46 protein-coding genes and 2 pseudogenes are annotated in these 46,541 nt (G+C 71.1%); 21 read left to right on the top strand and 27 right to left on the bottom strand.

Features of this window, described 5'->3' with window-relative positions; all coding sequences use genetic code 11:
- The first annotated feature begins 188 nt into the window (after positions 1–188).
- Entirely contained in the window at positions 189–1,292 is a 1,104-nt protein-coding gene (locus Mco01_RS35605) for a DNA glycosylase AlkZ-like family protein (protein WP_204061211.1), read from the top strand.
- A 123-nt stretch (positions 1,293–1,415) separates the two neighbouring features.
- On the opposite strand, the gene Mco01_RS35600 is transcribed toward Mco01_RS35605, so the two are convergent.
- From Mco01_RS35600 to pstS, 5 genes are read right to left on the bottom strand one after another with little or no spacing between them, the layout of a single operon-like run.
- Positions 1,416–2,120 carry a response regulator transcription factor gene (locus tag Mco01_RS35600; RefSeq protein ID WP_239104164.1) on the bottom strand — a complete coding sequence of 235 codons (705 nt, stop codon included), beginning with the start codon at positions 2,118–2,120 and terminating at the stop codon, positions 1,416–1,418.
- 21 nt (positions 2,121–2,141) lie between these two features.
- Positions 2,142–2,918: a phosphate ABC transporter ATP-binding protein PstB gene (pstB, locus tag Mco01_RS35595; protein WP_036331110.1), complete on the bottom strand. Its 777-nt coding sequence runs from the start codon at positions 2,916–2,918 to the stop codon at positions 2,142–2,144.
- A gap of 3 nt (positions 2,919–2,921) precedes the next feature.
- On the bottom strand, positions 2,922–3,809 hold the full coding sequence (gene pstA, locus Mco01_RS35590) for a phosphate ABC transporter permease PstA (protein ID WP_204061210.1): 888 nt from the start codon (positions 3,807–3,809) through the stop codon (positions 2,922–2,924).
- Positions 3,806–4,786, bottom strand: coding sequence for a phosphate ABC transporter permease subunit PstC (gene pstC, locus Mco01_RS35585; protein ID WP_204061209.1), 981 nt, complete (start codon positions 4,784–4,786; stop codon positions 3,806–3,808). Before pstC ends, pstA begins: the two co-directional genes overlap by 4 nt.
- Positions 4,787–4,791: 5 nt before the next feature.
- Entirely contained in the window at positions 4,792–5,901 is a 1,110-nt protein-coding gene (pstS, locus tag Mco01_RS35580; RefSeq protein WP_204061208.1) for a phosphate ABC transporter substrate-binding protein PstS, read from the bottom strand.
- A 164-nt stretch (positions 5,902–6,065) separates the two neighbouring features.
- Between pstS and Mco01_RS35575 the strand changes: the two genes are divergently transcribed.
- Together Mco01_RS35575 and Mco01_RS35570 are read left to right on the top strand one after the other, a co-directional pair.
- The gene (locus tag Mco01_RS35575) at positions 6,066–6,524 is read left to right on the top strand and encodes a low molecular weight protein-tyrosine-phosphatase (RefSeq protein ID WP_239104163.1); all 459 of its coding nucleotides are present in this window, start codon (positions 6,066–6,068) and stop codon (positions 6,522–6,524) included.
- Positions 6,511–7,305, top strand: coding sequence for a fructosamine kinase family protein (locus Mco01_RS35570; RefSeq protein ID WP_204061207.1), 795 nt, complete (start codon positions 6,511–6,513; stop codon positions 7,303–7,305). Before Mco01_RS35575 ends, Mco01_RS35570 begins: the two co-directional genes overlap by 14 nt.
- A 7-nt stretch (positions 7,306–7,312) precedes the next feature.
- Here Mco01_RS35570 and hisN read toward each other — a convergent pair whose 3' ends face one another.
- On the bottom strand, positions 7,313–8,095 hold the full coding sequence (gene hisN / locus Mco01_RS35565) for a histidinol-phosphatase (protein WP_372445021.1): 783 nt from the start codon (positions 8,093–8,095) through the stop codon (positions 7,313–7,315).
- A gap of 83 nt (positions 8,096–8,178) precedes the next feature.
- On the opposite strand from hisN, the gene Mco01_RS35560 reads away from it, so the two are divergent.
- Positions 8,179–8,616 (top strand): DUF4442 domain-containing protein, encoded by a 438-nt coding sequence (locus Mco01_RS35560; protein WP_204061205.1) that lies wholly within the window; start codon positions 8,179–8,181, stop codon positions 8,614–8,616.
- A gap of 6 nt (positions 8,617–8,622) precedes the next feature.
- On the opposite strand, the gene rsgA is transcribed toward Mco01_RS35560, so the two are convergent.
- Positions 8,623–9,663, bottom strand: coding sequence for a ribosome small subunit-dependent GTPase A (gene rsgA, locus Mco01_RS35555; protein ID WP_204061217.1), 1,041 nt, complete (start codon positions 9,661–9,663; stop codon positions 8,623–8,625).
- An 82-nt stretch (positions 9,664–9,745) separates the two neighbouring features.
- Positions 9,746–11,086: a 3-phosphoshikimate 1-carboxyvinyltransferase gene (gene aroA, locus Mco01_RS35550; RefSeq protein ID WP_204061204.1), complete on the bottom strand. Its 1,341-nt coding sequence runs from the start codon at positions 11,084–11,086 to the stop codon at positions 9,746–9,748.
- Between the two features lie 87 nt (positions 11,087–11,173).
- Here aroA and Mco01_RS35545 point away from each other — a divergent pair, with 87 nt between their 5' ends.
- Together Mco01_RS35545 and Mco01_RS35540 are read left to right on the top strand one after the other, a co-directional pair.
- On the top strand, positions 11,174–11,926 hold the full coding sequence (locus tag Mco01_RS35545) for an SOS response-associated peptidase (RefSeq protein ID WP_204061203.1): 753 nt from the start codon (positions 11,174–11,176) through the stop codon (positions 11,924–11,926).
- Between the two features lie 135 nt (positions 11,927–12,061).
- Positions 12,062–12,394, top strand: a complete 333-nt coding sequence (locus Mco01_RS35540) for a TraR/DksA family transcriptional regulator (RefSeq protein ID WP_204061202.1) — start codon at positions 12,062–12,064, stop codon at positions 12,392–12,394.
- Between the two features lie 28 nt (positions 12,395–12,422).
- Here the strand turns inward: Mco01_RS35540 and Mco01_RS35535 are convergent, their stop codons facing one another.
- Positions 12,423–13,163: a class I SAM-dependent methyltransferase gene (locus Mco01_RS35535; RefSeq protein WP_204061201.1), complete on the bottom strand. Its 741-nt coding sequence runs from the start codon at positions 13,161–13,163 to the stop codon at positions 12,423–12,425.
- A gap of 249 nt (positions 13,164–13,412) precedes the next feature.
- Between Mco01_RS35535 and Mco01_RS35530 the strand changes: the two genes are divergently transcribed.
- The 7 genes from Mco01_RS35530 to Mco01_RS39480 all read left to right on the top strand — a co-directional run bounded on the left by Mco01_RS35530 (position 13,413) and on the right by Mco01_RS39480 (position 20,010).
- Entirely contained in the window at positions 13,413–14,054 is a 642-nt protein-coding gene (locus Mco01_RS35530) for a sigma-70 family RNA polymerase sigma factor (protein WP_084370151.1), read from the top strand.
- The gene (gene rsrA, locus Mco01_RS35525; RefSeq protein WP_204061200.1) at positions 14,051–14,317 is read left to right on the top strand and encodes a mycothiol system anti-sigma-R factor; all 267 of its coding nucleotides are present in this window, start codon (positions 14,051–14,053) and stop codon (positions 14,315–14,317) included. The genes Mco01_RS35530 and rsrA overlap by 4 nt, the downstream gene beginning before the upstream one ends.
- A 45-nt stretch (positions 14,318–14,362) precedes the next feature.
- The gene (locus Mco01_RS35520; RefSeq protein WP_204061199.1) at positions 14,363–15,277 is read left to right on the top strand and encodes an NAD-dependent epimerase/dehydratase family protein; all 915 of its coding nucleotides are present in this window, start codon (positions 14,363–14,365) and stop codon (positions 15,275–15,277) included.
- Positions 15,278–15,597: 320 nt separating this feature from the next.
- A complete protein-coding gene (locus Mco01_RS35515; RefSeq protein ID WP_204061198.1) occupies positions 15,598–16,953 on the top strand; it encodes an HD-GYP domain-containing protein in 1,356 nt (451 codons plus the stop codon).
- A gap of 77 nt (positions 16,954–17,030) precedes the next feature.
- A complete protein-coding gene (locus Mco01_RS35510) occupies positions 17,031–18,245 on the top strand; it encodes an HD-GYP domain-containing protein (RefSeq protein ID WP_204061216.1) in 1,215 nt (404 codons plus the stop codon).
- A 178-nt stretch (positions 18,246–18,423) separates the two neighbouring features.
- On the top strand, positions 18,424–19,761 hold the full coding sequence (locus Mco01_RS35505) for an acetyl-CoA carboxylase biotin carboxylase subunit (protein ID WP_239104162.1): 1,338 nt from the start codon (positions 18,424–18,426) through the stop codon (positions 19,759–19,761).
- Between the two features lie 36 nt (positions 19,762–19,797).
- Complete coding sequence (locus tag Mco01_RS39480) at positions 19,798–20,010, top strand: biotin/lipoyl-binding carrier protein (protein ID WP_036331136.1); 213 nt, start codon at positions 19,798–19,800, stop codon at positions 20,008–20,010.
- Positions 20,011–20,135: 125 nt separating this feature from the next.
- On the opposite strand, the gene Mco01_RS35500 is transcribed toward Mco01_RS39480, so the two are convergent.
- Complete coding sequence (locus Mco01_RS35500; protein WP_239104161.1) at positions 20,136–20,513, bottom strand: thioesterase family protein; 378 nt, start codon at positions 20,511–20,513, stop codon at positions 20,136–20,138.
- Positions 20,514–20,681: 168 nt separating this feature from the next.
- Here Mco01_RS35500 and bsaP point away from each other — a divergent pair.
- The 3 genes and pseudogenes from bsaP to Mco01_RS35495 all read left to right on the top strand — a co-directional run.
- Positions 20,682–20,789: pseudogene (gene bsaP, locus Mco01_RS40550) on the top strand (biotin synthase auxiliary protein BsaP); the annotation flags it as partial.
- Between the two features lie 18 nt (positions 20,790–20,807).
- Positions 20,808–20,864, top strand: coding sequence for a hypothetical protein (locus tag Mco01_RS40545; RefSeq protein WP_504739638.1), 57 nt, complete (start codon positions 20,808–20,810; stop codon positions 20,862–20,864).
- Between the two features lie 149 nt (positions 20,865–21,013).
- Entirely contained in the window at positions 21,014–22,696 is a 1,683-nt protein-coding gene (locus tag Mco01_RS35495; RefSeq protein ID WP_204061197.1) for a serine/threonine-protein kinase, read from the top strand.
- A gap of 31 nt (positions 22,697–22,727) precedes the next feature.
- Here Mco01_RS35495 and Mco01_RS35490 read toward each other — a convergent pair whose 3' ends face one another.
- The 5 genes from Mco01_RS35490 to Mco01_RS35470 form a co-directional block, all read right to left on the bottom strand.
- On the bottom strand, positions 22,728–24,377 hold the full coding sequence (locus Mco01_RS35490; RefSeq protein ID WP_204061196.1) for an acetolactate synthase: 1,650 nt from the start codon (positions 24,375–24,377) through the stop codon (positions 22,728–22,730).
- A 275-nt stretch (positions 24,378–24,652) separates the two neighbouring features.
- On the bottom strand, positions 24,653–25,651 hold the full coding sequence (gene bioB / locus Mco01_RS35485) for a biotin synthase BioB (RefSeq protein WP_036331140.1): 999 nt from the start codon (positions 25,649–25,651) through the stop codon (positions 24,653–24,655).
- 39 nt (positions 25,652–25,690) lie between these two features.
- Positions 25,691–26,413: a dethiobiotin synthase gene (gene bioD / locus Mco01_RS35480; RefSeq protein ID WP_204061195.1), complete on the bottom strand. Its 723-nt coding sequence runs from the start codon at positions 26,411–26,413 to the stop codon at positions 25,691–25,693.
- 117 nt (positions 26,414–26,530) lie between these two features.
- Entirely contained in the window at positions 26,531–27,259 is a 729-nt protein-coding gene (locus Mco01_RS35475; RefSeq protein ID WP_204061194.1) for a GntR family transcriptional regulator, read from the bottom strand.
- A complete protein-coding gene (locus Mco01_RS35470) occupies positions 27,256–28,407 on the bottom strand; it encodes an 8-amino-7-oxononanoate synthase (RefSeq protein ID WP_239104160.1) in 1,152 nt (383 codons plus the stop codon). Before Mco01_RS35470 ends, Mco01_RS35475 begins: the two co-directional genes overlap by 4 nt.
- A gap of 68 nt (positions 28,408–28,475) precedes the next feature.
- On the opposite strand from Mco01_RS35470, the gene Mco01_RS35465 reads away from it, so the two are divergent.
- On the top strand, positions 28,476–29,939 hold the full coding sequence (locus Mco01_RS35465; RefSeq protein ID WP_204061192.1) for a sensor histidine kinase: 1,464 nt from the start codon (positions 28,476–28,478) through the stop codon (positions 29,937–29,939).
- 74 nt (positions 29,940–30,013) lie between these two features.
- Here Mco01_RS35465 and Mco01_RS35460 read toward each other — a convergent pair whose 3' ends face one another.
- Both Mco01_RS35460 and Mco01_RS35455 read right to left on the bottom strand, forming a co-directional pair.
- Complete coding sequence (locus Mco01_RS35460; RefSeq protein WP_036331145.1) at positions 30,014–30,268, bottom strand: WhiB family transcriptional regulator; 255 nt, start codon at positions 30,266–30,268, stop codon at positions 30,014–30,016.
- 284 nt (positions 30,269–30,552) lie between these two features.
- A complete protein-coding gene (locus Mco01_RS35455; protein WP_204061191.1) occupies positions 30,553–31,545 on the bottom strand; it encodes a diacylglycerol/lipid kinase family protein in 993 nt (330 codons plus the stop codon).
- An 87-nt stretch (positions 31,546–31,632) separates the two neighbouring features.
- On the opposite strand from Mco01_RS35455, the gene Mco01_RS35450 reads away from it, so the two are divergent.
- Complete coding sequence (locus tag Mco01_RS35450; RefSeq protein ID WP_239104159.1) at positions 31,633–32,049, top strand: hypothetical protein; 417 nt, start codon at positions 31,633–31,635, stop codon at positions 32,047–32,049.
- A gap of 36 nt (positions 32,050–32,085) precedes the next feature.
- On the opposite strand, the gene Mco01_RS35445 is transcribed toward Mco01_RS35450, so the two are convergent.
- The 3 genes from Mco01_RS35445 to sodN form a co-directional block, all read right to left on the bottom strand.
- On the bottom strand, positions 32,086–32,865 hold the full coding sequence (locus Mco01_RS35445; RefSeq protein WP_204061213.1) for an RNA polymerase sigma factor SigF: 780 nt from the start codon (positions 32,863–32,865) through the stop codon (positions 32,086–32,088).
- Positions 32,866–32,882: 17 nt separating this feature from the next.
- Complete coding sequence (locus Mco01_RS35440; RefSeq protein WP_036331147.1) at positions 32,883–33,308, bottom strand: ATP-binding protein; 426 nt, start codon at positions 33,306–33,308, stop codon at positions 32,883–32,885.
- 251 nt (positions 33,309–33,559) lie between these two features.
- A complete protein-coding gene (gene sodN / locus Mco01_RS35435; RefSeq protein ID WP_036331148.1) occupies positions 33,560–33,961 on the bottom strand; it encodes a superoxide dismutase, Ni in 402 nt (133 codons plus the stop codon).
- Here sodN and Mco01_RS35430 point away from each other — a divergent pair.
- A complete protein-coding gene (locus Mco01_RS35430; RefSeq protein ID WP_275410670.1) occupies positions 33,952–34,356 on the top strand; it encodes a S24 family peptidase in 405 nt (134 codons plus the stop codon). The two genes, sodN and Mco01_RS35430, sit on opposite strands and share 10 nt — an antisense overlap.
- A 61-nt stretch (positions 34,357–34,417) precedes the next feature.
- Here Mco01_RS35430 and Mco01_RS35425 read toward each other — a convergent pair whose 3' ends face one another.
- On the bottom strand, positions 34,418–34,954 hold the full coding sequence (locus Mco01_RS35425; RefSeq protein WP_239104158.1) for a CGNR zinc finger domain-containing protein: 537 nt from the start codon (positions 34,952–34,954) through the stop codon (positions 34,418–34,420).
- A 293-nt stretch (positions 34,955–35,247) separates the two neighbouring features.
- Here Mco01_RS35425 and Mco01_RS35420 point away from each other — a divergent pair, with 293 nt between their 5' ends.
- Together Mco01_RS35420 and Mco01_RS35415 are read left to right on the top strand one after the other, a co-directional pair.
- Complete coding sequence (locus Mco01_RS35420) at positions 35,248–36,411, top strand: NAD(P)-dependent malic enzyme (RefSeq protein WP_239104157.1); 1,164 nt, start codon at positions 35,248–35,250, stop codon at positions 36,409–36,411.
- A 185-nt stretch (positions 36,412–36,596) separates the two neighbouring features.
- Positions 36,597–37,973, top strand: a complete 1,377-nt coding sequence (locus Mco01_RS35415) for an NsdA family TPR-like regulatory protein (protein ID WP_204061188.1) — start codon at positions 36,597–36,599, stop codon at positions 37,971–37,973.
- A gap of 124 nt (positions 37,974–38,097) precedes the next feature.
- Here the strand turns inward: Mco01_RS35415 and Mco01_RS35410 are convergent, their stop codons facing one another.
- The 6 genes and pseudogenes from Mco01_RS35410 to Mco01_RS35385 form a co-directional block, all read right to left on the bottom strand.
- Positions 38,098–39,204: a trypsin-like serine peptidase gene (locus tag Mco01_RS35410; RefSeq protein WP_204061187.1), complete on the bottom strand. Its 1,107-nt coding sequence runs from the start codon at positions 39,202–39,204 to the stop codon at positions 38,098–38,100.
- A 266-nt stretch (positions 39,205–39,470) separates the two neighbouring features.
- A complete protein-coding gene (locus tag Mco01_RS35405; RefSeq protein ID WP_204061186.1) occupies positions 39,471–40,574 on the bottom strand; it encodes a trypsin-like serine peptidase in 1,104 nt (367 codons plus the stop codon).
- 191 nt (positions 40,575–40,765) lie between these two features.
- Entirely contained in the window at positions 40,766–41,944 is a 1,179-nt protein-coding gene (locus Mco01_RS35400) for a trypsin-like serine peptidase (protein WP_204061185.1), read from the bottom strand.
- A 511-nt stretch (positions 41,945–42,455) separates the two neighbouring features.
- Positions 42,456–43,649, bottom strand: a complete 1,194-nt coding sequence (locus Mco01_RS35395; RefSeq protein WP_204061184.1) for a trypsin-like serine peptidase — start codon at positions 43,647–43,649, stop codon at positions 42,456–42,458.
- A gap of 518 nt (positions 43,650–44,167) precedes the next feature.
- Entirely contained in the window at positions 44,168–45,352 is a 1,185-nt protein-coding gene (locus Mco01_RS35390) for a trypsin-like serine peptidase (RefSeq protein WP_204061183.1), read from the bottom strand.
- 932 nt (positions 45,353–46,284) lie between these two features.
- Positions 46,285–46,541: pseudogene (locus Mco01_RS35385) on the bottom strand (trypsin-like serine peptidase); the annotation flags it as partial.

The following is a 46,541-nucleotide window of genomic DNA, read 5'->3' as shown; positions in this document are numbered from 1 at the left end:
CGAACACCGCGCCGCCACCGGCGCAACGAACACCCGCTCGCACAACGAACACCGCACCGCCACCGGCACAACGAACACGCGTCCGTACACCCGCCAGACCTGGCCGCGGACGCGACACGGCACGACGCGGCTCAACATACGACCGGGCACCGTTTTCGAACGGATGAGCGGTCGCCTACCCTCGGGGGGTGACCGTCCATGAGCTATCCCGTACCGAGGCGCGCCGGATCGCTGTGCGCGCGCAGTTGCTCGACAGCTCGCGACCGGCGGCGCTGCTCGACGTGGTGCGTCATCTGACACTGTTGCAGCTCGACCCGACCGCGGCCGTCGCGCCGAATGTGGATCTGGTGGCGTGGAGCCGGCTCGGATCCTCGTACAGGCCGGCGGATCTGACGACGGCGCTGGAGAAGCGGGAGCTGATCGAGTTCAAAGCGCTGATCCGGCCCGCGGAGGATATGGCGCTGTACCGCGGCCAGATGGCCGAGTGGCCGGGGGCCGGCACCCTGACCGGGTGGCAGGAACATCGACGGGACTGGGTGCGCGCCAACGAGGCGTGCCGCCTGGACATTCTCGAACGGCTCGGGGCGTCAGGGCCGTTGCCGTCGCGGGAGCTGCCGGATACCTGTGCGGTGCCGTGGACGTCGACTGGGTGGACGAACGACCGCAATGTGACGCAGTTGCTGGAGTTCATGGCGCTGCGGGGTGAGGTCGCCATCGCCGGCCGCAGTGGCCGTGAGCGGTTGTGGGACCTGGCGGAGCGGGTCTATCCCGACGACCCGGTGGTCCCGGTCGGCGAGGCGCTGCGCATCCGGAACGAGCGAAGGCTCCGCTCGCTGGGCATCGCCCGCGCCCGGACGCAGGAGCTGCCTGTCGAGCCTGCGGACGTGGGCGATGCCGGGGAGCCGGCGGTCGTCGAGGGAGTCAAGGGCACGTGGCGCGTCGATCCGTCACAGCTGGGCCTGCCGTTCGAGGGCCGGGCGGCGTTGCTGTCGCCGTTCGACCGGCTGGTCCATGACCGCAGGCGCGCGGTCGAGCTCTTCGAGTTCGACTACCAGCTGGAGATGTACAAGCCCGCGGCGAAGCGCCGGTGGGGGTACTTCGCGCTGCCGATCCTGTACGGCGACCGGCTGGTGGGGAAGCTCGACGCGAGGGCGGACCGTAAGGCTGGGGTGCTGCGGGTCGAGGAGATTCACGAGGATGTGCCCTTCACCGCGGTGATGACGGAGGAGATCGGCCGCGAGATCGACGACCTCGCCTGGTGGCTCGGCCTGGAGGTCCTCCGGACCCGCTGACGCTCCTCCTGACGCCGCCGACCGTGGACACCCGCCGACCGTGGACACCCGCCGGCCGAACGCGCCCGCTGACTGTGGACGCCCGCCCCGTCCGGCCGAATCAGCGATCCCCGGTCCCGGTGGTCAGCCGGAGATGAGGCGGTACCCGACCCCGCGAACCGTCTGGATCACCGTGTCGTCGAGGTCGCCGAGCCTGGCCCGCAGCCGCTTCACGTGGACCGCGATGGTGTTCGTCGACATGCCGTCGCTCGAGTGCCACACGTTCCGCATGATCTGCTCGCGCGTGACGGTCCTGTCCGCGTTGCGCATCAGGTAGTGCAGCAGCTCGAACTCGCGCAGCGGCAGGTGGACGACGCGCCCGCCGACCTTCACCTGGTACGCCGTGACGTCGAGCTCGACGTCGCCGATGGTCAGCACGGTGCGGTTCGCGTCCTGCCGGCGGAAGGCGGCCTGGACCAGGGGCAGCAGCTCCGGCACCCGGTACGGCCGGGCGACGCAGGCGGTCGCCCCCGCCTCCAGGGCCTGCAGGGCCTGCTCGGCATCACTCCCGAAATCAATGCCGAGCAGCACCGGCACGGTTCGTGCGAGCCGTACGGCGCGGACGAAGTCGACGGGGCCGACGATCGGCAGGGACGCGCTGATCAGCACGGCGTCGGGCCGGAGCGCTCCGGCCTGGAGCAGCGCCTGGGCGCCGTCCGGGACGCCGGTCACGTCGACCCCTTCGGCCTGCAGAGCGGCCGAGAGTTGCCGTACGAGACCGGCGTCCGGATCGGCCACCAGGAGCATGGGCGCCGACCGAGTGTCCCCCTCCACTGCGGGTGCCGTCACCCGTGTCCTCCAATGCGCGTGTCAGCCGAAGCGCCCTGTGATGTAGTCCTCGGTCGCCTTCTCGGCAGGATTGGTGAAGATCTTCGAGGTCTCGTCCATCTCGACGAGCTTGCCGGGCTGACCCTGGGCCGCCAGGTTGAAGAACGCGGTCTTGTCGCTGACCCGGGCGGCCTGCTGCATGTTGTGAGTCACGATGACGATCGTGTACTCCTGCTTCAGCTTGGAGATCAGGTCCTCGATCGCCAGCGTGGAGATGGGGTCGAGCGCCGAGCAGGGCTCGTCCATCAGCAGGACCTGCGGCTGTACGGCGATGGCCCGCGCGATGCACAGGCGCTGCTGCTGACCACCGGAGAGGCCGGCGCCGGGCTTGCCGAGCCGGTCCTTGACCTCGTTCCAGAGGTTGGCGCCCTTGAGCGAGTCCTCGACGACGCCCTCCAGCTCCGACCGGCTGAAGCGGCCGTTGAGCCGGAGCCCGGCCGCCACGTTGTCGAAGATCGACATCGTGGGGAACGGGTTGGGCCGCTGGAACACCATGCCGATGGTCCGGCGGACCGACACGGGGTCGACGTCCTGGCCGTAGAGGTCCTGGTCCTCGAGCCGTACCTTGCCCTCGACGCGGGCGCCGGGGATGACCTCGTGCATGCGGTTGAGCGTGCGCAGGAACGTGGACTTGCCGCAGCCGGAGGGCCCGATGAACGCGGTGACCGAGCGAGGCTCGATCGTCATCGAGATGCCCTCGATGGCCTTGTGCGAGCCGTAGTAGGCGTCGAGCTCGGAGACCTCGATCTGCTTGGCCATTGTCTAGGACCCCCTCTTGGCGGGCGAACGCCACCACGCGATGAGGCGCGCCACCAGGTTGAGCAGCATGACGATCAGGATCAGCGTGAGGGCGCCGGTCCAGGCGCGGTCGATGGCGGTGTTCGTCGGGCGCTGCGCCTGATCGAAGACGTACAGAGGCAGACCCATCTGCGGCCCGTCGAACGGGTCGGTGTTGATGGAGTCCGTGATGAAGACGGTGAGGAGCAGCGGCGCGGTCTCGCCGGCCACGCGGGCGACGGCGAGCATGACGCCGGTGACGATGCCGGTGAACGCGGTGGGCAGCACGACCTTGACGATGGTGCGCCACTTGGGCACGCCCAGCGCGTACGACGCCTCGCGCAGCTCGTGCGGGACGAGGCGCAGCATCTCCTCCGCGGACCGGACGACCACCGGCATCATCAGGATCGACAGCGCCAGCGCACCGGCGAAGCCGGAGTACGTCATGCCGAGGATGAGGATCCAGAACGCCAGGATGAACAGGCCGGAAACGACGGAGGGGACGCCGGTCATGACGTCCACGAAGAAGCTGATGATCCGCGACAGGCGGCCGCCGTTGCCGTACTCGACGAGGTAGACGGCGGTGAGCAGGCCGATCGGCACGGCGATGAGCGAGGCGAGCAGCACCTGCTCCAGGGTGCCGACGATGGCGTGGTAGGCGCCGCCGCCGGGGTCCGTCGCCCCGATGTTCCGCATCGAGTGGGTGAGGAACGTCAGGTCGAACCGCTTGAGACCGTTGCCGACGACGAGCCACAGCACGGACAGCAGCGGGATGACGGCCAGGGCGAACGACAGGTAGACGAGCACCTGGACGAATCTGTCCTTGGCTCGCCTGGCGGCGGAGATGGAGTGGATTCCGGTCTGTACGGTCACGCGGCGGCCCTCGCGTACTCCTTGCGGCGGGCGATGACGAAGCGGGCGCCCATGTTCACCAGCAGGGTGATGAGGAACAGGACGAGACCCGAGGCGATCAGCGCGCCGGTGCCGATGGGGGTCGCCTCGCCGAAGCCGTTGGCGATGTTGGCCGCGATGCTGTTGCCGTTCGGGCTGAGGATGCGCAGGGTGATGTTGAACGTCGCCGGGAAGATGAGGGCGACCGCGATGGTCTCGCCCATCGCGCGGCCGAGGCCCAGCATCGCGGCGCTGATGACGCCGGGCCGGCCGAACGGCAGCACCGACATCCGGATCATCTCCCAGCGGGTCGCGCCGAGCGCCAGCGCGGCCTCCTCCTGCATCTTGGGGGCCTGCAGGAAGACCTCACGGGAGATCGCGGCGATGATCGGGAGGATCATGATCGCGAGTACGAGCGACGCGGTGAGCATGTTCCTGCCCACCACCTGGTCGCCGCCGAACAGCGGGATCCAGCCGAAGTACTCGTTCAGGAACGACGAGGGCCCCAGCATGAACGGCACCAGGAACGTGACGCCCCACAGGCCGTACACCACGCTGGGGACGGCGGCGAGCAGGTCGACCACGTAACCCAGGACCGAGGCGAGCCGGCGGGGCGCGTAGTGGGAGATGAACAGCGCGACGCCCACGGCCACGGGGGTGGCGATGACGAGCGCGAGGAGCGAGCTCACCACCGTTCCGAACGCGAGGGCCCCGATGCCGAACACCGGCTTCGCGGAGTTCGGCTGCCAGGTCAGCTCGGTCAGGAAGTGGGAGGTGTTCGCCTGGAGGGCGGGGACGGCCCTGACGACCAGGAAGACCCCGATCGCGGCCATCAGCGCCAGCAGGAAGACGCCGGCCGCGATCGAGACGAAGCGGAAGGGCGCGTCACCGCGGCTGCGCCGGAAGGCGGACCGGCGCACGGCCGGTCCGCTCTTCCTGCTGTGGAGTGATGTCGCCATCTGGATTAGGAGATGGCCTCGACGGCGGTGCGGACCTTGGTGAGGAGGCTGGCCGGCAGCGGGGCGTAGCCGAGGGTGGTCAGCGCCTGCTGGCCCTCGTCGCTGGCGGTGTAGGTCAGGAACGACTTCACCAGCTTCGAGTCGTCGGCCGACAGGCCCTTCTCACAGGTGATCTCGTAGGTCACCAGGACGATCGGGTAGGCGCCCGCGGCCTGGGTGGCGTAGTCGATCTTCAGCTTGAGGTCGTTGCCGGTGCCGACGACCTGGGCGGCCTCGACGGTCTTGGCGGCGCTGTCCGGGGTGAGCTCGACGAACTCGCCGGAGCCGTTGGCGACCTTGGCCTTCTGGAGCTGCGAGTTCTCGGCGAAGGACAGCTCGACGTAGCTGACCGCGCCCTCGGTGCTCTTGATCGCCGAGGCGATGCCGTCGGAGCCCTTGGCGCCCTGGCCCTGGGCCTCGGCCGGCCACGCCTTGGCCGGCTCGTACGGCCACTCGGCGGTCGCCTTGAGGAAGTTGGTGAAGTTGGCGCTGGTGCCCGACTCGTCCGAGCGGTGGAACGCCTGGATCGCGGTCGAGGGCAGCTTGGCGTTGGGGTTGTCCGCCTTGATGGCCGGGTCGTCCCACTTGGTGATCTTGCTGTTGAAGATGCCGCCGATGGTCTTCGGCGACAGCTGGAGGCCGTCCACGCCCGGCAGGTTGTAGACGACGGCGACGGGCCCGGTGACCATGGGCAGGTCGATCGCCTTGCCGGTCTTGCAGCGGGCGTCGGCCTGGGCGGGCTCGCCCTTGGCGTCGTCGAGGGCGGAGTCGGAGCCGGCGAAGGCCACGGTGCCCTGGATGAAGGACTGGACGCCGGCGCCGGAGCCGCTCGGCTGGTAGTTGACGCTGACGCCGGGGTTCTGCGACTGGAAGTTCTTCTTCCACTCCGCGATGGCGTTCGCCTGGGCCGACGAACCGGCGGCGTTGATGGTGCCCTTCAGGCCGCTGTCGTCTCCCTGGGCGGCGGCGGTCGAGGTGCTGTTCCCCGGGTCGTTGTTGTTGTCGGTCCCGCATGCGGCGAGCGACAGCACGCCGGCGATGGCGGCAACGGCGGCGAGCCGGCCTGCATACTTCACGGTTGTTCCTCCCCTATGTCACTTCAACAGCAGGGACAGTAAGGAGCAAAGGTGACCTCAAACCCTGGTAAAGGTGAACGAGTGGTGAACGGCCACGGTCACTCTCGTTGGGGCGTGAGACAGATAACGGCCAGGTCACGACGCTTATGGGGGAGGATTGGTTCATGAAGCGCGTATGTCTGGTCTGCATGGGGAACATCTGCCGGTCACCGATGGCCGAGATCGTTCTGCGCCGTACGCTGGCCGATCGCGGCCTTGACGTCGAGGTCGACAGCGCGGGCACCGGCGGGTGGCACGCGGGGGAGCCGATGGACGAGCGGGCGCTGGCGACGCTGACCGAGCACGGCTACGACGGCTCGGCTCACCGGGCGCGGCGGTTCGAGCCGGAGTGGTTCGCCGAGCGCGACCTGATCCTCGTGATGGACCGGGAGAACCTGCGCGCCGTCCGCCGCATCGCGCCCCCCGACGCGGACGTGCGGCTGTTCCGGTCCTTCGACCCGGCCGCGCCGGAGGGCGCCGAGGTCCCCGACCCCTACTACGGTGGGCGGCAGGGCTTCCTCGACGTTCTCCGCATGGTGGAGGCCGCCGCGGAGGGATTGGCGAAACACCTTGAGGATCACTAGGGACCTCGGCCGCAGCCACGCCTGGAGCCTGCACGAGGCCGTGCTCGACGACGGCCGCAGAGTGTTCGTGAAGCAGGGCGCCGACTTCGCGGCGGAGGCGGCCGGGCTGCGCTGGCTCGCCGAGCCCGGGGCCGTCGCCGTCCCGGAGGTCGTCGAGGCGGACGGCGACCGGCTGGTGCTGGAGTGGATCGACCCGGGGAGCGCCGCCGCGGACGCCGCCGAGCGGTTCGGGCGCGAGCTGGCCGCCCTGCACGCCGCCGGGGCGAAGGAGTTCGGGGCGCCGTGGCCGGGGACGATCGCCGAGCTGCCGATGGACAACGCCCCCGCGCCCGATTGGGCGTCGTTCTACGTCTCCCGCCGGGTGCTGCCGTTCGTCCGGCTCGCCCGCGACCGCGGCGCGCTGTCGCCCGGCGACGTCGCCCTGGTCGAGGAGGCGTGCGCGTACGCGCCGGAGGTCGCGGGGCCGCCTGAGCCGGCGAGCCGAATCCACGGGGACCTGTGGAGCGGCAACCTGCTGTGGTCGGGCGGCCGCGTGGTGCTGGTCGACCCGGCCGCGCACGGCGGCCACCGGGAGACCGACCTCGCGATGCTCGCGCTGTTCGGCGCGCCGCACCTGAACACGATCCTCGGGGCCTACCGGGAGGCGGCGCCGCTCGCCGACGGCTGGCGCGGGCGGGTCCCGCTGCACCAGCTGCACCCGCTCGCCGTCCACGTCTGCCTGTACGGCGAGGCCTACCGGGGCAGTCTCCTCACCGCGGCCTCCGAGGTCCTCGCGCTCTGAGGGCCGTTCAGGGGCGGGCCAGGTGCTTGAGCACCTCGCCGTGGAGCAGGCCGTTCGTGCAGACGATGCTGCCGCCGTCGAGGGGCGGCGTGCCGTCGAGCGCGGTGCAGGCGCCCCCCGCCTCCTCGACGATGACGGTGAGGGCGGCCATGTCCCAGGGGGACAGCTCGGGCTCGGCGGAGATGTCGACGGCGCCCTCGGCCACCAGAACGTGGGACCAGAAGTCGCCGTAGCCGCGGCTGCGCCAGACCGCCCGGGTGAGGTCGACGAAGCCGTCGAGCCGGTCGCCCTTCTCCCACTCCTCCAGGTCGGAGTACGACAGGGACGCGTCGCCGAGCCGGCCGACGGACGACACCTGGCAGCGGCTGGCCTTGGTCAGGCTGCGGCCGGTCCAGGCGCCGCCCTCCTTCGCGGCCCACCAGCGGCGTCCGAGCGCGGGAGCCGACACGACGCCGACGACCACCTTGCCGCGTTCCATGAGGGCGATCAGCGTCGCCCAGACGGGGACGCCGCGGACGTAGTTCTTGGTGCCGTCGATGGGGTCGACGATCCAGGACCGCATCCCGTACCCGGTCATGCCGTACTCCTCGCCCATGATCGCGTCGCGGGGGCGGGCGCGGCGCAGGGTGCCGCGGATGGCCTCCTCGACGGCCCGGTCGGCGTCGCTCACCGGGGTGAGATCGGGCTTGGTGTCGACCTTCAGGTCCACGGCCTTGAACCGGCGCATCGTGATGTCGTCGGCGGCGTCCGCCATCACGTGAGCGAGCCGCAGATCGTCGCTGTATCCCATCACAGGCCCCAAGGTATCGCGCCGGGCCCCTCCGGCATCAGGCCCGGATCGCCCGCGACCGTACCGATCGGTAACATCCGGGCATGGACATCGGCGCCTTCATGCTCGGCAGCGTGCCCTTCGCGCGGCTGCTCGGGATCTCGTTCGACTCAATCGACTCCGGTACGGCCGTCGCGCGCATGCCCGACCGGGAGGACCTGCACAACCACGTGGGCGGACCGCACGCCGGGGCTCTGTTCTCGCTGGCCGAGTCGGCCTCCGGGGCGGCCATGCTGTCGGCGCTCGGCGACCAGCTCTCCCGGGCCGTGCCGCTCGCGACCGAGGCCCGCATCCGCTACGTCAAGCTGGCCAGGGGCGAGGTGACGGCCGAGGCGGTCCTGCGGGGCGAGCGCGCCGCGATCGTCGCGGAGCTCGACGAGGGGAGGCGTCCCGAGTTCGAGGTGGAGGTCGCGGTGCGCGACTCCGCCGGCGTCGTCGTCTCGGAGGTCGTCGTCTCCTGGACCCTGCGGCCCATCCGCTGAGCCGGGTCAGTCGTCGTCGGACCCCTCGCGGCTGGTCAGCAGCCGCCGCAGCGACTCCAGCCGCGCGGGGTCGGCGTGCCCCTCGGCCACGAATCGGTCGAGGGCGCAGTCGTCGCCCAGATGTGTGCAGCCCTTCGGGCAGGCGACCGCGGCCTCGTTGAGGTCGGGGAAGGCCACGAGCACGTTCTCCACCGCCACGTGGCCCAGTCCGAAGCTGCGCACCCCCGGCGTGTCGATGATCCAGCCGCCCTCGGGCAGCCTCAGCGCCACGGCCGAGGTCGAGGTGTGCCTGCCCCGGCCCGTCACCGCGTTGACGTGCGACACCGCCCGCCCCGCGTTGGGCACGAGGGCGTTCACCAGGGTCGACTTGCCGACCCCGGAATGGCCGACCAGGACGCTGATCCGGCCGGTCAGGCGCTCGCGCAGCTCGTCCAGCGGGCCGCCCTTGCTCACCACGAGGTACGGCACCCCGAGCGGCGCGTAGAAGGCGACCAGCTCGTCCGCCGGCGCGAGGTCCGACTTGGTGAGGCACAGCAGCGACTCGATGTCGGCGTCGAAGGCCGCGACCAGCAGGCGGTCGATCATCCGGGGCCGCGGCGGGGGATCGGCGAGCGCGGTGACGATGACGAGCTGGTGCGCGTTGGCGACGACCGGCCGCTCGACCTCGTCGTTGTCGTCCGCGCTGCGCCGCAGCATCGAGGTGCGCTCCTCGACCCGCACGATCCGCGCCAGCGTGTCGGGCTGTCCGGACACGTCGCCGACGAGCGCCACCCGGTCGCCGACCACGATGCCCTTGCGGCCCAGCTCGCGCGCCTTCATGGCGACGACGAGGACCGGCTCGGCGTCCCGCCCGCGCCGGCCGCCGCCTCCCGACGACGGCAGGGCCACCTCGTCGCGCCCCACCAGGCAGGTGTACCGGCCGCGGTCGACGGCGACGACGAACCCCTCGACCGCCTCACTGTGGGCAGGGCGGATCCGCGTCCGGGGCCGGGACCCCTTGCCCGGTCTGACCCTGACGTCGTCCTCGTCGTACTGCCGCTTTCTCAGTGCCCGCGCCCCGATCGTCTCGCGCGGCCGCCCGCGCGCGCCCGCGCGCGGATCGCCGTCGGGTCCACCGGGCGGCCGTCCGTCACCCGGTGCTGCCCAGCATCTCGGCCCACATGCGGGGGAACTCCGGCAGGGTCTTGCCCGTGGTCGCGATGTCCTCCACCTCGACGCCCGGCACGACGAGGCCGATGACGGCGCCCGCGGTGGCCATCCGGTGGTCGGCGTAGCTGTGGAACACCCCGCCCGACAGAGGCCGCGGACGGATCACGAGGCCGTCGTCGGTCTCGGAGGCGTCCCCGCCCAGACGGTTGATCTCGGTGGCCAGCGCCGTGATGCGGTCGGTCTCGTGCCCCCGGATGTGCGCGACGCCGCTGATCCGCGACGGCCCGTCGGCCAGCGCGGCGAGCGCCGCGACGGTCGGGGTCAGCTCGCTGACGTCGCGCAGGTCGGCCTCGATGCCGCGCACCCGGCCGGCGCCCGTCACCCGCAGCCCTTCGGGCACCCGGGTGACCGACGCTCCCATCTCGGCGAGCAGGTGGCGCAGCTGGTCGCCGCCCTGCGTCGTCTCCTCGGGCCAGTCGGGGACGACGACCGTCCCCCCGGTGACGAGCGCGGCCGCCAGGAAGGGGGCGGCGTTGGACAGGTCGGGCTCGACCGTGACGTCCCGGGCCCGGATCGTCCCCGGCTGCACCCGCCACACGTCGGCCTCGGAGTCGTCGACCTCGACCCCGGCCTGGCGGAGCATGTGCACGGTCATCTCGATGTGCGGCATCGACGGCACGGGCGGCCCGCTGTGCCGTACGGTCACGCCCTTCTCGAAGCGCGCGGCCGCGAGCAGGAGACCGGAGATCATCTGCGAGGAGACCGAGGCGTCGAGCTCCACCTCGCCGCCGGCGACCGGGCCGCGGATCGTGAACGGCAGCGCGTCGTTGTCGACCGACGCGCCGAGCGCGCGCAGCGCGCCCAGGATCGGGCCCATCGGCCGCTTGCGCGCGTGGGCGTCGCCGTCGAAGGACACCGGCCCGTCGGCGAGCGCGGCGACCGGCGGCACGAACCGCATGACCGTGCCGGCGAGGCCGACGTCGACCGACGCGCCGCCCCTGACCGGGTGGGGCGTGACCGCCCAGTCCACCCCGGACGGCGTCTCGTTCGAGGGCGCCATCTCCGCGCCGAGCGCGCGCAGGGCGGAGGCCATGAGGTCGGCGTCGCGGCTGCGCAGGGCCAGCCGTACGGCGCCGGGGGCGTCGGCCAGCGCGGCGAGCAGCAGCGCGCGGTTGGTCACCGACTTCGATCCCGGCAGCCGGACGGTCGCGCGGACCGGTCCGGGCGCGACCGGCGCGGGCCAGTGCGCGACGCCGGCGGAACCGTCTGCGTGGGCGTCACGGGGCTCGGCGCCGCCGGACGCGGACTGCGGAGAGGCCATGCCCGCAAGCTTATCGGCAGCCCCTTCCCGGAGGGCGTCCCGATCGCGGGGGCGCGCGGGCCGCGGGGAAATGGCAGTCTTGAGGACATGTGCGGGAGGTACGCGTCAGCGCGCAAGAAGCAGGAGTTGCTGGAGGAGTTCGAGGTGGAGCTGGACGGCGTCCCCGACTCCGAGCTCCGGCCCGACTACAACGTCGCCCCCACCAAGAACGTCTACGCCGTGATGTGCCGCGTCCCGAAGAACGAGGACGGGAAGGCGGCCGGCAGGCCGGTGCGGCAACTGCGCACGGTGCGGTGGGGCCTGGTGCCGAGCTGGGCCAAGGACCCGTCCGTGGGCTCACGCATGATCAACGCGCGGGTGGAGACGGTCGGCGAGAAGCCGGCCTACCGCCGGGCGTTCGCGTCGCGTCGCTGCCTGCTGCCCGCCGACGGCTACTACGAGTGGATGACGCTGGAGTCCAGGAAGAAGCAGCCCTACTTCATCCACCCGGCCGACGGCGGCGTGCTCGCGATGGCCGGGCTGTACGAGTTCTGGAAGGACCCGACCCGCGACGACGACGACCCGCTCAAGTGGTTGTGCACGTGCACGGTCATCACCACCACGGCCGAGGACAAGCTGGGCCGCATCCACGACCGCATGCCGATGATGATCGAGCGCGACCACTGGGCCGAGTGGCTCGACCCCCGGGTCTCCGACCCCGCGCGGCTCCTGGTGCCCGCCGGACCGGACCGCCTCGCGGTCTACCCCGTGTCCACCACGGTGAACGACGTGCGCAACAACGGCCCCGAACTGATCGAGCCGATCGAGGACGAGGGAGAGGCCGCGGCGTCCTCCTCGTGAAAGTCCAATGGTGTAAGTAGGTCGCGAAGTGGGCATCCGGTGAACAAAGCGGTTCACGCCCCGTGAACGGCTGCTGACCTGCCAGGAGGCCGGGGCTCCTCGGCGGGTGCCCCCCACTCCCGGAGGTGCGGATTCGTGGACGACGCGACCGCGCGTATGCGCCTGGAAACCATGCTCCATGAGCTCGACCGGTCCATCGGCGTGCTCCGGGGGGATCCGGTCGCCCTTCAGGACAGGTCCGCCGCGGACGCGGGCGCCGATCTCACCGACGCCGACAGGACCCAGGCGATGATCGACGCCGCGAAGCGGCAGCGGACGGCCGTGCTCGCGGCGCTCAAACGGCTCGACGACGGGGGCTACGGCCAGTGCGTCGACTGTGGCAGGCCGGTCCCGGAGGGCAGGCTGGAGGCCCGCCCCGAGGCGGCCCGCTGCGTGCAGTGCCAGGCACGCGTGGAGCGGCGCAGGTAGAGGTGCGGCGGGGCCGCCGCGACGGCGTTCACACCGGCTTGCGCACGCCGGCCACGAGGTGGATGCCCACCGTGTCGTCGCCGTCGGCCCGCGTCTCCAGCTCGGTCCGCACGAGCCACGACAGCGACCGGCTCTCCGAGCTGAGCACGTGGTCGACGGTGGAGGGGGACAGGACGGTCCGGGGGCGGATCCAGTCCACCTCCAGCCCGGCGCCGGTGACCAGCTCGCGCACCTGCTGGCTGGTGAAGCACCGCGTGATGCTGCCGTCCGGCCAGGGGATGAGCATGACCTCGCCGGTCTGGCACAGGTGCGCCCAGTAGTTCTGCTCGGCCAGGATCGCCATCCCGAGGACCAGCGAGTCGACGCACAGCAGTGCCCGGCCGCCCGGCTTCAGCACGCGGGCCACGTCGTCGATCACCGACTCGGCCATGATCTCCACGGACAGCGCGCGTTCCTCGGCGATGACGCCGTCCACCGAGCCGTCCGGCAGGAACCCGAGGTCGTCGGCGCGCACCTTCTGGATGCGGTCGGAGGCGTCGCGCAGCCAGGGGTCGGCCGGCCGGCGGAAGTCCATGACCTCGATCACCCGGTGCCCGGCGCGGGCCGCCTGCGCCGGCCAGCGCCCGCGCCCGCCCGACAGGTCCAGCAGGAGGGACGGGCGCCTGGGGAGCCACTGGCGCAACTGCTCGGCGACGACCGCGTGGTAGAAGGTCCAGTACGGCCCGAGCGTGCCCGAGCCGTTGAGTTCGTTGGCCGGAATGGGCAGCACGAGCGGCTCCTGGACTCTGGCTATCTCGGAAGATCGCATGAGATAGCGAAAACACGGTTTCCGGGCTACCAGCCGGTGCATGGTTTTTTCCCCGCGCAGGGTCGTTCGTCACCTGAAACTGCACCGGGAACAGACTCTACGCCCGCCCTGTTGCAGATGTGCGTGAAGACGTTGGTGCTGCCAGAAGCCCTCGACGGGTTCGCTGCCCCCGGCCCGGTATCCTCGGCTGGGTACGGCGTTCCGAAGGGGGTGGGTCCGGTCTCCAAGACAGTCGAGGAGACTCTGGAGCAGCGCAGCGAGCGGTTCGAGCGCGACGTCATGCCGTATCTCGACCAGCTCTACTCGGCCGCGCTCCGGATGACCCGTAACGCAGCCGACGCGGAGGACCTCCTGCAGGAGACCTTCGCCAAGGCTTTCGCGTCGTTCCACCAGTTCCAGGCGGGAACGAACCTGAAGGCCTGGCTCTACCGCATCCTCACCAACACCTTCATCAACAGCTACCGGAAGAAGCAGCGGGAGCCCAAGCAGGCCGGTACCGAGGAGATCGAGGACTGGCAGCTCGCACGGGCCGAGTCGCACACCTCGAGCGGGCTGAAGTCCGCCGAGATCGAGGCGCTCGAGCACCTTCCCGACAGCGACGTGAAGGATGCGCTCGCCGCTCTTCCGGAGGAGTTCCGCATCGCCGTCTACCTGGCCGACGTGGAGGGCTTCCCGTACAAGGAGATCGCCGAGATCATGGGCACTCCGATCGGGACCGTCATGTCGCGCCTCCACAGGGGACGCCGGCAGCTGCGGAACCAACTCCAGGACTACGCACGCGACCGCGGACTCGTGCGGCCGGACTCCCGCGGCGGAGGCCTCGACGAGTCGCCCGGTGAGGAGGGGTCATGAGCTGCGGGAGACACCACGACACGCCGTGTAGCGAGGTCCTGGACCGCGTCTACACCTATCTGGACGGCGAGCTCGACAGCGGCCGGTGCGCGGAGATCCGCAAGCACCTCGACGAGTGCGGGCCCTGTCTCGAGGAGTACGGCCTTGAGGAGGCCGTCAAGCGGCTCGTGGCCAAGCACTGCGGCTGCGACCCGATTCCTGAGGACCTCCGGGCCCGCGTCCTGTTCCGCATCGAACAGGTCCGCGCCGAGCTGACCGAGTAGCCGCCCCACTAGGATCTGCCCTTACATCGCTGGGAAGGGCGGGACATGCGGGTACTGGTCACGGGTGGAGCGGGTTTCATCGGGTCGAACCTGGTCGACCGTCTGCTGGCGGACGGCCACGAGGTCGCCGTGGTGGACGACCTGTCGTCGGGTCACAACCGCAACGACGGCGCCGCCCTGCACGTGATGGACGTCCGGGACCCCGCGCTCGCCGGCCTCGCCGAGCGGTGGCGCCCCGAGGCGATCTGCCACCTCGCGGCCCAGATCAGCGTCCGAAGGAGCGTCGCCGACCCCCTGGCGGACGCCCGCACGAACGTCGAGGGCACCGTCAACGTCCTGGAGGCCGCCCGCCGGGCCGGCGCCCGCAAGGTCGTCTACGCCTCCTCCGTCGCCGTCTACGGCAGGCCGGCCGTCATCCCGGTCCCCGGCGACGCCGCCACCGACCCCCGCTCGCCGTACGCCGCCTCGAAGCTGGCCGGCGAGCTGTACCTCGCCACCTACCGGGCGCTGCACGGCCTCGAGTACACGACGCTCGTGCTGTCGAACGTCTACGGGCCGCGTCAGTCGCCCGAGGGCGAGGCCGGAGTGGTCGCCATCTTCACCGACGCCCTGCTGACCGGCCGCCCGACCGTCGTGTACGGCGAGGGCGCGCAGACCCGCGACTACATCTTCGTGGAGGACGTGGTCGACGCCTTCGCCCGCGCCTGCGGCCCCGGCGGAGACGGCCGCCGGTTCAACCTCGGCACCGGGGTCCAGACGACCGACCGCGAACTCCACTCGCTCGTCGCGGCCGCCGCCGGCGCCCGCGACGAGCCCCGCTCCGAGTCGCCCCGGCTCGGCGACCTGCCGGCCATGGCCGTCGACCCCGCCCCCGCGCTGGAGGGGCTCGGCTGGCGCCCCCGCACCGATCTCGCGTCCGGCCTGAAGGCCACCGTGGAGTGGGCGCGGGAGGCCCGCTGACGCGTCCCGGCATCCCCCGGCAAACCAGTGCAATTGCACGCGCTGTGATGGCTTGATTACGGTTTGGCCGCGAAGGCGCGACACACCTGACCGGCGATGCGGCCTTCTGTAGCCTGAAGGGCGAATCGACGTGGAGGCGGCGCAATGCTCGGGAAGACCGTCGTCAGGCTGCTGGTGGCGCTGACGCTGCTCACTCCGGTGATCGCCCTCGGGGGCGTGCTCGCCGGTACGCCGGGGATCTCCTGGACCTAGGTCATGTCCGTGGGCCCGCCGGGCGCCGGCGGGTCCGCGGTTCTCCTTCCTCACCCAAGGTGGCCGCTTTGCGGGAACTGCCGTGGCCTGCCAAGGTCTACTTCGTCGCACTCGTGGGGACCGCCGGTCTCCTGCTCGCGCGCGGCACCCTCATGCCGCCCGCCCTCACCGGCGTCGACTGGTCCACGCTGCTGGTGCTCGCCCTCCTCTTCCTGCTCTGCGAGTCGGTCCCGACCCTGCTGAACGTCCCGCAGGTCGCGGTCTCGGTCAGCTACTCCGCCGCCCTGGCGGCCGTCGTGCTGGTGGGGCCCGAGGGGGCCGCGCTCGTCGGCCTGACCGCCGTGTTCAGCGTCCGCCCCGGGCTCCCGCTCGTGAAGCGCCTGTTCAACGGCGGCCAGTACGCCATCTGCGGCTACGCCGCGGGCTGGGCCTACGAGCGGGCGGGCGGCACGCTCGGCCTGCCGCACGTGTCCGACTTCCCCGGCATCCTCGTGCCGTACGCGGCCGCCACGGCGGCGTTCGTGGCCATCAACTTCGTGCTGACCGCCATCATGCTGAACCTCGCCGCGGTCGTCGGCAGGGACCAGGTGTCGCTGCGCTCGGTGGCGCAGTTCCTCGCGTCGTACGTCGGTTACGCGATCTTCGGCCTGCTGATCGCCGCGCTGTGGTCCACGGTGGAGTCGATCTCGACGGTGCTCGTGCTGCTGCCGCTGTTCGTGGCCCGGTGGGCGCTCGGCCACTACCACGCCGAGCAGCGGTCGTACGACGCGACGATCGCGGCGCTCTGCCAGGCGGTGGAGACGAAGGACTACTACACGCGCGGCCACTGCACGCGGGTCTCGGCCGCCTCGTCCATGATCGGTGAGGAGATCGGCATGGGCACCGAGCGCCTGCGGGCCATCCGGTACGCCGGCATGCTGCACGACGTGGGCAAGCTCGGCGTGCCCACCAAGGTCCTGCAGAAGGAGGGCAGGCTCACCGAGGAGGAGTACGCCGCGATCCAGCTGCACCCGATGCGCGGCCTGGAGATCGTGCGCGGGATCGACTTCCTCGACGAGGCGTACGCCGGGATCATGCACCACCACGAGCGGCACGACGGCAAGGGCTACCCGATGGGCCTGGCCGGCCCGGAGATCCCGGAGTTCGCGCGGATCATCGCGGTGGCCGACGCCTTCGACTCGATGACCTCCGACCGGTCGTACCGGAAGGCGAAGACGATCGAGTTCGCGGTGGCGGAGCTGCAGAAGAACGCCGGGACGCAGTTCGACCCGCTCATGGTGAGCGCGTTCGTCAAGGCGCTCGGCCGGGACGGCTGGCACCCGCCGGAGACCGTGCCCGTCCCGCCCGGCGACCTGCCGGTCGAGACGACGATGAAGGACCACGACGACCCGACGGCCCCGATCCAGGTGGTGTCCGAGCGGTGAGGGAACGCCGGCTGGCCGCCGTGCGGCCGTCCCAGGGCCTCGACTCGGGCCAGCTCCTGCTGATCTGCGCCGCCGGCATGCTCACGGTCGCGGCCATCTCGCACACGGCCGCCGTGGGCCTCGAGGCGCCGCGCGTGGCGGTCGGCTTCGGCGCGCTCATCGCGGCCGGGGAGCTCGCCCGGCTGACCATGCCGGGCAACCGCGAGGTCGCCCCGGTGTCCACGGCCGCCGCGCTGGGATACGCGCTGCTGCTCGACGTCGGGGGCGCCGAGGCCAGACACTCGGCGCTCCAGGTCGTCGCCGTGATGGCGGTCGGGATGATCGCGGGCGGCCTGCCGCACGTCGCGGTCGGGCGCCCGCCGCGTCTCGACGCCATGGCCCGGCGGCTGCTCGCCGGGTCGCTGCTCGCCTTCGCGTACCGGCCGTTCGCGCACAGCCTGTTCGAGAGCGCCCGCGACCGGCCGGGGGAGCACGGCGACTGGTGGCTCGCCCTGGGCGTGATGGCCGTGCTCGTCACGGTCATGCTGACGGCGGACGTCGTCATCGCGGCCATGCTGCGGGCCGAGCAGGTCAGGACCGCGTTCGGTGTCGCGTTGCGGGACGAGATCCGGATGGGCGCGCCCCTCGGCGCGGCCGTCGCGGCCTCCGGCATGCTGCTCGCGCTCGCCTCGCACAGCATGGACATGACCGCGCTGCCGGCGTTCGCCGCGCCGCTGCTGGTCACGCAGGTGGCCTTCCGCAAGTACGCGGGGATCCGGGCGACCTACCTGCAGACCGTCCGGGCGCTGAGCAGGGTCACCGAGGTCGGCGGCTACGTCGAGCCCGGCCACTCCCGCCGGGTCAGCCAGCTCTCCCTCGCCATCGGGCGGGAGCTCGGCATGTCGGAGCCCCAGTTGCTGGAGCTGGAGTACGCGGCGCTCATGCACGACATCGGCCAGCTCTCCCTGCGCGACCCGATCCCCGGCGGGGCCACCGTGCTCGCCGACCCCGCCCAGGCCCGCCGCATCGCCGAGCTGGGGGCCGAGGTGATCCGCAAGACCGGGGTCCTCCACGCCGTCGCCGAGATCGTCCGGCGGCAGTGCGACACGGTCGCCGAGGGTCCCCCCGCCGCCAGCAGGATCATCAAGGCCGCCAACGCGTACGACGACCTGATCAGCGGGTCGACCGACCGGGACAGGGCCGCCGCGGCGCTGGAACGGCTCCGGCTGGCCGGCGGCACCGAGTACGACCCGGCGGTCGTCGAGGCGATGGCCCGCGTCGTCGACCGGCTCGTGCTCGTGACCCGCCTGTGAGCGCCCCCCGTCACACCGGCGACACGGATGTCACGCACTTGTAGCAGACGTCGCACCGGACGGCCTTCAACGGCACGCCGGACGCCGCGATGTTGTGGCGACCCTACAGATTCGCCCTTCGTGTTCAGTCGGAAACGGGCGGGGGGCCGGGCCGGGGGATCACCCTAGAGTTGGCTGCGTGCTCGACTCAGTTCTCGTCGCCAACCGCGGGGAAATCGCCCGCCGCGTCATCCGCACGGTCAAGGGCATGGGGCTGCGCGCCGTCGCCGTCCATTCCGAGGCGGACGCCGACCTGCCGTTCGTGACCGAGGCCGACGACGCCGTCCTGCTCGGCCCGGCCGCCCCCGCCCAGAGCTACCTCGACACCGCCAAGGTCATCGAGGCCGCCCGGGCCACCGGCGCGCGGGCGATCCACCCCGGGTACGGCTTCCTGTCGGAGAACGCGGCGTTCGCCCGCGCGGTCGTCGACGCCGGCCTCGTCTGGATCGGCCCCGACCCCGGCGCGATCGAGCGGATGGGCGACAAGATCAACGCGCGCAACCTGATGGAGGAGGCCGGGGTCCCGGTCGCCGCCGGCACCAGGGAGCCGGTGTCCGACCTCGACGCCGCCGCGCGCGCCGCACGGGAGATCGGCTACCCCGTCATGGTCAAGGCGGCCGGAGGCGGCGGCGGCATCGGCATGGGGGTCGCCCGCGACGACGCCTCGCTCGCCAAGGCGTTCGAGCAGGCGTCCCGCGCGGCCGCCCGCTTCGGCGGCTCGGGCGCCGGGCCGGCCATCCTGCTGGAGCGGTACATCGAGCGGGCACGCCACGTCGAGGTGCAGATCCTCGGCCTGGCCGACGGCACGGTCGTGGCGCTGGGCGAGCGCGACTGCTCGGTCCAGCGGCGGCACCAGAAGGTCGTCGAGGAGAGCCCGTCCCCCGGCCTCACCCCTGAGCTGCGCGAGCGCATGCTGGCCGCGGCCGTGCGGGCGGGGGAGGCGGTGGCCTACCGCGGTGCCGGCACCGTCGAGTGCCTGGTCGACGCCGACGCGCAGGACTTCGTGTTCCTGGAGATGAACACCCGCCTCCAGGTGGAGCACCCCGTCAGCGAGCTGGTCACCGGGCTCGACCTCGTGGAGCACCAGATCCGCGTCGCCGCCGGGGAGGTGTACGGCCTGGAGGTCCGGCCGCGCGGCCACGCCATCGAGTTCCGGGTGTACGCCGAGGACCCGAAGCGGTTCCTGCCCGGCCCCGGCAAGATCGACGTGTGGGAGGAGCCGTCCGGCGAGGGGATCCGCGTCGACTCCGGCTACACGGCGGGCAACACGGTCACGCCGTTCTACGACCCGCTCATGGCCAAGCTCTGCGTGTACGGAGAGACGCGGGAGGAGGCCCTGGCCCGCGGGCGGGAGGCGGTCGCCGCGTTCCGCGTGGAGGGGCCCAAGAACAACCTGCCGTTCTGCGCCGAACTGCTGGACCACCCCGACTTCGTGAGCGGGGACTACGACACCGGGCTCGTCTCCCGTATGAGATGAGCCCGACCTGCTGGACCTATAGATGGGAGTTCCGCGGTGCCCGAGGTACGCGCCGAGATGGTGGCGAACGTGTGGAAGATCGTCGTGGCGGAGGGTGACGCCGTCGAGGAGGGCGACACGCTCGTCATCCTCGAGTCGATGAAGATGGAGATCCCCGTCATCGCCGAGGACGCCGGCAGGGTGGCCCAGCTCAAGGTGGCGGAGGGCGACGTCGTCCAGGAGGGCGACCTCATCGCCGTCATCGAGTAGCGCGGCCGATCCCGGACGCCGCTCACCCCCGGCGCCGGTGTGGCGGTGCCGGGCGGTGTCCGGGCAGGGCCGAGGGGCGGTCTCCGGGCTGGGCAGGGCCGAGGGGCGATCACCCGGGCGCGGCGTCAGAGACGGGACAGGAAGCGCTCCCGGTCGACGACCACGCGCTCGATTGTGCCGGTGGCGACGACGGCTCCCGTCTTGTCCACGGCCGTCACGGAGAACACCAGCCGCCTGCCGTCCACCTCGGTCAGCTCGGTGACGATCTCGACGTGCATGCCCACCGGGCTCGGCCGCAGATGGTCGAGCTGGATCTTCGTGCCCACGGTGGTCTGGCCGGGCTCCAGATGGTGCTGCACCGCCTTGACCGTCGTCGCCTCGGCGAAGGCCAGCAGGCGCGGTGTGCCGAGGACCGGGACGTCCCCGCTGCCCACCCGGATGGCGGTGTCCCCCCGCTCGACCATGATCAGGACCTCGGCGCGCAGGCCGGGAGCGAGACTCATGCGCGCCAGCCTATTGGCTCGCCCCCGCGAGGCTTGCCGGCTCGCCCGTCCGCGGCTTTCCCGCTCGCCGGTCCATGGTTCGCCGGCTCATCCGTCCGCGGCCCGCGGGGACGGCCAGGGGCCGTTTTCACGGGTTCCGCGGGCGCGCACCGGCTAGGGTGATGCATTGTGGACCTCTACTGCGATCACTGCGGCCTGCCGGCCGACGACGGTGATCACGCGGCCTGCCGCGCCGCCAGGACGATGGAGCCGCCGCGGTACTGTCCGAGCTGCCGTCGCCGCATGGTCGTCCAGGTGACCCCGCGGAGCTGGTCGGCCACCTGCTCTCAGCACGGCACTACGGACGGGTAACAGATAGGCTCGACATCCGACCCCCAAGAGCTGGGGGAGCGCGCTCCCCTTCAGGCTTTCGTGACCCTGTCGTTATCTTCCCGCGACACAAACCTGCTTTCTTGGGACACCTTCGGGGGTTGGAGTGACTTAGGGGGTACGGGGCGCATATGGTGGCGCGAGGGACGACCCTGGCTGGGCGCTACCAGCTGGACGCCCGGCTCGGCGCCGGGGGAATGGGCGAGGTGTGGCGGGGTGAGGACACGGTCCTCGCGCGCACCGTCGCCGTCAAGGTGCTGCTCCCCGGCCGTCTCGACGACCCGGGCTTCGCCGTCCGCTTCCAGGGGGAGGCGCGGGCGATGGCGACCATCAACCACCCCGGCGTGGTCGACGTGTACGACTACGGCGTCACCGACGTCCCCGGCGACGGGCCCACCGCCTACCTCGTCATGCGGTTCGTCGACGGGGAGCCGCTCGACCGCCTGCTGGCGCGGCTCGGCCGCATCGGCCCCGAGCCCGCGATGGAGCTCATCGCCCAGGCGGCCTCGGCGCTCCAGGCCGTGCACGACCGGGGGATCGTGCACCGCGACATCAAGCCGGGCAACCTGCTCGTCCGCCCGGACGGCACGCTCGTCCTGACCGACTTCGGCATCGCCCGGGCCGACGCCAACAGCCGCCTCACCGACGCGGGCATGGTCCTCGGCACGGCGGCCTACTGCGCGCCGGAGCAGGCCGAGGGAGCCCCGGTCACCCCCGCCGTCGACATCTACGCCCTCGGCGTCGTGGCCTACGAGTGCCTCGCCGGGCATCGGCCGTTCGACGGCGACACCCCGGTGACGATCGCGCTCAAGCACATCCGCGAGGAGCCGCCGCCCCTGCCGGCCGACGTGCCGCCCGCGGTCCGAGCGGTCGTCGAGCGGGCCATGTCGAAGAACCCGGCGCGCCGCTGGCCGTCCGCCGCCGCCATGCACCAGGCCGCCCGTCAGTCGATCCTCCCCGCCGGGGCGTCCCCCGACACCGGCACCTCCGCGGCGTACGGGCGGGCGGGGATGGCGGCCGCGCTCGACCTGGGCGCGCGGGCCGAGCAGGCGTTCTCCGAGCCCTATCCGGAGCAGGCCTACCTGCCGACCGCCGGCGACGCGGGTCCCCCGGCCACCGGTCACACCTACCGGGTCACGAGGGACGCCTGGAATGACGGCACGGGCCTCCAGGCCCCCACGGTGGCCACCCCGCCGCAGCCCGGCTCCCGTACGGCGCGCAGGGCGGCGGCCGCCCGCCCGCGCAGGCGACGCGGCGGGGCGATCGCGGCCGGGGTCGCGGGTGTCGCCGTCGTGGCGGGACTCGCCGTGGCGGGCATCAACATGGCGTCCGCGGGGTCGGGGGTCACGCCCACCACCCCCGCGCCGCCGCTGTCCGTGGGCGATCCCGAGTCGCCGAGTCCCACCGTGACGAAGCCCACCCCGCGGGTGAGCAGGGCGATCACGCCCAGCCTGCCCGTGCACGTCTCGCGCAGCCCGAGCCGCAAGCCGAGCCCCTCGCCGAGTCCGTCGCCCAGCCGCTCCCCGTCGCCCTCGCCCTCGCCGAGCGACACGACGGGCCAGGTGAAGGTTCCGCTGGTCACCGGACTGACCGAGAACGCGGCGGTCGCGCGGCTGGCCAAGCTCGGGTTCAAGCCCGCGGTCAGCCGCCCGGGCACGGGTGAGTGCCTCGGCCCGGTCTCCGCGCAGTCCCCGGCCGCCGGCACGCTCAAGCCGGACGGCTCGGTGGTGCGGATCACGGTCCCGAGGAAGGTCTGCTCGTCGCCGTCGCCCAGTCCCTCGCCCTCGCCGTCCGGGAGCCCCGCCGCCGGCTGAGGCGGCGCGGGCCCCTCCGGAGGGCGGGCGGTCAGACGCCGGTCGTGGAGCGCGGGTAGGCGATCCGCGGGTCGGTCGCGATGTTCACCATGTACGGCACGCCGGAGTCGAACGCCCGGCGCAGCGCGGGGCCGATCTCCTCGGGCGAGGTGACGAGCTCCCCGCCGCCGCCCAGGGCGGTGACCACCTGGTCGTACCGGCACTGCGGCTGCAGCTCGGCGGCGACGTCGTAGCCGTACAGCATCTGCATGGGGTGCTTCTCCAGCCCCCAGATGCCGTTGTTGCCGCAGACCATGACGACGGGCAGCCGGTGGCGGACCAGCGTGTCGACGTCCATGAGCGAGAAGCCGGCCGCGCCGTCGCCCAGCAGGAGCACGACCTGCGAGGACGGCCGGGCCAGCCGGGCCGCCACCGCGTAGCCGAGCCCGGTGCCCAGGCAGCCGTACGGGCCGGGGTCGAGCCAGTTGCCGGGGCGGCGCGGCTCGACGTACTTGCCGGCGTAGGAGACGAAGTCGCCCCCGTCGCCGATCACCACGGCGTCGTCGGCCAGCAGCCGGCCCAGCTCGCCGTAGATGCGCATGGGGTGGATCGGGTCGGCGGTCGACTGGAGCAGCGAGGCGTCCTCGGCGATGGCGGCCGCGGCCTTCTCCGACAGGGTGTCCGTCCAGGCGGCGTACGCCTTCGGGTCGACCCCCGCGGTGGCGCAGGCGGCGTTGAGACCCCAGAGGACGAGCGACAGGTCGGCCGCCGCGGACCCGGCGAGGCCGGTGTGCGTGGCGAGCTGGGACGGGGCGCCGACGATGTGGACGACCTTGGCGAGCGGCGCGCCGTCCTTGCCGCCGAACCAGCCGTAGCCGAGGCGGAAGTCGAGCGGCGTCCCGACCACGACGACCAGGTCGGCCTGGCCGAAGGCGAGCCCCCGGGCGCGGGTGACGAGCAGGTCGTGCCCAGCCGGCAGGATGCCCCGGCCCTGGCCGTTCGGGATCACGGGCAGGCGCCACTCCTCGACGAAGTCGCGCGCCGCCTCCTCGGCCCGTTCCATCCACACGTCGGAGCCGAGGACGACCACCGGCCGCTCGGCCTCGGCGATCAGTCGGGCGATCCCGGCGAGGGCCTCGGGGTCGGGTTCGAGCGGGGACGGCGTGAGCGTCTCGGCGGCGTACTCCTCCGTCGAGGGGGAGAACAGGTCGTCCATGTAGAAGTCGAGGAAGACCGGGCCGCGGTGGGGCGCGAGGGCCGTGCGGAAGGCCATCTCGACGTCCTGCCCGATGGAGTCGGCCCCCGAGCCGGTGAAGGCCAGCTTGGTGATGGGCTCGAACAGCGGCGGGTGGTCCATCTCCTGGAGCGCCCCCGAGCCCCAGCGGGAGCGCGGCGCGCGGCCGCCGAGCACGACGACGGGCGAGCCGTTGAAGTGGGCGGTGGCGACCCCCGAGACGCCGTTCGTGATCCCCGGGCCCGCCGTGAGCACCGCCAGGCCGGGCCTGCGGGTCAGCCGCGCGGTCGCCTCGGCGGCGAACACCGCGCTCTGCTCGTGGCGTACGTCGACGATGCGCATGTTCTGGTGGACGGCGCCGTCGTAGAGCGGGAAGACGTGCCCACCGGAGAGGGTGAACATCGTGTCGACGCCATAAGCCTGGGAGACGGCGACGGCGACGTCGCCCGCGTGCTTGGGGGACTCCATGCGGTGAACCTACCAGTCAGTCACGTGGCCGGACAGAAGCGCTGTGGTCCGGCTGACCCTGCCCCTCACATCCCGTCCGTAACACGTGCGGCCGTGAATTTCGGCTGGTACGGCGAGGGAAGCGCGAAGGTTTTTGGCAGATGTCCCTTATGTTCCAAGATCGGCGGGCCTTCGAGGAACGGCGCCGCGCCGACCGACGCGTGGGCGTGCCGCACCGGGACGCGACGGGCGCCGGTGCGGCACGGCCACCGCCCCCCGAGTAGGGGCGGGGATCGTCAGAGCGTCTGGGAAAGCGCCTTGATCGGCATCCGCAGGTCGGCGAGGAGCTGGAGGTCCTGCTCGGGGGCCCGGCCCAGCGTGGTCAGGTAGTTGCCCACGATGATCGCGTTGACGCCGCCGAGCATGCCCTCCCGCGTTCCCAGATCGCCGAGAGTCAGCTCGCGCCCTCCGGCGTACCGCAGGATGGTCCGCGGCAGGGCCAGCCGGAACGTCGCGATCGTCTTCAGCGCCTCGGGGCCCTCGACCAGCGGGTGATCCGCGAACGGGGTGCCGGGCCGGGGGTTGAGGAAGTTGAGCGGGACCTCGTCCGGCTCCAGCTCGCCGAGCTGCGCGGCGAACTCGGCCCGCTGCTCCAGCGTCTCGCCCATGCCGACGATGCCGCCGCAGCACAGCTCCATGCCGGCCGCGCGGACCATCTGGCAGGTGTCCCAGCGCTCCTCCCAGCTGTGCGTGGTCACGACGTGGGAGAAGTGGGACCGGGCCGTCTCCAGGTTGTGGTTGTAGCGGTGCACGCCCATCTCGGCGAGCTCGTCCACCTGCGCCTGGGTGAGCATGCCGAGTGAGCAGGCGACGTTGATGTCCACGGCCTCGCGGATGGCCTTGACGCCCTCGCGCACCTGGTCCATGAGCCGCCGGTCGGGGCCGCGCACGGCCGCCACGATGCAGAACTCGGTCGCGCCGGTCCTGGCGGTCTCGACGGCCGCCTGGACGAGCGACGGGATGTCGAGCCAGGCCGCGCGCACCGGCGAGGTGAACTGACCCGACTGCGAGCAGAAGTGGCAGTCCTCCGGGCACCCGCCCGTCTTGAGGGAGACGATGCCCTCGACCTCCACCTCGGGGCCGCACCACTTCATCCGCACCTCGTGCGCCAGGGCGAGCAGCTCGGGCAGGCGGTCGTCGGGCAGCGTCAGGCACTCGAGGGCCTGGGCGGCGTCGAGCCCCCGGCCCTCCTCGAGCACCTGGACGCGGGCGATCTCCACGATGTCAGTGTTCACTGCGCTCCCTGGTCTCGGTCACGGCGGAAGGGTCCCGGGTCACAAGGGAAGCTTAAGGGTCGCGCGGAACGCGGCAGGATCGAACACCCCCCCGAGCGCCGGGGCGAGCCCCGCCTGCGCGGCCCGCGCGAACGCCTCCCGACCGAGGGCTCCCGCGCCCTCGGGCAGCACGCCGGACAGCGGCCGGGCCGCCAGCATCTCCAGGTCGGCGACGTTGGACCGCTCGGCCGTCCCCGGCTCGGCCGGCCAGGAGCCGATCACCACGCCGGCCAGGTCGAGGCCCCGGCCCGCCATGGCCTCCAGCGTCAGCGCCGTGTGGTTCAGCGTGCCCAGCTCGGCCCGGACCACGACGAGGACCTGCGCCCGCAGGCTCCGGGCCAGGTCGGCGACCGTGGCGCCCTCCTCGTCGTAGCGGACGAGCAGGCCGCCCGCCCCCTCGACCAGCACCAGCCGGTTCGACTCGGCCAGCTCGCGGATGCGGGCGACGGCGGAGGCGGGCGACAGCGGCGGCAGGCCGGACAGCCGGGCGGCCGCCGCGGGCGACAGCGGGTCGGGGTAGCGGGCCAGCTCGAACGTCGTGGTGACCCCCGACAGCCGGATCACCTCGTCGAGGTCGCCCGGCTCGCCCTCGGCGACGCCGGTCTGCGCCGGCTTGACCACCGCGACCGCCGCACCGCGCTCCCGCGCCAGCGCGGCCAGCGCCGCCGTGACGACCGTCTTCCCGACGCCCGTGTCGGTTCCGGTGACAACGAGAATGCTCATTCCCCGCAGCGTAGGGCGTGACGGCGGGCGGGCGCGGGAGGGGGGAGCGCCGGCGACGGGGTGTCGGGGGACGGCGGTCGGCGGCCGCCGGGGCGAGAGCCGTGAAGGGGAGGGGGGTCAGGGGCGGCGCAGGCGGGTGACGAACTTGTACCGGTCACCCCGGTAGAGCGACTGGGCGTACTCGACCGGGTTGCCGTCGGCGTCGAACGCGTGCCGGGTCAGCAGCAGCATCGGCAGCCCGACGTCCACGCCGAGCACCTGGGCGTCGTACGGCGTGGCGAGGACGGTCTCGATGACCTCCTCGGCGTCGGTGAGCCGCACGTTGTACGCGTTGTGCAGGGTCTCGTAGAGAGAGGAGTGGACCTCGAGCTCGCGCCGCAGCCGGGGGAAGCGCCGCGCCGACAGGTGGGTGGTGTCGATGGACATCGGCTCGCCGTTGGCCAGGCGCAGGCGGTGGATCCGCAGCACCCGCCCGCCCGGGTTGATCGCCAGGCGGCGGCCGAGCGCCTCGTCGGCGGTGATGTAGCTGATGTCGAGGATCTTCGTGTCCGGCTCGAGGCCGACCGTGCGGAGGTCGCCGGTGTACGAGGTGAGCTGGAGCACCTGGGCGACCTTCGGCTGGGCGACGAAGGTGCCCTTGCCCTGGATCCGCAGCAGCCTGCCCTCGACGACCAGCTCCGACAGGGCCTGGCGCACGGTCGTCCGCGAGGTCTCGAAGCGCACGGCGAGGGTCCGCTCGGGCGGCAGGGTGCTGCCCGCCGGCAGGCTCTTGGTCAGCTCCAGCAGGCTCCGCTTGACGTCGTAGTACTTGGGAACCCGGGGAGTGTCGTCGCTGCGCTCCGTCACCTGTCCACCTTCACCTCGGCCACAGCGGTGAGGGCGTCCCTGACCACCGCGAGATCATCGGACCCCAGATCGGCCCGTGCGGTCAACCTGAGACACGACCGTCCGGAGGGCACCGATGGTGGGCGGAAGCATCCCACGCGCACACCCAGCTCGCCACACAGAGCCGCCGCCGACAGCGCCAGCAGAGGCGGGCCGAGCACGACCGGTACGACGGCGGCGGCGGGCTCGGAGGTCTCCAGGCCCAGTTCGCGTGCCGTCGCCGCCAGCCTACGAGCCGTGGCCCTGGAGCGTTCAGGCAGGTCAGGGGTGGTCTCGAGGATCTCGACCGCGGCCAGGGCGGCGCCTGCCGAGGCCGGGGCGAGCCCGGTGTCGAAGATGAACGACCGGCCGGTGTCGACCAGCGTCTCGATCACCTCGGGGGCTCCGAGGACGGCCCCGCCCTGCGAGCCGAGGGACTTCGACAGCGTGATCGTTCTCACAACGTCCGGGCGGTCCGCGAGCCCGGCCTCGTGGACCGCGCCGCGGCCGCCGTCGCCCACGACGCCGAGGGAGTGGGCCTCGTCGACCACGAGCAGCGCGCCGTGGCGCTCCGCGGCGGCGTGCAGGTCGCGCAGCGGCGCGAGGTCGCCGTCCACGGAGAACACGGCGTCGGTGACCACGAGCGCGTGCTCCTCGTCGCGCTCGGCGAGGACCTTGGCCACGGCGTCGGCGTCGCCGTGGGGGGTCACCACCACCCTGGCCCGCGACAGGCGGCAGGCGTCGACGATGGAGGCGTGGTTGCCGGCGTCCGAGACCACCAGCCCGCCACGGCCGAGGGCCGCGACCGCCGCCAGGTTGGCCAGGTAGCCGGAGGAGAACACCAGCCCCTGCGCCGCCCCGGCGAACGCGGCCAGCCGGTCCTCCAGCTCCGCGTGAAGAAGGGTGCTCCCCGTCACCAGGCGCGAGCCGGTCGAGCCGGCGCCCCACTCCCTGGTCGCCCGTACGGCGGCCTCGATCAGCCGCTCGTCCCTCGACAGCCCCAGGTAGTCGTTGCTCGCCAGGTCGAGCAGACCGTCGTGGTCGGGGGTGCGGGGGCGTAGCACGCGCCGCAGGCCGGAGGCCTCCCGCTCGGCCGCGGCCGTGCGCAGTCTGTCGATCGCCCGTGTCATGGAGTGCATCCTGCCAGGTGGCGAAGGTCGATTCGCGTTCGGACGGGATTGCGTCGCATCATGCACACGTGCCGACTCTCAGCGACCTGGTGTCCCGCCACACCGCGCTCGACTCCAAGGACCTGGACTGGATCCACTCCCTGGTGTCGGACTGGCAGCTGCTCGCCGACCTGTCGTTCGCCGACCTCATCCTGTGGGTCCCCGACCAGGCCGGCACCGGCTGGGTGGCGGTGGCGCAGATGCGCCCGACCACCGGTCCCACCGTGTACCACGACGACGTCGTGGGGATGCCGGTGACGAGGGGGGAGCGGCCGCTCATCGACATCGCGTGGAACGAGCGCCGCATCTGCCGGGAGGGCGACCCCGACTGGTCGAGCGGCGTGCCGGTCCGGGAGGAGACCATCCCCGTACGGCGGGGCGAGGGCGGCCACTTCATCGGGATCATCCAGCGCTCCACCAACCTGTCGTCGGCGCGGACGCCCTCACGCCTGGAGCTGACCTATCTGCAGAGCGCCTCCGACCTCGCCCAGATGGTGGCCGAGGGGCGGTTCCCGTTCGCGGAGGAGGAGCCGATCCTGGTCAGGTCGCCGCGCGTGGGCGACGGCCTGCTGCGCCTCGACAAGGCCGGCCGGGTGACCTACGCCTCGCCCAACGCCCTGTCGGCGTACCGGCGGCTCGGCCTGCACGCCGACCTGGTGGGGGCCGACCTGGGCAAGACGACCGCCGACCTGTGCTACTCGGACGAGCCCATCAACGAGGACCTGATGCTGGTCGCGAGCGGCCGGGCCCCGCGGGAGACCGAGGTGGAGAACGGCGGGACGGTCGTCCAGCTACGGGCGATCCCGCTGATCGTCGGCAGCGGCCGCATCGGCGCGCTGGTGCTGATCCGCGACGTGACCGAGCTGCGCCGCCGTGAGCGCGAGCTGCTGACCAAGGACGCGACGATCCGGGAGATCCACCACCGGGTCAAGAACAACCTGCAGACGGTGGCCGCGCTGCTCCGCCTCCAGGCGCGCCGGCTCAACAACCCCGAGGGGCAGGAGGCGCTGACCGAGGCCGTGCGGCGGGTCGGATCGATCGCGATCGTGCACGAGATCCTGGCTCAGATGCCGGAGGAGATGGTCGAGTTCGACGACATCGCCGACCGCGTGATCGCGATGACGGCGGAGGTGTCGGTGGCGCACGTCACCCCGAAGCGGGTCGGCAGCTTCGGCGTGCTCCCGGCGGCCGTGGCCACCCCGATCGCGATGGTGCTGACCGAGCTCCTGCAGAACGCGGTGGAGCACGGGTTCTCGCACTCGTCGGGGAACGTGCAGGTCGTCGTGGTCCGGGACGCGGACCGGCTGGAGGTGGTCGTGGCCGACGACGGCAAGGGCCTACCCGAGGGCTTCGACCTGGAGGCGACGGGGAGCCTGGGGCTGCAGATCGTCCGGACGCTCATCGTGGGCGAGCTGTCGGGCCGTCTCGGAATCTCCCAGAGGGAGGGCGGAGGGACGGAGGTCACCGTGAGCATCCCCATCCAGTCCGCCTGAGCGCTCCAGGCACGTCGGTGAATGCCCCACGTCTGTGGGCATTCACCGATTTCGTCAGTTGGGCGGAGAGGGGGTCAGACGGCGGCGCGGGCGCGGGCGCGGGCCGTACGACGCTTGAGGGCGCGGCGCTCGTCCTCGCTGAGCCCACCCCAGACTCCGGCGTCCTGCCCGGACTCCAGGGCCCACTTCAGGCAGGACTCGGATACCGAGCACCGGCGGCAGACCTGCTTGGCCTCTTCGATCTGCATGAGCGCCGGTCCGGTGTTCCCGATCGGGAAGAACAGCTCGGGGTCCACGTCACGGCAGGCAGCGCGGTGGCGCCAGTCCATGCGTTCCACTCCTTCGTCAGGTGGAGCCTGCAGGGCTCCGCTGGCCGTCAACTTTGTGAACTCTTTCACTAGCTACCGCGAGACTTTGCCCGGATCCAGGGTTGGGGGCCGGGCTGTCGCGTGATCGCCGGGGTCCTCCACCGGGGCGGTGGCCCAGGTAAAGGTCCTACGTTCCGACGTCGCAGTCAGCTTTTCAGCCTCTACAACAGCACACAAGAGGTTTGGGACAAGGTTTTGCCTGCCATAGCTGTCGGATACGTCACACTATGACGACTTGTAACAGACTAGACCAGGACTTGTAACGCATCCGGGATAGCGCGGAATACCACCCATTCGTGTTCTCCCAGGTAGTCGCCGTCGAGCTGAAAGGCGACCGGCCGCGTGGCCAGCAGGGTGAACTCGTCCTCGTCATGCAACTGAACGAGCCGTTTACCCCTCGGCAACGCGGAACGCTCCCCGATGATCTGCCGGACGAACCCGAGCACGGTCGGCAGATTCAGTTTGCGCAGTCCGAGCAGATCGAGCCCCGTGTCGAAGCCGGCCCAGGGCGTCGGGTTGATCGGACGCGCTCCCGCATAGGTCCACGGCGCCGTGTTCGACACGATCGCCATGAAGATCCCATCCTCGTCGGGTCGGTTCGGACGCCTCAGTCGCAGCGCCGGACGCGTCCGGTCCGTCACGAAGAAGTGGCGGACCGCCGTGTTCACGTAGAGGGCGGGCATCGCCCGCAGGCCCGCGCTCCGCAGGCCTTCCACCGCGCGGACGACCTCCGCGTCGTACCCCAACCCAGCACAAAATGTGAAATATCGGGACCTTGTGTGGTCAGAGCCCGCTCCTGCCCCGCCATCCGGGCCTGAAACCTCGTCGTGCCAGATCGCCTGCCCGAGCCCGATCGTCCGGCGCCGTCCCTCGCGCAGCGCCTCCAGCACCGCGCCGGTCGCCTCGACCGCGTTGTTCGGCAGTCCGAGCGCCCGGGCGAACACGTTCGCGCTGCCCCCGGGGATGACGACGAGGGCGGGACGCCCGCTCGCGTCGACCCCCGGCTGCCCGTCGAGCAGGCCGTTCACGGTCTCGTTGATCGTGCCGTCGCCGCCGAGGACGGCCACCGCGTCGAAGCCCTTGGCGTGGGCCGTCCCGGCGAGGGCCGTGGCGTGCCCCCGGTACGCGGTCTCCTCCACGGTGAGGTCCATGGTCGCCCCGAGCGCCCGGATCAGCACGTCACGTGTGCGCCGGTGCGTCGAGGTCGCCTTCGGATTCACGAGGAGAAGTGCCCGCATGCCTGAAGGTTAACGAACGTTTTACCGCTCCCGCCGGGCGACGCCTCAGGGAGGGACCCGGCGTCCGTCCGGGTAGGGTTGGGCGGTGTGATCAGCAGTTCCGCCGGGCGGCCCGCCACCCTCGCCGTGGCCGCCGCCGTCGTCGCCGCGGAGGGCCTGCTGGCCCTCGCCCTGGGCGGGTACGTCGCCGTCGAGACGGTCGCCGGGAAGCCGGCCGACCTGGTGAGCTCCATCGCCGTCGCGGGTTTCGGCGTGCTGGCCGGCGCCGGGCTGCTGTGGGTGGCGTGGGGCCTGTGGCAGGTGCTCAGATGGAGCCGCGGCCCCTCGGTGGTGGCGCAGATCTTCGCGCTGCCCGTGGCGATCACGCTGATCCAGTCCGGGCAGTACGGGTACGGGGTGCCGCTGGTGGCCGGGGCGGCCGTCGCCCTCGTCGCGCTGCTCGCGCCGCCGTCCACGCAGGCCCTGGTGGGCGAGGACGGCACACCGGACCGGCGGTCGCGGTAGCCGCCCGACCGACGGGGGGATGCCGGTCGACGGTCGTCAGTCCTCGGCGGTGAGCCCCTCGCGCAGCTGCGCCAGCGTCCGGGCCAGCAGCCGGGACACGTGCATCTGCGAGATCCCCAGCTCGGTCGCGATCTGCGACTGGGTCATGTTGCCGAAGAAGCGCAGCAGCAGGATCCGCTTCTCCCTCGGCGGGAGGCGCTCCAGCAGCGGCTTGAGCGACTCGCGGTACTCGACGCCCTCCAGCGACTCGTCCACGATGCCGAGCGAGTCGGATACCGCGGGGGCGTCGTCGTCGCCCGAGTCCGGCGCGTCGAGGGACACGGTCGAGTAGGCGTTGGCCGACTCCAGGCCCTCCAGGACCTCTTCCTCGGTCATCCCCAGGTGCGCGGCGAGCTCCGCGACCGTGGGGGCGCGGCTCTCCCGCTGGGACAGCTCGCTTATCGCCTTGGTGAGCGACAGCTTGAGCTCCTGCAGGCGCCGCGGGACGCGGACGGCCCAGCCCTTGTCGCGGAAGTGGCGCTTGATCTCGCCGACGATCGTCGGCGTCGCGTAGGTGGAGAACTCCACCCCGCGGGCCAGGTCGAACCGGTCGATCGACTTGATCAGGCCGATCGTGGCGACCTGCGTGAGGTCGTCGAGCCACTCGCCCCGGTTGCGGAACCGGCGCGCCAGGTACTCGACCAGCGGCAGGTGGAGCTCGACGAGCTCGTCCCGGATGCGCTGACGCCGGGGGTCGTCCGGCGTCAGCACCGACAGCTCGGCGAAGAGCGTGCGGGCGCGCACGCGGTCCGGCACGGCCGAGTCGCCGGAGGCCATGGCACTCGTCCTCTCGGTCACGCGGGCCTCGCCGTGCTCCGGCGCTTGCGCAGCACGATGGCCATGTGATCGGCGTGCTCCGACGTGGCGTCCACGTCGTCGGCCAGGGCCGTGAGCACCATCCACGCGAAGTCCTCCCGGTTGGGGGAGCTGACTCCGAGCGTGTTGACCTCGACGCGCACCGTCATCTCCTGGCCGGTCAGCTCGAACTCCGCGAGGAGGTCGGTGCCGGGGACGGCGTGCCGCAGCAGCATGGCGCACGCCTCGTCCACCGCGATGCGGAGGTCCTCGATCTGGTCGAGGGTGAAGTCCAGCCGGGCCGCGAGCCCGGCTGTGGCCGTGCGCAGCACGGAGAGATAGGCGCTCACGGCGGGCAGCCGGACACTCACAGCATCGCGAATCCCGGTCAGATCCACCGCAGGCGTCTCGGTTTCCTCGGTCACGTTCCTCCTCGCCCCTTCGAGCCGGCTGACTGCCGCTGACTGCAACCTACCGCCACTCGACGATCGCTGCTCCGCTTGGGCGCGCCGATTGTGGTGTTCCTTGGTGGTAACTCCTCGTAAATTCCGTCGTACCTAATCCAGGGAATCGCGGGGGTTTGCACCTCGCCATTCCCCGGCTCCGCCCAGCCCGTCTATACGATCCGGCCCCGCGCGGTCGTGACCGACCGTGCGGGGCCCGGGATACGCGAGGCTCAGGCGGCCTTGGTCTCCCAGAAGATCTTCGAGATCTCGTCGATCTTCGCGAGCAGCTCGTCGGCCTGGGAGGCGTCGATCGTGCCCTTGGCGCCGGCCGCGCCGGCGAGCTTGGTGGCGTCCCAGAAGAGCTGGTGGAGCTGGGGGTACTGCTCGAGGTGCGGGGGCTTGAAGTAGTCGGTCCAGAGCACCCACAGGTGGTGCTTGACCAGCTCGGCCCGCTGCTCCTTGATGATCAGCGCGCGGGTGCGGAAGACCGGGTCCTCGTTCTCGGCGTACTTCTTCATGATCGCCTTGACGGACTCGGCCTCGATGCGGGCCTGCGCCGGGTCATAGACTCCACACGGCAGGTCGCAGTGGGCGGAAGCCTCGTGCCTCGGTCGCAGCAGTCGTGCGAGCATCGGAATCCTTCCTTAGGAATGCTGGTGACAGCACTGTCCAAGACCGACCTTACTCGGGTCCCAACACGTACGCGGAGGGGGATGTGCTCACGGCCGTCCATGTCTCCGGCGACTCGATGCTGCCGGCTCTGAGGCACGGCGACTGGCTGCTCGTCCGGCGCGGCGCGGCCGTGCGCCCGGGGGACGTGGTGGTCGCCAGGCGGCCGCACGGACTGATCGTCAAGCGGGCGTGGCGGCTCACCGGCGAGGGCTGGTGGCTGGAGAGCGACAACCAGTCGGCCCCCGGCCGGCAGGACAGCTGGGACTTCGGCGCCGTCCCCGAGACCGAGATCGTCGGCCGGGTCGTCCTGCGCTACTGGCCCCGGCCCACCGCCCGGTTCCGTCCCTCCCGGTAGAACGCCCCGCGGGAGCCGGTCCTCGTCGTGCGGGGCCCTCCGGCGGAGCGGCGCGGCCGCGTCAGGCGCTCTCCGGGGCCCGCCTGCGGGCGCGGTAGGCGGCGACGTTCGCCCGGCTGGCGCACCGCTCGGAGCAGTACCGGCGGGACCGGTTCGACGAGGTGTCGAGGTAGGCGTTCCGGCAGGGCGCGGCCTGGCAGGTGCCGAGCCTGTCGACGCCGAGACCGGTCACCACGCTGGCCAGGCCCATGACCGACCCGACGGCGAGGGTGTCGGCCACCCGCCCGCCCTCGGTGAGGTGGAGGTGCCAGGCCTGGCCGTCATGGCCGCTGATCTGGGGGTGGACCGGGTGGCGGACCAGCAGGCCGTTCAGCCGCTCGACCACGTCGTCCTCGTCGCCGCCCGAGGCCGACTGGAAGACCTCGGCCAGCTCGTCGCGCAGCTCGCACAGGGCGTCGACGTCGCGCCGGGTCAGCCGGGCGGCGGCCTCGGTGCGGCCGGTCTCCTCGAGCAGCTTCCGCACAGTGGCGCCGTTCCCGCACTCGTCGCCCAGGTTCACCAGGAGGACGGCCAGCTCGGCATATGAGGTCAGGTCCACGGGGGCGCCCAGGAAGGTAAGAGGTCACAAGTTGGTACGAGTATTACACGCGGCCGGGCCAGGGGGAACACTCGTACGGTGAACGATGTGTGTCGGAGGTGACAGCGGCGGGTGTCTCATGATGTGGCACAATCAGGAGACGGGTGACCCCCGTAACCCCCTCAAGAGACGACCGTCAACGACGACGGCCTCCGGCGGCTACCGAAGCCAGGGCTCTCGTGCTCTTGACGGCGTCTACCGAAGGAATTCGTCCTTTCGACACTGGGGTCGCTGTGACCGTCTCACCTGTCTCCTTGGCATCTCTCGACCTGGATCCCGCCTTCGCGCTGCACCGCGGCGGAAAGCTCGAGGTCCGTTCCACCGTCCCGGTCCGTGACGCGGACGACCTGTCCCTCGCCTACACGCCGGGGGTCGCCCGCGTCTGCACGGCCATCGCCGACAACCACGACCTCGTCAACGACTACACCTGGGTCTCCAACGTCGTGGCCGTGGTCTCCGACGGCACCGCCGTGCTGGGGCTCGGGGACATCGGGCCCGCCGCCGCCATGCCCGTGATGGAGGGCAAGGCTCTGCTGTTCAAGGAGTTCGGCAACGTGGACGCGGTGCCGATCTGCCTCGACACCACCGACGTGGACGCGCTCGTCGAGACCGTGGTGCGGCTCGCGCCGTCGTTCGGCGGCGTCAACCTCGAGGACATCAGCGCCCCGCGCTGCTTCGAGGTGGAGAACCGGCTGCGGGAGCTGCTCGACATCCCCGTCTTCCACGACGACCAGCACGGCACCGCCATCGTGGTGCTGGCCGCCCTGCAGAACGCGGCCCGCCTCACCGGGCGGTCCCTCGGCGATCTGCGCGCCGTGGTCGCGGGCGCGGGCGCCTCCGGCGTGGCCGTCACGCGCATCCTGCTCGGCGCCGGCATCGGCGACATCGCGGTCTCCGACTCCAAGGGCATCCTCTACTCGGGACGGGAGGGGCTGAACCCCGTCAAGGAGGCCCTCGCCGCCGACACCAACCGGGCGGGCCACAAGGGCTCGACCGAGCAGGCCCTGGCCGGCGCCGACGTCTTCATCGGCCTGTCCGGGTCGACGGTCTCCGAGCAGGCCGTCGCCTCGATGGCGCCGGACGCCATCGTGTTCGCGCTGTCCAACCCGACGCCCGAGGTCGAGCCCGCCGTGGCGGCCCGGTACGCCCGGGTCGTGGCGACCGGCCGGTCCGACTTCCCCAACCAGATCAACAACGTGCTGGCCTTCCCCGGCGTCTTCCGCGGGGCGCTCGACGTCCGGGCCAGGACCGTCACCGAGAACATGAAGGTCGCCGCCGCCACGGCGCTGGCGTCCGTGGTCGGGGACGACGTCGCGGAGGACTACGTCATCCCCTCGCCGTTCGACGCCCGGGTCGCCCCGGCCGTGAGCGCCGCCGTCGCCCGGCAGGCGCGCGAGGACGGCGTCGCCCGCAAGTAGCTCCGTACGGCGCCGAGGTTTCGGCGAACGCCTTTCCGATAAGGGCCGTGACCCCCGCATTCCGGGCGGGTCGCGGCCCTGTCGCGTCCGCGAAGGCTTGGGAATCCCTTTAGGGGTTCACGGTACGTGCTATAAAGAAAGCTCTCCGTTACCTATCGGCTATGCCTGTCCTGGTGAGGAGAGGGATGCGACGCGACCCCAACCGGCTGCTCCAGCAGCACCTCGCCGAGGCCGGGCTCTCCCGCGCCGGCCTCGCGCGCCGGCTGAACGGGCTCGGCTCGGCCCGCGGGCTGCGGGGGATGAGGTACGACCACGGCTCGGTCCTGCGCTGGATCGGGGGACGGCGCCCGCGCGAGCCGGTCCCCGCGCTGCTCGCGGAGATCTTCTCGCTGCGGCTCGGACGGCAGGTGTCCGCCGAGGACCTCGGCATGCCGTGCGGCGCCGTTCCTTCCGACCTCGGACAGGAGTTCCCCCATACGTGGGAGGAGGGTGTGGCAAGCGTGACAGCACTGTGGAAGGCCGATGTCGAGCGGCGCAGGTTCCTGCTCGACTCCACCTTCGCCCTGGGAGCCGGCTCCGCCGGGATCGTCCACTGGCTGACGAAGGCACCCCGGGAGCGGCTGTCCGCGGACGGCCCGCGCCGGGTGGGCGTCTCCGACGTCGCGGCGATCAGGGAGGTCACCCGCTCGTTCAGCGAACTGGACAACCGGTTCGGCGGCGGCAGCATCCGCGGCCCTGTCGTGCGCTACCTGCACACCGCCGTGACGCCGCTCCTGCGCGACGGCTCGTACGGCGAGGGCACCGGGCGGGCGCTCGCCACCGCGGCGGCCGAGCTGACCCGCCTCGCCGGCTGGATGACCTACGACCTGGAGCAGCACGGGCTGGCCCAGCGCTACCTCATCCAGGCGCTCGGGCTCGCCCGCAACGCCGGCGACCACGGCCTCGGCGGCGAGATCCTCGCCGGCATGAGCCACCAGGCCGTCTACATCGGGCACCCCCGGCACGGGCTCGACCTGGCCCGGGCCGCGGCGGCGGCCGCGCAGCGGTCGGGCGTCTTCTCCCTGGCGGCCGAGGCGCGGGTGCTGGAGGCGCACGCGCACGCCCGGATGGGGGACGCCGCCGCCTGCGGAGTGGCGCTGCACGAGGCGGAGGTCGCGTTCGACCGCCGCTCGCCCACGGACGAGCCCCCGTGGATCGGCTACTTCGACGAGGCGTACATGTCGGCCAAGGTCGCCCACTGCCTGCGCGACCTCGGCGACGGCGCGCGGGCGGTACGGCACGCCCGGCGGTCCCTGCGGATGGACGGGCGCTACGTGCGGGGGAAGATGTTCAACCTGTCGCTGCTCGCCTCGGCCCTCGTCCAGCAGGGCGAGATCGAGGAGGCCTGCGCGACGGCCCATTCCGCCCTCGACCTCGCCGGGGGCATCCAGTCGGCCAGGACCACGACGTACGTGAGGGACATGCGCCGCAGGCTCGCGCCGTACGCCGCGGAGCCGGACGTCGCGGAGGTCCTCGAACGGATCGCCGCCCCCGCCGAGGCGAAGGAGCCCGCGGCGGTGTGACATCGGCCGGGGCACGGCGCGGTGCCGGGTCCGCTCGGGGGACCCGGCACCGTCGAGAAGAAAAGGGGCCCGGCGCGACGGCCGGGCCCCTTTCGACGAGCGATCCTCGTGATGAGGGGTGCCGCTACTCCGAGCGGGCCTCGGTGATGCCGAGCGAGCCGTCCTTGCGGACGATCGAGCCCGACCACAGCGGGTAGGCGGCCTTGTAGACGCCGTAGGTCTCGCCGTCGAAGTACGGCGAGGTGATCAGGTCGCTGCGGCCGTTGTCGTCGGTGTCCCCGCCGAGGCTGGTGACGCCGTTGATGTAGCCGATGCGGCGGGCGCTGCTGTACTTCAGGATCCACGGGCCGCCGGAGGAGCCGCCGGTCATGGCGCACTTCAGGCCGATCTGCTCCTCCACCTTCACCGAGGCCTCGGCGACGGGGAAGAACGGCTTGCCGTAGCACCACTTGAGCTTCTCGCCCGACCAGACGTAGTCGCCGTCGTCGTGCGGGGCCGCCGGGTAGCCGAACACGAAGACGGGGGCGCCCACCTTCTGGTTGTAGGCGAGGCCCTGGCCGCCGACGTTCTTGCCCAGCGCGCCGAGGTCGACCCAGACCTTCTTCTCGTGGTCCCAGCCGATGCCGTTGTAGACGGTGACGAAGGCGTAGTCGCGGTCGCCGTCCTCGTAGACGTCGAAGTCGTAGTGGGTGAAGGCCTGCTTGCCGACGTAGATGCCCCAGGGGGCCTTGCCGTCGTAGTAGCCCGGAATGAAGATCCACCGCTTGACCGTGGCGCCGTTGCCGTCGAGGTCGTAGACGCAGTGGCCGGCGGTGGCGACCAGGTTGCGGTACTGCGACTGGATCGACGAGGCCGAGCAGGAGTAGAGGTCGTTGCCGATCGTGAAGAACACCCGGCCGACCGTCTTCGGCAGGTTGACGTTCTTCGTCTTGGCGGTGCTCTTCTTCTCGTCACCGATCGCGGGGACCACGCCCGGCTTGCCGTCGGCCGCGGGGGCGCCCTTCGACACGAGCTTGGGGACGGACTTGTGCTCCACGCCGTACGGGTCGGCGGCCTTGAGGTTGGCGCCGTTGTCCTCGGTCCAGAAGGTGAGGATGTCCGCCGCGCCGGCGGCCGAGCTCAGCTTCGCGGTGGACGTCGTCGGGGCCGCCTGCACGGGTACCGCCGCGGCGGCGGTGAGACCGGCTGCGACGACGGCGCCGCCGAGGGGGAGAAGCATGCGCTTCTTCATGAGGGGTTCGCTCCTCGCGCTGTACGTGGGACGTCACTTGCGCCCCATGCGTCAGTAAAGGGATGTCAGGAACCTACAGCACCGGGGCACCTGTCGATAAGCCGGAAATAAGAAGACTCGAGGGGAATTTGGGGTTTTCGGGTTTTAGGCGGGCCGAGGGCGGCTATGGGCTGCCGGAATTGCCAAAAAGGGGCTAATTCGGGCGCGGGTCGGCGGCCCCCAGCCGCCGGGAGGGCGCGTGCACCCGCGCCCCCCGCCGGCTGCCCTCACAGGTCCTGACGCAGGTCCACGGAGCCGGTCCAGATGCCGCGCGCGACGCCGTACACGGCGGCCAGCTCTCCGTCGAAGTACGGCGACAGGCTGGTGGCGCCGGACTGCCCGATGGTCAGCCCGTTCAGGTAGCCGAGGCCGCGCACGCTCCGGTAGCCGGCCAGCCAGGACGACCCGGCGACGCTGGGGGTCGCGGTCCGGATCCCGAGCAGCTCCTCGGCCTTGATCGACAGGTCCTGGGCCGCGAACGGCGTGCCCGCCGACCGGGCGGCCGTACCGGGTCCGGAGCGGTAGCCGAAGATCGCAAGGGGCCTTCCGACGCGGAGGTTGTAGGCGAGGCCCTGCCCGCCGACCCTGTCGCCGAGGCGGCCGGCGTCGGTCAGCCGCACACCGACGTAGCTCGTCACGCCCGCGCCGGTCACCCGGTACTTGAGGCCCCCGGCGAACGCGGCGTACCGCGACAGGCTGGGCAGGCGCACGCGGGTGGGGGTGACGCCGTTGAGGACGCCGACGAAGGCGTAGTCGCGGTCGAGATCCCGGTACGCGGCGAAGTCGTGGTGGGTGTAGGCCTGGCTGCCCACGTAGACGCCCCAGGGGGTCGCGCCGCCGCCGGCGAAGCCCGGCACGAACATCCAGCGCCGGAAGGCCGCGCCTGAGGCGATGTCGAAGACGCAGTGGCCGGCTGTCGCGACCAGGTTGCGGTGGTCGGACTGCACGGAGGTGGCCGCGCACCAGTACGGACGGTCGCCGGGGCCGACGAAGAAGGCCCTGCCGGTGGTCCTGGGCAGGTTCACGTTCTTGGACGTGGCGGGCGTCCTGCCCTCCTGACCGGCGGCCGGCACGAGGCCGGGTTTGCCGTCAGGGACGGGGGCGGCCGCCGGGAGAGCGGCGATCCGGGTGGTCAGGGTGTACGGCGCCGCCTCGGTGAGGGCGCGGCCGTCGTCCCTGAGCCAGTAGGCCAGGGTGGGCCCGGCCTCGGCCGGCGTGGCCAGGACCCGGGTGACGAAGATGTCGTATGCCTGAGCGGGAGCCGGCGTGCCCGACATGAGCAGCACGGCGGTCGCCACCACACCCCACACGGGGATGAGGATGCGTTTCAACGGGACTCCTCGCGCTGTACGTGGAGCGCGTCCTGCGCCCCATGCGTCAGTAAAGGGATGCAACGGAACATACAGCGCATGGGTTTCACTTCGGAAACGGTTCGCGGAACCGGTCCGGAAAAGGCACAGGGCCCGGCGGGAAGGAGGCCGGGCCCTGTGTGAGGCGATCAGTCAGCGCGAGTGCCGCGACGTCAGGCGATCTTGCCGGACCACGTGGCGGAGGCCGACTTGTAGACACCGTAGGTCTCGCCGTCGAAGTACGGGGAGATGCTGGTGTCGATGCGCTTGTTGCCGTCGGTGTCCGAGACGGCGGCGGTGACGCCGTCCAGGTAGCCGAGACGGCGGGTGCTCTTGTACTGGGTCAGCCAGGCCGAACCGATCGAGCCCTCACCCGTGAAGGAGGACTTCACACCGACCATCTCCTCGCCCTTGATGGAGGGCGCGGTCGCGGCGAAGGTCTTGCCGTACGACCACTTGAGGGTCTTGCCGGTGAAGGGGGAGGTCCCGTCGGGGTGCGACCCGCTCGGGTAGCCGAAGACGAAGACCGAGCCGCCGACCTTCTGGTTGTAGGCCAGGCCCTGGCCGCCGACGTTGTCGCCCAGGCGACCGGCGTCCTCGAGCGCGATGTACTCGATGTACTTCACGCCCTTGATCGTCCAGACGAGGTAGCCGGCCTTCTTGGCGTCGGCCGCCGCCTTCTGCTCGGCGGTGGCGTCGTCGTACTTCACCCACTTGTACTGGTCCGCGCCCAGCTTGACACCGTTGTACACGGTGACGAAGGCGTAGTCGCGGTCGCCGTCCTCGTAGACGTCGTAGTCGTAGTGCGTGAAGGCCGTCTTGCCGACGTAGATGCCCCAGGGGGTCTTGCCCTGGTAGTAACCCGGGACGAAGACCCACTTGTCGAGCGTGGCCTTGTTGCTCGCGGTGTCGTACACGCAGTGCCCGGCCGTGGCGACCAGGTTGTGGTACGAGGACTGCACGGAGGTGGCGGTGCACCAGTGCGGCCGGTGGTCGGCGCCGACGAAGAACACCTTGCCCGTGGTCTTGGGCAGGTTGACGTTCTTCGAGGTGCTCGTCGTCTTCTTCTCGTCGCCGATGGCGGGGACGACACCCGGCTTGGTGTCGGGGGCCGGGCCGCCGGTCGAGACGTGCTTGGAGGAGACGGTCGTCTCCACGTTGTACGGCGTGGCCTGCTGGAGGTTGGCCGCACGCTGACCGAACCAGAACGTGGCCACCTGCTGGGCGGCGTAGTTCGTGGTGGTCAGGTTGTCGCTGGAGACGGTGCCGGACGCCTGCGCCGGGACGGCCAGGCCCGCCGCGAGGAGGCCGGTGGCGGCGACGACGCCGCCGAAGGCGAGGGTGCGCTTCACGGTGGAGCTCCTTGGTCTGTCGTGAGACGCCTCATGCGCCTCATGCGTCAGTAAAGGGACGGTCAGGACCATACAGGGGCGATCTTGGGCGCAGGAACCCGCCGATTCGCCTCGGAACGGACACGTGAAGCTGTGAGATCCGATCGTGATCATCGCGGTCCGTGATGTCGCGGTGACGGAGGCGATCGTCCGTGCAGATCACAGAACAGAAACGGACCCTGGGAACTCTGGGAGGATCCTGGGAGTTTGAGGGCATCTGGTGTCTTTGTGATTATTGGTGTGACCGGAATCACAGGAACCGACGGGCACCGAAGTGGGCTCTCGTGCGTCGGGGTTGCGGCGTTCGCGCGCGGCGCCTCGTGTCAGGACGCCCGCGGCCTGCGGTGGGCGGAGCATGCCGACCGGCCGGGAAAAGGCACAGGGCCCGGCTGGAGAGCCGGGCCCTGTGTTAAGCAGGTTGTCAGGGTTTGGACCCCTGACCGCCGATCGCTGTCGTCCTGGAGACCAGGAGTTAGGCGATCGAGCCGGACCAGAGCGAGTACGCCGCCTTGTAGACACCGTAGAGCTCACCGTCGAAGTACGGGGAGACGCTGGTGTCGATCCGGTTGTTCTTGTCGGTGTCGGAGACGCCGATGGTCACACCGTTCAGGTAGCCGAGACGGCGGGTGTTCTTGTAGTTCAGCAGCCACGACGAACCGATCGAGCCCTCGCCGGTGAAGGAGGACTTGACGCCGACGAGCTCCTCGGCCTTGATGGCCGGGGCCTGCGCGGCGAAGGTCTTGCCGTAGCTCCACTTGAGGGTCTGGCCGGAGTAGGCGTGGTTGCCGTCCGGGTGCGACCCGCTCGGGTAGCCGAACACGAAGACGGGCTTGCCCACCTTCTGGTTGTACGCGAGGCCCTGGCCACCCACGTTGTCGCCGAGGCGACCGGCGTCGATGAACTTCCGCGCCCAGTAGTGGGTCTTGCCGGCCTTGTCCGTCGTCGTGGCGCGGATCTTCGGGTCGTACTGGTTGTACGCCGCCTGGGTGACTTCCTTCCACGCCGCCAGGTTGTCCTCGACGTTGACAGCGACGGCGCCGTTGTACGCCTTCAGGCCGTTGTACACGGTGACGAACGCGTAGTCGCGGTCGCCGTCCTCGTACACGTCGAAGTCGTAGTGCGTGAACGCCTGCTTGCCGACGTAGATGCCCCACGGGGTCTTGCCCTGGTAGTAGCCCGGGATGAAGACCCAGTTGTCCAGGGTGGCCGCGTTGGTCTCGGTGTCGTAGACACAGTGACCGGCGGTCGCGACCAGGTTGTGGTAGGCCGACTGCACCGAGGTGGCCGAGCACCAGTGCGACTTGTGGTCCGCGCCGGTGAAGAACACCTTGCCCGTCGTCTTGGGCAGGTTGATGTTCTTCGACTTGCTGGCGGTCTTCTTCTCGTCGCCGATCGCCGGCACGATGCCGGGCTTGCTGTCGGGAGCCGGGCCACCCGTCGACACGTGCTTCGACGGGATCGTCGTCTCCACGTTGTACGGCGTCGCGTTGATCAGGTTCGCGTTGGACTCGTTGGTCCAGTAGGCGATGATGTTCGCGACGGCGATACCGCTCGTGGCCAGCGGGTCGCTGGCGACGTCACCCGCGGCGTGGGCCGGGGCGGCGAGGCCGGCGGCCAGCAGGCCGGAGGTGGCGACCAGACCACCGAAGGCGAGAGTGCGCTTCATGGGGGAACTCCTTGGTCTGTCGTGGAACGCCTCATGCGTCCCATGCGTCAGTAAAGGGATGGCCAGGACCATACATGGGCGATCTTCGGCTGCGGAAGCCGTTCGAGCTGCCGCCGAGGACCCCCGAAGCGGCGTGATCGTTCCGTGACATTGACCGACATGACGGATCTTTGCTGACTTGGCCGACGTATGCGCAGATCACGGGTCAGATACGGACAGTGAAGCCTGGGAAAACCCTGGGACTTCTGTGGCAGGAGCGAAAGTAGTGGTGTGAGCTAAATCACACCACTCCTGTGGCACCGGAACCGGCCCTCGCGCGTCTAACGGCCCCGGATACGCCGAAGGCTCCGGCGCACGCGCCGGAGCCCTCTGATCAGTCGGAAGCATACACATGCCGGACCGGCTCGCGTCCACTTCCGGCGATCCCGCGCCGGAAGGACGGGGAACGGCACAGGGCCCGGCTCGAATGAGCCGGGCCCTGTCCGGTCACGCCGATGATCGGCCGATCTTCAGGAAGATCAGACGATCTTGCCGGACCAGGTGGAGGCGGCGGACTTGTAGACGCCGTAGGTCTCGCCGTCGAAGTACGGGGAGACGCTGGTGTCGTACCGCTTGTTGCCGTCGGTGTCGGAGACGCCGATGGTCACGCCGTTCAGGTAACCGAGGCGGCGGCTGTTGCTGTACTTCAGCAGCCAGGAGGAGCCGAGCGAGCCCTCACCGGTGAAGGAGGACTTCAGACCCTGCAGCTCCTCGGCCTTGATGGCCGGGGCCTGCGCGGCGAAGGTCTTGCCGTAGCTCCACTTGAGGGTCTTGCCGGTGAAGGCCTGGTTGCCGTCGGGGTGCTTGCCGTCGGGGTAGCCGAACATGAAGACCGGCTGGCCGATCTTCTGGTTGTAGGCCAGGCCCTGGCCACCGACGTTGTCGCCGAGACGACCGGCGTCGGCCAGCGGGAGGTACTCGACGTACCGCACACCGTCCTTGCCGGTCCAGCTGAGGTAGCCGGCCTTCTTGGCGTCGGCCGCCGCCTTGTCGTCGGCGGTCGCGTCGGTGTACTTCTTCACCCACCCGGTCTTGGTGGTGTCGAGCTTGACGCCGTTGTAGACGGTGACGAACGCGTAGTCGCGGTCGCCGTCCTCGTAGACGTCGAAGTCGTAGTGGGTGAAGGCCTGCTTGCCGACGTAGATGCCCCACGGGGTCTTGCCCTGGTAGTAACCCGGGACGAAGATCCAGTAGTTCAGCGTGTCCTTGTTCGACTTGGTGTCGTACACGCAGTGACCCGCCGTCGCCACAAGGTTGTGGTAGGTCGACTGCACGGAGGTCGCCGAGCACCAGTGCGGCTTGCCGTCGGCGCCCTGGAAGAACACCTTGCCCGTGGTCTTGGGCAGGTTGACGTTCTTCGAGGTGCTGGACGACTTCTTCTCGTCGCCGATCGCCGGCACCACACCGGCCTTGCTGTCGGCGGCGGGTCCGCCGGTCGACACGTGCTTGGTGGTGACGGCCGTCTCCACGTTGTACGGCGTCGCGTTCTGCAGGTTGGCGGCACGCTGGCCGTACCAGAACGCGGCCACCTGCTGGGCGGCGTAGTTCGAGGTGGCGAGGGTGTCGGTGGAGACGGTGCCGGACGCCTGCGCCGGGACGGCCAGGCCCGCCGCGAGGATGCCGGTGGTGGCCACGAGGCCACCGAATGCGAGGGTGCGCTTCACGGTTGAAACTCCTTGGTCTGTCGCGGAACGCCTCATGCGCCCCAAACGTCAGGAAAGGGATCGCTGGGAACATAGCGGGCGAACCTTGGAGTTCGACGACGATCGGGCGAGCCGGGGGACCGGTCCATCGCTCGTTATCGAGCCGTTACCGTCCTTCCAGGGAGGTCGAAGCACCGGGATCCAGGATGAGTGTGCAGTTCGGGGGCGTAGTGGTCCTCAGCTGCCGGATCACCGATGATCGAATGCCGGGATCCGAGATGTGAGGTAAATCACATCAAGATCAGGGAGCCGAATCGGCATCTGTTCCGTCTAATTTGCTCCGCTTCGGCGCTCATGGCTCGACGGAAGGCGCTCCGGTGGAGCGTTCCGCGGCGGGAACGCCGAAGGGCCGCGGCCGTGGAAGCCGGGCCCTTCGGGGTGGAACGGGTGAACGTCGGCGACGACACCCGGCCGGCTGCCGGAAGCCGGGCCGCCGGCACGTGCTCGCGTCCGGCAGGCCCTTTTCCCTACGTCGTGGGACCGGCCCACGTCGTGACGCTCTCTTTGTCTCGATGACCGTTGGCAAAGCTAACGGTCATCTTCCTGGAACGGTTCATCGCCGCAGCTCCGGCCATTGGTGAATGGCTTCATGCCCGCTGAGTTGAAGGGCCAGGAATGGCGCGGGGCAGTGGCGTGCGGTCATCACACGCTTTCTGCGGCACCAGTGCGGCCGGCTGTCCGCCTGAATCGACCGCGCCCGCGGAAACGGTATGGCGGCGATTCCGGCGAAGACGCCCGGGAAGGCCGAGAGGTTTACATCCGCCCGTTTCCCGGACCTGACGAAAGCAGGCCCTCTTTTCGGCGGACGATGCCGGAAAACGCCGAATGGCCCGGCTCAAGAGCCGGGCCATTCGGGTGGAACAGGAGCTGACCGCGTGGTCTCTCAGAGAGAGTTAGGCGATCGAGCCGGACCAGAGCGAGTAGGCCGCCTTGTAGACGCCGTAGGTCTCGCCGTCGAAGTACGGGGAGACGCTGGTGTCGTAACGGTCGTTGCCGTCGGTGTCGGAGACGCCGATGGTGACACCGTTCAGGTAGCCCAGGCGACGGCCGTTGTTGTACTTCAGCAGCCACGCCGAGCCGAGCGCGCCCTCACCGGTGAAGGAGGACTTCACGCCCTGCAGTTCCTCGGCCTTGATGGCCGGGGCCTGCG

The sequence above is a fragment of the Microbispora corallina genome (assembly GCF_016863035.1).
GTDB lineage: Bacteria > Actinomycetota > Actinomycetes > Streptosporangiales > Streptosporangiaceae > Microbispora > Microbispora corallina.
The sequence above is the reverse complement of the archived record's forward strand: the minus strand, read 5'-3'. Positions and strand labels throughout refer to the sequence as shown.

Coding starts and splice junctions, on each gene's coding strand:
- pstB (WP_036331110.1), bottom strand. CDS start 2,918: ATGGCCAAGCAGATCGAGGTCTCCGAGCTCGACGCCTACTACGGCTCG.
- pstC (WP_204061209.1), bottom strand. CDS start 4,786: ATGGCGACATCACTCCACAGCAGGAAGAGCGGACCGGCCGTGCGCCGG.
- Mco01_RS35575 (WP_239104163.1), top strand. CDS start 6,066: ATGAAGCGCGTATGTCTGGTCTGCATGGGGAACATCTGCCGGTCACCG.
- hisN (WP_372445021.1), bottom strand. CDS start 8,095: ATGGGATACAGCGACGATCTGCGGCTCGCTCACGTGATGGCGGACGCC.
- Mco01_RS35560 (WP_204061205.1), top strand. CDS start 8,179: ATGGACATCGGCGCCTTCATGCTCGGCAGCGTGCCCTTCGCGCGGCTG.
- aroA (WP_204061204.1), bottom strand. CDS start 11,086: ATGGCCTCTCCGCAGTCCGCGTCCGGCGGCGCCGAGCCCCGTGACGCC.
- Mco01_RS35545 (WP_204061203.1), top strand. CDS start 11,174: ATGTGCGGGAGGTACGCGTCAGCGCGCAAGAAGCAGGAGTTGCTGGAG.
- rsrA (WP_204061200.1), top strand. CDS start 14,051: ATGAGCTGCGGGAGACACCACGACACGCCGTGTAGCGAGGTCCTGGAC.
- Mco01_RS35520 (WP_204061199.1), top strand. CDS start 14,363: ATGCGGGTACTGGTCACGGGTGGAGCGGGTTTCATCGGGTCGAACCTG.
- Mco01_RS35510 (WP_204061216.1), top strand. CDS start 17,031: ATGCTCACGGTCGCGGCCATCTCGCACACGGCCGCCGTGGGCCTCGAG.
- Mco01_RS35500 (WP_239104161.1), bottom strand. CDS start 20,513: ATGAGTCTCGCTCCCGGCCTGCGCGCCGAGGTCCTGATCATGGTCGAG.
- Mco01_RS35495 (WP_204061197.1), top strand. CDS start 21,014: ATGGTGGCGCGAGGGACGACCCTGGCTGGGCGCTACCAGCTGGACGCC.
- Mco01_RS35490 (WP_204061196.1), bottom strand. CDS start 24,377: ATGGAGTCCCCCAAGCACGCGGGCGACGTCGCCGTCGCCGTCTCCCAG.
- bioD (WP_204061195.1), bottom strand. CDS start 26,413: ATGAGCATTCTCGTTGTCACCGGAACCGACACGGGCGTCGGGAAGACG.
- Mco01_RS35470 (WP_239104160.1), bottom strand. CDS start 28,407: ATGACACGGGCGATCGACAGACTGCGCACGGCCGCGGCCGAGCGGGAG.
- Mco01_RS35460 (WP_036331145.1), bottom strand. CDS start 30,268: ATGGACTGGCGCCACCGCGCTGCCTGCCGTGACGTGGACCCCGAGCTG.
- Mco01_RS35455 (WP_204061191.1), bottom strand. CDS start 31,545: ATGCGGGCACTTCTCCTCGTGAATCCGAAGGCGACCTCGACGCACCGG.
- Mco01_RS35445 (WP_204061213.1), bottom strand. CDS start 32,865: ATGGCCTCCGGCGACTCGGCCGTGCCGGACCGCGTGCGCGCCCGCACG.
- sodN (WP_036331148.1), bottom strand. CDS start 33,961: ATGCTCGCACGACTGCTGCGACCGAGGCACGAGGCTTCCGCCCACTGC.
- Mco01_RS35415 (WP_204061188.1), top strand. CDS start 36,597: ATGCGACGCGACCCCAACCGGCTGCTCCAGCAGCACCTCGCCGAGGCC.
- Mco01_RS35410 (WP_204061187.1), bottom strand. CDS start 39,204: ATGAAGAAGCGCATGCTTCTCCCCCTCGGCGGCGCCGTCGTCGCAGCC.
- Mco01_RS35395 (WP_204061184.1), bottom strand. CDS start 43,649: ATGAAGCGCACTCTCGCCTTCGGTGGTCTGGTCGCCACCTCCGGCCTG.